Annotated in this window: 61 protein-coding genes and 1 other annotated feature (2 of these 62 running past the window's edge); of the genes, 18 read left to right on the top strand and 43 right to left on the bottom strand. The window is 36.0% G+C overall.

Features of this window, described 5'->3' with window-relative positions; translation table 11 throughout:
- Positions 1-270, top strand: partial view of a YkyB family protein gene (locus tag FG382_RS03770; protein ID WP_142537561.1) — the 3' portion only. Its footprint begins 198 nt before the window's first position; only the last 270 of its 468 coding nucleotides appear in the window; its start codon lies off the left edge, out of view; it ends in the stop codon at positions 268-270.
- Positions 271-495: 225 nt separating this feature from the next.
- Here the strand turns inward: FG382_RS03770 and FG382_RS03765 are convergent, their stop codons facing one another.
- The 7 genes from FG382_RS03765 to FG382_RS23180 form a co-directional block, all read right to left on the bottom strand.
- Positions 496-1,401 carry a chemotaxis protein gene (locus FG382_RS03765; protein WP_142537560.1) on the bottom strand — a complete coding sequence of 302 codons (906 nt, stop codon included), beginning with the start codon at positions 1,399-1,401 and terminating at the stop codon, positions 496-498.
- Between the two features lie 68 nt (positions 1,402-1,469).
- Positions 1,470-2,339 (bottom strand): NAD(P)-dependent oxidoreductase, encoded by an 870-nt coding sequence (locus tag FG382_RS03760; RefSeq protein ID WP_142537559.1) that lies wholly within the window; start codon positions 2,337-2,339, stop codon positions 1,470-1,472.
- Between the two features lie 141 nt (positions 2,340-2,480).
- Positions 2,481-3,716 carry a hypothetical protein gene (locus FG382_RS03755; RefSeq protein ID WP_142537558.1) on the bottom strand — a complete coding sequence of 412 codons (1,236 nt, stop codon included), beginning with the start codon at positions 3,714-3,716 and terminating at the stop codon, positions 2,481-2,483.
- On the bottom strand, positions 3,716-4,870 hold the full coding sequence (locus FG382_RS03750) for a DUF58 domain-containing protein (protein ID WP_142537557.1): 1,155 nt from the start codon (positions 4,868-4,870) through the stop codon (positions 3,716-3,718). Before FG382_RS03750 ends, FG382_RS03755 begins: the two co-directional genes overlap by 1 nt.
- A complete protein-coding gene (locus FG382_RS03745) occupies positions 4,867-5,805 on the bottom strand; it encodes an AAA family ATPase (RefSeq protein WP_142537556.1) in 939 nt (312 codons plus the stop codon). The genes FG382_RS03750 and FG382_RS03745 overlap by 4 nt, the downstream gene beginning before the upstream one ends.
- Positions 5,806-5,825: 20 nt before the next feature.
- A complete protein-coding gene (locus tag FG382_RS03740) occupies positions 5,826-5,981 on the bottom strand; it encodes an aspartyl-phosphate phosphatase Spo0E family protein (protein WP_142537555.1) in 156 nt (51 codons plus the stop codon).
- A gap of 68 nt (positions 5,982-6,049) precedes the next feature.
- Positions 6,050-6,238, bottom strand: a complete 189-nt coding sequence (locus FG382_RS23180) for a hypothetical protein (protein ID WP_142537554.1) — start codon at positions 6,236-6,238, stop codon at positions 6,050-6,052.
- A 126-nt stretch (positions 6,239-6,364) separates the two neighbouring features.
- Here FG382_RS23180 and FG382_RS03730 point away from each other — a divergent pair, with 126 nt between their 5' ends.
- From FG382_RS03730 to FG382_RS03720, 3 genes are all read left to right on the top strand, one after another.
- Entirely contained in the window at positions 6,365-6,553 is a 189-nt protein-coding gene (locus FG382_RS03730) for a YkvS family protein (protein WP_093264291.1), read from the top strand.
- Positions 6,554-6,621: 68 nt separating this feature from the next.
- Positions 6,622-7,233 carry a CPBP family intramembrane glutamic endopeptidase gene (locus FG382_RS03725; RefSeq protein ID WP_142537553.1) on the top strand — a complete coding sequence of 204 codons (612 nt, stop codon included), beginning with the start codon at positions 6,622-6,624 and terminating at the stop codon, positions 7,231-7,233.
- Positions 7,234-7,287: 54 nt separating this feature from the next.
- Complete coding sequence (locus FG382_RS03720; RefSeq protein ID WP_142537552.1) at positions 7,288-7,938, top strand: hypothetical protein; 651 nt, start codon at positions 7,288-7,290, stop codon at positions 7,936-7,938.
- 38 nt (positions 7,939-7,976) lie between these two features.
- Here FG382_RS03720 and FG382_RS03715 read toward each other — a convergent pair whose 3' ends face one another.
- Complete coding sequence (locus FG382_RS03715; RefSeq protein WP_142537551.1) at positions 7,977-8,420, bottom strand: MarR family winged helix-turn-helix transcriptional regulator; 444 nt, start codon at positions 8,418-8,420, stop codon at positions 7,977-7,979.
- A gap of 75 nt (positions 8,421-8,495) precedes the next feature.
- Positions 8,496-9,560, bottom strand: coding sequence for an ATP-binding protein (locus FG382_RS03710; RefSeq protein WP_170206442.1), 1,065 nt, complete (start codon positions 9,558-9,560; stop codon positions 8,496-8,498).
- A gap of 181 nt (positions 9,561-9,741) precedes the next feature.
- On the opposite strand from FG382_RS03710, the gene FG382_RS03705 reads away from it, so the two are divergent.
- Positions 9,742-11,502: a B12-binding domain-containing radical SAM protein gene (locus FG382_RS03705; protein WP_142537549.1), complete on the top strand. Its 1,761-nt coding sequence runs from the start codon at positions 9,742-9,744 to the stop codon at positions 11,500-11,502.
- A gap of 24 nt (positions 11,503-11,526) precedes the next feature.
- Here FG382_RS03705 and FG382_RS03700 read toward each other — a convergent pair whose 3' ends face one another.
- From FG382_RS03700 to FG382_RS03675, 6 genes are all read right to left on the bottom strand, one after another.
- Positions 11,527-12,882 carry a TrkH family potassium uptake protein gene (locus FG382_RS03700; RefSeq protein ID WP_142537548.1) on the bottom strand — a complete coding sequence of 452 codons (1,356 nt, stop codon included), beginning with the start codon at positions 12,880-12,882 and terminating at the stop codon, positions 11,527-11,529.
- Positions 12,883-12,974: 92 nt separating this feature from the next.
- Positions 12,975-13,766 carry a TerC family protein gene (locus tag FG382_RS03695; protein ID WP_142537547.1) on the bottom strand — a complete coding sequence of 264 codons (792 nt, stop codon included), beginning with the start codon at positions 13,764-13,766 and terminating at the stop codon, positions 12,975-12,977.
- Positions 13,767-14,461: 695 nt separating this feature from the next.
- Positions 14,462-17,539: an efflux RND transporter permease subunit gene (locus FG382_RS03690; protein WP_142537546.1), complete on the bottom strand. Its 3,078-nt coding sequence runs from the start codon at positions 17,537-17,539 to the stop codon at positions 14,462-14,464.
- Between the two features lie 427 nt (positions 17,540-17,966).
- Positions 17,967-19,541 (bottom strand): peptide chain release factor 3, encoded by a 1,575-nt coding sequence (locus FG382_RS03685; protein ID WP_142537545.1) that lies wholly within the window; start codon positions 19,539-19,541, stop codon positions 17,967-17,969.
- A gap of 88 nt (positions 19,542-19,629) precedes the next feature.
- Positions 19,630-20,679, bottom strand: a complete 1,050-nt coding sequence (locus FG382_RS03680) for a M42 family metallopeptidase (RefSeq protein ID WP_142537544.1) — start codon at positions 20,677-20,679, stop codon at positions 19,630-19,632.
- An 84-nt stretch (positions 20,680-20,763) separates the two neighbouring features.
- Positions 20,764-22,152 carry an aldehyde dehydrogenase gene (locus FG382_RS03675; protein ID WP_142537543.1) on the bottom strand — a complete coding sequence of 463 codons (1,389 nt, stop codon included), beginning with the start codon at positions 22,150-22,152 and terminating at the stop codon, positions 20,764-20,766.
- Between the two features lie 311 nt (positions 22,153-22,463).
- On the opposite strand from FG382_RS03675, the gene FG382_RS22525 reads away from it, so the two are divergent.
- Both FG382_RS22525 and FG382_RS03670 read left to right on the top strand, forming a co-directional pair.
- Positions 22,464-22,607, top strand: coding sequence for a hypothetical protein (locus FG382_RS22525; RefSeq protein ID WP_170206441.1), 144 nt, complete (start codon positions 22,464-22,466; stop codon positions 22,605-22,607).
- A 142-nt stretch (positions 22,608-22,749) separates the two neighbouring features.
- Complete coding sequence (locus FG382_RS03670; protein WP_229677296.1) at positions 22,750-23,427, top strand: thermonuclease family protein; 678 nt, start codon at positions 22,750-22,752, stop codon at positions 23,425-23,427.
- 124 nt (positions 23,428-23,551) lie between these two features.
- On the opposite strand, the gene FG382_RS03665 is transcribed toward FG382_RS03670, so the two are convergent.
- A complete protein-coding gene (locus FG382_RS03665) occupies positions 23,552-24,136 on the bottom strand; it encodes a phosphatidylglycerophosphatase A family protein (RefSeq protein WP_142537541.1) in 585 nt (194 codons plus the stop codon).
- Positions 24,137-24,303: 167 nt separating this feature from the next.
- On the opposite strand from FG382_RS03665, the gene FG382_RS03660 reads away from it, so the two are divergent.
- From FG382_RS03660 to FG382_RS03650, 3 genes are read left to right on the top strand one after another with little or no spacing between them, the layout of a single operon-like run.
- Positions 24,304-25,026, top strand: a complete 723-nt coding sequence (locus tag FG382_RS03660) for an alpha/beta hydrolase (RefSeq protein ID WP_142537540.1) — start codon at positions 24,304-24,306, stop codon at positions 25,024-25,026.
- A gap of 58 nt (positions 25,027-25,084) precedes the next feature.
- Positions 25,085-25,600 (top strand): YjcG family protein, encoded by a 516-nt coding sequence (locus tag FG382_RS03655; RefSeq protein WP_142537539.1) that lies wholly within the window; start codon positions 25,085-25,087, stop codon positions 25,598-25,600.
- Between the two features lie 3 nt (positions 25,601-25,603).
- Positions 25,604-26,032 carry a GNAT family N-acetyltransferase gene (locus tag FG382_RS03650; protein WP_142537538.1) on the top strand — a complete coding sequence of 143 codons (429 nt, stop codon included), beginning with the start codon at positions 25,604-25,606 and terminating at the stop codon, positions 26,030-26,032.
- 66 nt (positions 26,033-26,098) lie between these two features.
- Here FG382_RS03650 and FG382_RS03645 read toward each other — a convergent pair whose 3' ends face one another.
- The 8 genes from FG382_RS03645 to FG382_RS03610 all read right to left on the bottom strand — a co-directional run bounded on the left by FG382_RS03645 (position 26,099) and on the right by FG382_RS03610 (position 31,154).
- The gene (locus FG382_RS03645) at positions 26,099-27,193 is read right to left on the bottom strand and encodes a hypothetical protein (protein ID WP_142537537.1); all 1,095 of its coding nucleotides are present in this window, start codon (positions 27,191-27,193) and stop codon (positions 26,099-26,101) included.
- Positions 27,194-27,966: 773 nt separating this feature from the next.
- Positions 27,967-28,272: a hypothetical protein gene (locus FG382_RS03640; RefSeq protein WP_142537536.1), complete on the bottom strand. Its 306-nt coding sequence runs from the start codon at positions 28,270-28,272 to the stop codon at positions 27,967-27,969.
- A gap of 181 nt (positions 28,273-28,453) precedes the next feature.
- On the bottom strand, positions 28,454-28,699 hold the full coding sequence (locus FG382_RS03635) for a stage VI sporulation protein F (protein WP_142537535.1): 246 nt from the start codon (positions 28,697-28,699) through the stop codon (positions 28,454-28,456).
- 33 nt (positions 28,700-28,732) lie between these two features.
- The gene (locus FG382_RS03630) at positions 28,733-28,870 is read right to left on the bottom strand and encodes a YjcZ family sporulation protein (protein ID WP_142537534.1); all 138 of its coding nucleotides are present in this window, start codon (positions 28,868-28,870) and stop codon (positions 28,733-28,735) included.
- 68 nt (positions 28,871-28,938) lie between these two features.
- Positions 28,939-29,304, bottom strand: coding sequence for a stage V sporulation protein AE (gene spoVAE, locus FG382_RS03625; protein WP_142537533.1), 366 nt, complete (start codon positions 29,302-29,304; stop codon positions 28,939-28,941).
- Between the two features lies 1 nt (position 29,305).
- Positions 29,306-30,313 (bottom strand): stage V sporulation protein AD, encoded by a 1,008-nt coding sequence (locus FG382_RS03620; protein WP_142537532.1) that lies wholly within the window; start codon positions 30,311-30,313, stop codon positions 29,306-29,308.
- Positions 30,307-30,762 carry a stage V sporulation protein AC gene (gene spoVAC / locus FG382_RS03615; RefSeq protein WP_142537531.1) on the bottom strand — a complete coding sequence of 152 codons (456 nt, stop codon included), beginning with the start codon at positions 30,760-30,762 and terminating at the stop codon, positions 30,307-30,309. The genes FG382_RS03620 and spoVAC overlap by 7 nt, the downstream gene beginning before the upstream one ends.
- Entirely contained in the window at positions 30,762-31,154 is a 393-nt protein-coding gene (locus tag FG382_RS03610; RefSeq protein WP_142537530.1) for a hypothetical protein, read from the bottom strand. The genes spoVAC and FG382_RS03610 overlap by 1 nt, the downstream gene beginning before the upstream one ends.
- A 133-nt stretch (positions 31,155-31,287) precedes the next feature.
- On the opposite strand from FG382_RS03610, the gene FG382_RS03605 reads away from it, so the two are divergent.
- Positions 31,288-31,809 (top strand): CotY/CotZ family spore coat protein, encoded by a 522-nt coding sequence (locus FG382_RS03605; protein WP_142537529.1) that lies wholly within the window; start codon positions 31,288-31,290, stop codon positions 31,807-31,809.
- A 580-nt stretch (positions 31,810-32,389) separates the two neighbouring features.
- Here the strand turns inward: FG382_RS03605 and FG382_RS03600 are convergent.
- The 6 genes from FG382_RS03600 to FG382_RS03575 form a co-directional block, all read right to left on the bottom strand.
- Positions 32,390-32,791, bottom strand: coding sequence for a hypothetical protein (locus FG382_RS03600; protein ID WP_142537528.1), 402 nt, complete (start codon positions 32,789-32,791; stop codon positions 32,390-32,392).
- Positions 32,792-32,841: 50 nt separating this feature from the next.
- Entirely contained in the window at positions 32,842-34,200 is a 1,359-nt protein-coding gene (gene mgtE, locus FG382_RS03595; protein WP_142537818.1) for a magnesium transporter, read from the bottom strand.
- A 223-nt stretch (positions 34,201-34,423) separates the two neighbouring features.
- Entirely contained in the window at positions 34,424-35,338 is a 915-nt protein-coding gene (locus FG382_RS03590; RefSeq protein WP_142537527.1) for an RluA family pseudouridine synthase, read from the bottom strand.
- On the bottom strand, positions 35,331-36,140 hold the full coding sequence (locus FG382_RS03585) for an NAD kinase (protein WP_142537526.1): 810 nt from the start codon (positions 36,138-36,140) through the stop codon (positions 35,331-35,333). Before FG382_RS03585 ends, FG382_RS03590 begins: the two co-directional genes overlap by 8 nt.
- Positions 36,140-36,817 (bottom strand): GTP diphosphokinase, encoded by a 678-nt coding sequence (yjbM, locus tag FG382_RS03580; RefSeq protein WP_142537525.1) that lies wholly within the window; start codon positions 36,815-36,817, stop codon positions 36,140-36,142. The genes FG382_RS03585 and yjbM overlap by 1 nt, the downstream gene beginning before the upstream one ends.
- A 19-nt stretch (positions 36,818-36,836) precedes the next feature.
- On the bottom strand, positions 36,837-37,220 hold the full coding sequence (locus FG382_RS03575) for a UPF0738 family protein (RefSeq protein ID WP_142537524.1): 384 nt from the start codon (positions 37,218-37,220) through the stop codon (positions 36,837-36,839).
- Positions 37,221-37,319: 99 nt separating this feature from the next.
- Between FG382_RS03575 and FG382_RS03570 the strand changes: the two genes are divergently transcribed.
- The 4 genes from FG382_RS03570 (at position 37,320) to FG382_RS03555 (ending at position 39,878) form a co-directional block, all read left to right on the top strand.
- Positions 37,320-37,895, top strand: a complete 576-nt coding sequence (locus FG382_RS03570) for a CYTH domain-containing protein (RefSeq protein WP_170206440.1) — start codon at positions 37,320-37,322, stop codon at positions 37,893-37,895.
- A 6-nt stretch (positions 37,896-37,901) separates the two neighbouring features.
- On the top strand, positions 37,902-38,552 hold the full coding sequence (locus tag FG382_RS03565; RefSeq protein ID WP_142537522.1) for a lytic transglycosylase domain-containing protein: 651 nt from the start codon (positions 37,902-37,904) through the stop codon (positions 38,550-38,552).
- 109 nt (positions 38,553-38,661) lie between these two features.
- Entirely contained in the window at positions 38,662-39,057 is a 396-nt protein-coding gene (locus tag FG382_RS03560) for a globin domain-containing protein (RefSeq protein WP_142537521.1), read from the top strand.
- Positions 39,057-39,878 carry a ClpXP adapter SpxH family protein gene (locus tag FG382_RS03555; protein ID WP_229677268.1) on the top strand — a complete coding sequence of 274 codons (822 nt, stop codon included), beginning with the start codon at positions 39,057-39,059 and terminating at the stop codon, positions 39,876-39,878. Before FG382_RS03560 ends, FG382_RS03555 begins: the two co-directional genes overlap by 1 nt.
- Before the next feature lie 580 nt (positions 39,879-40,458).
- Here FG382_RS03555 and pepF read toward each other — a convergent pair.
- The 7 genes from pepF to FG382_RS03520 all read right to left on the bottom strand — a co-directional run bounded on the left by pepF (position 40,459) and on the right by FG382_RS03520 (position 48,532).
- A complete protein-coding gene (pepF, locus tag FG382_RS03550; protein WP_229677269.1) occupies positions 40,459-42,279 on the bottom strand; it encodes an oligoendopeptidase F in 1,821 nt (606 codons plus the stop codon).
- A 62-nt stretch (positions 42,280-42,341) separates the two neighbouring features.
- Positions 42,342-43,496 (bottom strand): competence protein CoiA, encoded by a 1,155-nt coding sequence (locus FG382_RS03545; RefSeq protein WP_142537519.1) that lies wholly within the window; start codon positions 43,494-43,496, stop codon positions 42,342-42,344.
- Positions 43,497-43,566: 70 nt separating this feature from the next.
- The gene (mecA, locus tag FG382_RS03540) at positions 43,567-44,232 is read right to left on the bottom strand and encodes an adaptor protein MecA (protein WP_142537518.1); all 666 of its coding nucleotides are present in this window, start codon (positions 44,230-44,232) and stop codon (positions 43,567-43,569) included.
- A gap of 208 nt (positions 44,233-44,440) precedes the next feature.
- Positions 44,441-44,836: a transcriptional regulator SpxA gene (spxA, locus tag FG382_RS03535; RefSeq protein WP_170206452.1), complete on the bottom strand. Its 396-nt coding sequence runs from the start codon at positions 44,834-44,836 to the stop codon at positions 44,441-44,443.
- A 383-nt stretch (positions 44,837-45,219) separates the two neighbouring features.
- On the bottom strand, positions 45,220-46,428 hold the full coding sequence (locus FG382_RS03530) for a putative glycoside hydrolase (protein WP_142537517.1): 1,209 nt from the start codon (positions 46,426-46,428) through the stop codon (positions 45,220-45,222).
- A 284-nt stretch (positions 46,429-46,712) separates the two neighbouring features.
- Entirely contained in the window at positions 46,713-47,696 is a 984-nt protein-coding gene (locus tag FG382_RS03525; RefSeq protein ID WP_142537516.1) for a sensor domain-containing diguanylate cyclase, read from the bottom strand.
- 5 nt (positions 47,697-47,701) lie between these two features.
- Positions 47,702-48,532 (bottom strand): alpha/beta fold hydrolase, encoded by an 831-nt coding sequence (locus tag FG382_RS03520; RefSeq protein WP_142537515.1) that lies wholly within the window; start codon positions 48,530-48,532, stop codon positions 47,702-47,704.
- 624 nt (positions 48,533-49,156) lie between these two features.
- Between FG382_RS03520 and FG382_RS03515 the strand changes: the two genes are divergently transcribed.
- Complete coding sequence (locus FG382_RS03515) at positions 49,157-49,405, top strand: DUF3923 family protein (protein WP_142537514.1); 249 nt, start codon at positions 49,157-49,159, stop codon at positions 49,403-49,405.
- Positions 49,406-49,483: 78 nt separating this feature from the next.
- Here the strand turns inward: FG382_RS03515 and FG382_RS03510 are convergent, their stop codons facing one another.
- The 5 genes from FG382_RS03510 to FG382_RS03490 form a co-directional block, all read right to left on the bottom strand.
- A complete protein-coding gene (locus tag FG382_RS03510; RefSeq protein ID WP_142537513.1) occupies positions 49,484-50,422 on the bottom strand; it encodes an ABC transporter ATP-binding protein in 939 nt (312 codons plus the stop codon).
- On the bottom strand, positions 50,422-51,486 hold the full coding sequence (locus tag FG382_RS03505; protein WP_142537512.1) for an ABC transporter ATP-binding protein: 1,065 nt from the start codon (positions 51,484-51,486) through the stop codon (positions 50,422-50,424). The genes FG382_RS03510 and FG382_RS03505 overlap by 1 nt, the downstream gene beginning before the upstream one ends.
- A 15-nt stretch (positions 51,487-51,501) precedes the next feature.
- Positions 51,502-52,521 (bottom strand): oligopeptide ABC transporter permease, encoded by a 1,020-nt coding sequence (opp3C, locus tag FG382_RS03500; RefSeq protein ID WP_142537511.1) that lies wholly within the window; start codon positions 52,519-52,521, stop codon positions 51,502-51,504.
- A complete protein-coding gene (gene opp3b / locus FG382_RS03495) occupies positions 52,521-53,453 on the bottom strand; it encodes an oligopeptide ABC transporter permease (protein WP_142537510.1) in 933 nt (310 codons plus the stop codon). The genes opp3C and opp3b overlap by 1 nt, the downstream gene beginning before the upstream one ends.
- 198 nt (positions 53,454-53,651) lie before the next feature.
- The gene (locus FG382_RS03490) at positions 53,652-55,364 is read right to left on the bottom strand and encodes a peptide ABC transporter substrate-binding protein (protein WP_142537509.1); all 1,713 of its coding nucleotides are present in this window, start codon (positions 55,362-55,364) and stop codon (positions 53,652-53,654) included.
- Positions 55,365-55,601: 237 nt separating this feature from the next.
- Between FG382_RS03490 and FG382_RS03485 the strand changes: the two genes are divergently transcribed.
- Positions 55,602-55,946, top strand: coding sequence for a DUF3899 domain-containing protein (locus tag FG382_RS03485; protein ID WP_142537508.1), 345 nt, complete (start codon positions 55,602-55,604; stop codon positions 55,944-55,946).
- A gap of 40 nt (positions 55,947-55,986) precedes the next feature.
- Positions 55,987-56,202: a binding site (T-box leader), on the top strand.
- Positions 56,203-56,292: 90 nt separating this feature from the next.
- Positions 56,293-57,279 carry a tryptophan--tRNA ligase gene (trpS, locus tag FG382_RS03480; protein WP_142537507.1) on the top strand — a complete coding sequence of 329 codons (987 nt, stop codon included), beginning with the start codon at positions 56,293-56,295 and terminating at the stop codon, positions 57,277-57,279.
- A 245-nt stretch (positions 57,280-57,524) separates the two neighbouring features.
- Here the strand turns inward: trpS and FG382_RS03475 are convergent, their stop codons facing one another.
- Positions 57,525-57,671: the end of an oligopeptide ABC transporter substrate-binding protein gene (locus tag FG382_RS03475; protein WP_142537506.1), read on the bottom strand. The gene runs 1,719 nt beyond the window's last position; 147 of the gene's 1,866 nt are visible here — the last part of the coding sequence; the start codon falls outside the window, past its right edge; the stop codon is at positions 57,525-57,527.

Genomic DNA, 57,671 nt, shown 5'->3' with positions numbered 1-57,671 from the left:
GTATTAATTCAATGTGCAGACTACTACTTTCATATGATCCCAACAAAAGAGGACTTTAAACAATTACCGCATCTTGGTCATCTAGATGATACTTATAGAAACCCTATACGGAAAATGAATTTAAAAATGGCAAAACAAGTACTTACTGATTACATTGGACCTCAATCTACGTTGAAGAATCCCTCTAATCAACCTACACTATGCACGCAATCATATGCAAGACCAACCAATCGAAGAAAACAAACAATGAAATCATATTTAGATTCTTAATGTTCTATGTCTCAAAAGAACGCAATCACATTTAAAACAACACACTAGAGTATACGGAATACCTTAGATCGAAAGAATTCTACAACATTCCCGTAACTTTTAATGCGAAAGAGATGCGACAACCTCGCAGTCCTTTCGCGTTTTTTGCGTAACCCGATAGAATTCGTCCAGTTGACCATAAAAAAGACGCTTCCTGGGATCGAACAGGAGGCATCTTTTTTAGATTTATAAAATATATTGATCTATCTTTAACACTAATTCTGCAATTTCAGGTTTACTAATTTGATCTTCTGCCCCTACTTGATCACCTTTATGACGAAGGTCATCGGTTATGAGGCTCGAGAAAATGAGCACTGGAAGTTTCGCTAAATTGTTATTTTCTTTTATTTTGCGAGTTAATGCATGTCCATCCATTTGGGGCATTTCAATATCTGTCACTACTATTTGTACTTGTTCAGAGATATTAGAAGAATCTTTTTCTAAGCTTTCTAGGTAGGCTAATGCGTCTTTTCCATTTTCAAAAAAGTCTAGGTTAACATAGCCCGCTGCATGCAATGTGTCATGCAATAGCTTACGAAGTAATGGTGAATCCTCTGCAATGACGATTTTTTTATGGGAGCGCTCTCGTTCTCCAAGCTTTTTAACCGATTCAATATTTATCCCTGATTCTGGACTTATATCTACGATTATTCGCTCATAATCTAGTAATAGAACCATTTCATCCTCGCGTTTAATAACTCCTATGACATGAGAAGTGCCACCTTGATAAATATCACTTGGCTTCTCAATTTGCTCCCACGAGATTCGGTGAATTTGCGTTACATTATCTACATGGAATACTACTCGTTGCTTGTTAAATTCAGTTACTATATATTTTTCTTGGTCTTTTTTGTTTACTTCTGGGAGGCCAAGCACCCTAGCCATACTTACTACAGGTAGCACTTCCCCCCGCAATTGTACGATCCCTTCCACATGCGGATGTGCATGCGGGATAAATGTAACCGGAATTGGTTGTATTATTTCTTTTACTTTAATAACATTGATACCAAATTTGCTAGTGCCAACTTGAAATTCTACTATTTCTAGCTCATTCGTTCCGCTTTCTAGCAAGATTCCTTTATGATCGTTCATATGATTCGTCCTCTCTATTAACACTACTATAGATCGATTGTATCACAAAGTGGTTAATAGTTCCTATTTCATTCGTAAGATTTTATAAGTGCTTGTGTCCCATTTTCTTCATAGCCTTTTGCAACTAGTTCGTCATACATGGATTTGGCCAGCTGTAGACCTGGAAGCTCTAAATTCATTGTTTCTGCTTCATCAAGCGCTATTTTCATATCTTTTACAAAATGTTTAATATAAAAGCCTGGTTCAAAATTGCCCGCTATCATGCGAGGCGCCAAATTACTTAAAGACCAAGAACCAGCTGCACCAGTTGAAATAGAAAGTAACACTTGTTCTAAATCGAGTCCAGCTTTTTGACCGTAAGCTAATGCTTCACAAACCCCTATCATTCCAGTTGCAATCGTTATTTGGTTACACATTTTCGTATGCTGACCCGATCCTGCGGCACCTTGATATAAAATCGTTTCTCCGAAAAGGTTTAGTATAGGCAAAACTTTCTCAAAAGTTTCTTTTTCTCCACCACACATAATCGATAATTTTCCTAATTGCGCTCCAATATCTCCTCCGGAAACTGGTGCATCAAGAGCATGCATTCCTTTTTCTTTTGCAGCCACATCTATTTTTTGAGCGAGAGTTGGAGTAGATGTCGTCAAATCGATGATCACTAAATCTCTATTGTCCGCAGCAAAAATGCCTTCTTCTCCAAAATATATCTCTTCTACGTCATGCGGATAACCTACCATTGTAAATACTAATTGTGTATTACTTGCTACGTCGCTTGCACGCTCTACCCAAGTAGCTCCAAGAGAAATAAGTTCATTTGCTTTTTCCTTTGTTCTCGTATAAATAACTACTTCATGGCCAGCATTTAATAAATGCTTAACCAAGCTTTTCCCCATAACACCTGTACCGATAAATCCAGTTTTTAATTTTTCTCCCATGTCATTACCCCCAAATCATATTTTCATACCTCTAGTGTACCAAAAAAAGAGGACCATCCAAATACTTTTGGATGATCCTTTAAAAAGGGGGAAATGAGAATGTTGCTGTGTTCTTTATTACTATGCCCGTTTCTCCATTTATTAAACATCTTTTTTTAAAAATTTTTCTTTTTTTATCGATTCTAAGTTTTCAACGAACAAATTTGCTTTTTCTGAGCTTATTGTCTTACCGCCATATCTTATTTCTTCGTACGTTTGAAAAAATGTGGAATCTACTGTCCATTGCTGACGTTCAAACCATTCTCTAACGGTTTCGCTTTTATCTCTAATATAATCATATCCATGTGCTTCTAATTCAAACTGTATATATTTCTCTCGTAAAAAAGAAGTTTCTACTTGATATAAGGAGCTTGGATGCGTTATTTGTTTATCTTCTGCATCATCTATTTGTTTATTTTCATATTGTATATTTTGTAACTCTGCATTTAAACGCATTGGTTTATTTTTTAATAAATATCGAACAACAAAGAGAATTGCAACAATAGCTAATCCAATAAAAATCCATTCAAACGGAAAGTTTATAAGCGGTTCTTTCGTTATTAACTCCTTTTGTTCTATTTCCGCTAGCTCCTCTACCGGTATCCTTATGCTCTCTTCTTCCTCTTGTATTGGTAATCCTTTTATAAAACCCTCTAAATAGCCTATTAAAGGAGCAAAAGGAATGAGTGCCACTCGGATGACCTTCTCAAATAACTGATCGACTACTTTTCGAAAGAATGGCACTAAAAAATATACTAAAGCGGATAAACTGAAAACGCCAAACATACTAAGCAAGTAAATGCTTGCTAGTTTCGTTTTTGTGATGGTATTTTCTGAATTTGCATACAGAGAGACAGCGAATAATCGAACACCGCCAAAAAGGGTTATTCCAATGAGAAACACTGCGTAGAGAAGAAATTGATATCCCTCATGGCCTAAAAGAAAACTGACAAAATGGACACCTAAAAACGTAAAAAAATAATAAAGAGTAAATGGACTATCCATTGCTTGTTCCTCTTGCCGCTCATTAAATCTTACTTGCAAGCGCCATGTGGAAAAAACAACACTCCCTAGAAATAGCCAAATCGGAGAGCTAAATAAAATCAGAGGTAAAAGAATTAAAAAAGGAATAACAAAAGGAGAAATCCTATTTGGGCCGGTTTTTCCGAAAATGAACAAACTAACTATTGTGATAATTAATTGCAAACAAATCCATATAAGAGGTAAATCTACCGTCGTTTCCTTTCGTATCAATACAAACAGTAAGGCTACAAACCATATATCTCGCAAATAGTTTCCAAACGATTGAGCTTGGATCTTTAAGGGTGAATTATGCATTATAAAACTCCCTCCGAAAGTATACCAGTTTCATATAAAACGTTTGTACGCTTTTCTATGCGACTTAGTAGGGGTAAATAGTTTTCTACTTGATGAGTCATAATATATACTGTTACAGGTAGCTCTACATTTGTATCTATATAGGCAAGAACCTTTTCAAAAGGAATTAAACTATCTGCCCGAGACAAAATAGAAAGAAGTTCTAATGCTTGCTTCCGATGTATTTCTCCACTACCTAAAGGTAAATAAACTAAAGGAAATTTTCCATATGTTCTTACATTAATCGCAAAAGAATAAGGAATATCATTTTTATAGCATTCCTCTAAACGAGAAGCCAGCCACTCGATTTTTTCTTCAAAATCTACCACTACCCCATGCTTTTTCTTCACATTTACAATGAATAAGATAGAGACATTCGCTACTTTCGTAAATACTTTAGTTTGGAGCTGTTGCGTTTTAGCGCTAGCCTTCCAGTGTATATGATGGAATTGGTCTCCTGGTGCGTACTCTCTTGTACCTATCGGAAAAAAGGGGTCTTCATATAAGGATGAATTCCATTCCAAAAAACCTTCTTTTAGGTTAGATGGAATTAGCTTTTCATTTACTTTATGAATTTGCGGATATACAATTGCATCCGTTAAGATCATCGGCTTAAATTCGAGCGAAACGGATCCATCTGTAAATGGATGCGGAATTTGTATTTCTAATTGTTTGATCCTAGCAATACCTCTATGAACTCCTTCAATTGGAATTTTAATAGTAACCTGCTTCTTAAATCCAACAGAAAACGGCAATTTTATTTCGTGAAAACCAGCTGTAGTTCTATGCGCAATTCCATTCGGAGCTATACTAGTTTGAAAAGATATTAAAAGAGTTGCATTCCAAATAGGTAGCCCTTTGTTTTGGAAAGTAAATACTAAATTAGATGTGGAATGCTTCAGTAAACGCACTCTCTTTTTTTTATTGACTAGTTCTAGCTTTTCTCCGACATGTCGGTAATAATACAAGTTTATATAATCTATAATTAGTAAAAAAGAAAAAATAGAAAAAAGTATATATTGCTTAAACAAGAAACTAGCTAATAAAGCAACAGTTAAAAGTTGGACATAGTTTTTTGTATTATTCGTTCCAAAATCTCTACGAATCCAGTTCATCGACTATTTGCCTCAACAGGTGCTTCAATTGTGTTTAAAAGTTCTTTCATCACTTCTGCAATGTCGTGAATTAACATTCCTTCAGTGGATAGTTTCATTCGGTGTAGACATACAGGTTCTACTACTCTCTTAACGTCGTCCGGAATAACGAACATCCGCCCTTTCATAAAAGCACTTGCTTTAGCTGCTTGAAGAAGTGCCAGTGATGCTCGGCTGCTTAGACCAAGTTCTATGTATGGATGGTTTCTAGTGCTATGTACAATTTGAATAATATAAGTCAAAATGTCATCATGCACAGCTACCTCTTTCACTTGTTCCGACCATTTTCCAATTTGTTCTAGCGTAACGACCTTTTGCAAGTGAACTTTTCCAGGTGATCGTCCAAATTGCTGTAAAATCATTTTTTCCTCGGCAATTGTTGGATAACCAATCGATAACTTAAATAAAAAACGGTCTAATTGAGCAGCAGGTAGTGGAAATGTTCCTTGCTGAGATTCTACCGGGTTTTGAGTAGCTATGACCATAAACGGGGATGGCAGTTTAATCGTCTCGCCATCAATCGATACTTGTTTTTCTTCCATCGCTTCTAGTAGGCTAGACTGCGTCCTCGGAGTTGCACGATTAATTTCGTCAGCAAGCAGTATATTACTCATAATCGGTCCTACTCGAAGGATAAACGTTTGTTGCTGCGGATGAAAAAAACTAATGCCAGTTACATCTGAAGGCAATACATCCGGTGTAAATTGTAATCGTTTAAACTCCCCTTGTATTGCCTCCGCAAAAGCTTTTGCCATCATTGTTTTTCCTGAACCTGGTACACTTTCTAAAAGAACATGCCCCTCGAGTAATAACCCCATCAGCATGAAGTCAATTTCCTTTTCTCTACCAACAATCGCTTTATTCAATTCTTCTTGTAATAGCTTTATACTTTGCATCCACATTTCTCCCTAATGAGCTATTTCAGTTTTTCTTCCGTTTCATATTCATTTAATAGTTTATCAAGCTTTTCACTAAGTTCAATCGTTTCTTTATGGGAAACTCCTTTTTCCAGAGCGACTTGGATCATTTTTTCTCTTGTAAACTCTACCTTATTTAAAATTGTCTCTACCATCCCTAAGTACCCCTTTACAAAACATATATTTTTTTACAATATACCTTTTGTTTATAAAATCTAAACCTTTAGCTTCTAGCGATTTGTAAATATGAATAAATTATTTTTCCGCCCTGTTTTGCTTCCCCGGAAAAATGTTTGAAGTCCTCCCTTTTGACTAACACTTCTCGAAATGATAAATAGTCCTCTTTAGATATTTCTAACGTTTCAATGTCACCGCTTTGTAACATATTCAATTTTTCCTCATATGAATGCATATTAACCGTTCCTTTCTGATGTCAAATCGTGTATACTTTCAATGCTTTTGGTTAAAATACTTTACGTACTCCTTTTTTTAGGGCAAACTGTATACTAATAAGTTCTAAAAGGGGATGGAACAATCTATGAAAATAGCTGAAGTTGGTAATGTTGTTGAGTTTAAAGATGGTTTACAAGGAATAGTTGAGAAAGTTAATGAGAATTCTGTTATAGTCAATTTAACTTTCATGGAAAATTTTAATGAGCTAGAAATGGAAGAGAAAACTGTGATTAATCACAAACGCTATAAAATATTATATAGTAATGAAGATTAAACGTCATGCCGTTCCTCTCAAAATTAAGAAGAACGGCGTTTTGAATTTTAGTTAGGATGTGCTTTTTTATGTTTCGTCAAATACCAATTACACGATTAATAATTCCCCTTATATTGGCTTATGCTTTTGCATGGCTAACCTTTTCAAATGAGAAAGTATTTTGGTACTTCTATACCTTTACTGCTTTATTTCTTATGTCACTCGCTTATTATTCCATTAAAATAGAAGATGAATTAAAGACATTTCATTATTTTATTCTTAGTATAGCTTTCGGAGTGCTCACATATGCCCTCTTATTATTTGGTTTTAAATTTGTTGATCTTGCTCCATTTATGTCCACCAAAAGTATCAATTCTTTTATCAATAAATTTGGGCCATCGTCCATATGGCATTACTTGCTACTTTTATTTATCATAGCACCAGGTGAAGAGCTTTTTTGGAGAGGATATATCCAGCAACAATTGAAAAAACATCTCCCTCCAGTATTCGCAATAATAGTAGGTGCAGCATTATTTAGCTTTTCATTTGCTTTTAGCGGATTTTGGTTAGGCATACTAGCGGCCTTTGTCATTGGTCTAGTATTCGGCTTTTTATACGAATGGAAAAAAAGTATGCCATTAATCATCTTAGCTCATATCATCATGCTATTGCTACTTTTTCTAGTAATACCATTTACTTGAAGAAGAAACATTATTCCAACTAAAACGTCTATTTAAAAAAGGAGCTGAATCAACGTGAAAAAAATCTATACGTTACTATCCATTCTTTTATTGACAATCTTACTTGCGGCTTGTGGAACTGACACCGTCAACAAAAGTGCAGAGCCGGTAACACCAACAGATGATACCGCAACTACCGAGGAAACAACTCCAGCTGAAGAAGAATCAGCAAACGTTGAAGAATCCACTCAGGCCGAAGGGGAAACAGAAAGTATCGTTTCACCAACAGAAGAGCTTGAAGGAACACAAACAGAAAGTGAAACACAAAACTATACACTTACAGTGATAGAAGGTTATGAACTGACAGCTGAAGAACCAAATAAAGATTTACTATTCAATCAAGAAAATGATCAACAATCAATGCGAATAGAGACGTTTAGCAAAGAGGATGCATCAATTGATGATATCACTAAAAATTTATCGGATACATTACAAGCTTCCAACGATAATGGAACTTTAGAAGAAATCACGGATCAAAGCCTAATTCCGACAAACGAATCTATTGAAAATATGAATGCTTATCAAATAGATACTCCTGAAGGAAATGTTTATGGCTATGCATTTGAACGAGAAGGATTACTGATCAAACTTACTGTGTTTGATACAACTGAAGCACAAGCAGTTCAGGACTTTGTAAAAATGGCTTCCACTATACAAGCAAAATAAAACTTCGGGCCCTCAATTGGGCTCGAAGTTTTATTTTGTTAAGAAAGGTTTTTAATAGATAATCCTAATTTTTTTAGGAGTTCTATCATATGAACCTTTTCTTCTTCGGATAAAACATCCATCAATTGTTGCAATTGTTCTTCGTGTCTTGGAAAAAGTTCGTCCATAAATGCTGTACCCTCATCTGTGATTTCCGCAAATGTAACACGTCGGTCTGTCGGACTAGAAACTCGGTTAATATACCCTCGTCCTTCTAATTTATCTACTACATAAGTAATTGAGCCACTCGCTAGTAAGATCTTATTACCAATCTGTTGAAGTGGTTGTTTTCCTTTATGGTATAGTAGCTCCAAAACCGCAAATTCTGTCGGATTTAATCCATTTTCCTGAAAAAACTGATTCGTACATTCATGAATTACTTTATGGGCACGAGACAATACTACAAATAGCTTTAGCGCATTGTTCGGTAGTTCATTTGTCATTCTTAGTCATCCTCACCTATAAAATTGACATTAGCTTTCATTATATAGGCTATCCTATAATCTTGTCAAAATAGGTTAAATTTCTTTTTGCAATGGAAGTATGAACTTAAAGCTCGTTCCTACTTCTATTTCACTTACTACTTCAATCGTTCCACCATGGGATTTGATCACTTGGATACTATGAGACAACCCAAGTCCTGTCCCTTCAGACTTCGTTGTAAAAAAAGGATCAAAAATTTTATCTATTTTATCTGCTTCTATCCCTTGACCTTGGTCTTTTATCTCGATACAAACATTCTTCATCCCAATATTTGAAATCGTTATAAAAATATTGCCACCCTTTGGCATAGCTTCAATTGCATTCTTTATCGAATTCATAAAAACTTGTTTGATTAAATTTCGATCACCTAAAAATTTGAATTTACTTTCTGGGGTTAGCGAGATGATTAATTCTATATTTTTCATTAATGCTTGCGGGGCCATGAAATTAGCGACTTCCAATATAAGTTCTTTTATATCAAAGGAGACAAATTTATTATTCGTTGGTTTCGATACTTCTAAAAACTCGGTCAAAATTTCTTCCATTCGCTTTATTTCTTCATTAATGACGGCTAAGTATCTTTTTCCATCCTCATTTGTCGTTTGGTGTAATAATTGGGTAAATCCTTTAAGAGATGTCATTGGATTACGAATTTCATGCGCAATGCTTGCAGCTAACTGGCCTATGGTACTTAATGATTCGGTGTGATTTAAGCGTTTTTTCATTTGAATCTTTTCCGATTCATCGTGAATCTCTACTAGGTATATATTAGTGTCTTCTTGCTTGGATACTTTCATATATATATATTTTAAATCTCCTAAAAAAGTGAGAATTTCCGTGCAAAGTTCTGCTTCACCAAATCGCATTAGTTTCGCAATGAATTCTTTGTTACTTTCATATGAGTTAACAAACAAATCCATAATTTTAACGGCATGTGAGCCGATCACTTCATTCTTATTTATTTGTAGTATTTCTTCCATTTGCGCATTCATTTCTAGTACTATTCCATCTTCATCGATTAAAAGAAGACCATTCGAAAAAAACTGAAATATATGTTCAAATTTTTGTTTATACTCATACTCCACAGGCACAAACTTCACCAAACCTCTCATTGCGAATGTATTATTCCCAAAAAGTTAATACTATATAATAAGCCAAAAAGTGTTTATTAATTCTGATTATTCCATATCACTTATAATATTGATATGATACTTTTTTCCTATATTGTCGACATCGAAATTCACTGATACAATGATTATACAAGAGAAGGAGTTATGAACAATGAATATAATATTAACTACGTTGAATGCAAAATTCATCCATACAAATTTAGCATTACGCTGTTTAAAAGCTTATGCTGAACCTGACTATTCCCCCCTATTAGTCGAATATACGATTAAGGATCCGACATTTAATATCGTTGCAGATCTATATCAAAAAAAGCCTAATATAGTTGGATTTAGTTGTTACATCTGGAATATCGAAGAGACGATAAAAGTTATTAAAACGTTAAAAGCTATAGACCCCTCTATCCAAATCATTTTAGGCGGCCCCGAAGTTTCATACGATACAAATGTATGGCTACGTCAAGTGAAAGAAATAGATTATATTATTGTAGGTGAAGGCGAACATGCATTTAAAGAGTTGTTAAACTTCTTACATGGCAAGCAAACACTAAATGATGTTCCTGGTGTAGCTTATGTGAAAGACGACAAATTTATGCTAAATCCGCTACCAGTAAAATTAGATTTACGAGATTCTCCCTCTCCTTTTCGCTTTACAGAAGATCTTCCAAACTTATCAAAGCGAGTTGTTTATATCGAGACGAGCCGTGGTTGCCCATTTTCATGCCAATTCTGCTTATCCTCTATAGAAGTAGGCGTTCGATATTTCAATCGAGATAAGGTGAAAGAGGATATTCGTTTCTTAATGGCAAATGGTGCGAAAACGATTAAGTTTGTGGATAGAACGTTTAATATTAGTAGAAGCTATGCAATGGAAATGTTCCAATTTCTCATTGATGAGCATCTACCTGGCGTTGTTTTTCAGTTTGAAATAACTGCAGATATTATGCGACCTGAAGTGATCCAATTTTTAAATGATAATGCACCTGCCGGACTTTTCCGCTTTGAGATTGGTGTTCAATCTACCAATGATTTAACAAATGAATTAGTGAAACGAAGACAAAACTTTGAGAAACTTCAACGTACCGTAACTATGGTGAAGAGCGGCGGGAAAATTGATCAGCATTTAGATTTAATCGCAGGATTACCAGAAGAGGATTACCAGTCATTTAGAAATACATTTAACGAAGTGTTTGACATGCGACCTGAAGAGCTTCAACTTGGATTTTTAAAACTGCTACGTGGGACTGGCTTGCGTGTAGAAGCTGAAAAATACGGCTATGTATATGTCGATCAAGCACCGTATGAGATTTTCTCCAACAATGTGTTAACGTTCGATGATATTCTTCGCATTAAACAGGTAGAAGATGTGCTTGAAAAATATTGGAATGCACATAGAATGGATAACACGCTTGAATATTTATTTGCTCATATTTTCGAGACGCCATTTGACTTCTTTCAACAATTCGGGACATTCTGGGAAGAAAGAAACTGGTCGAAAATTGGTCATCAGCTAGAAGATTTATATACTCGTTTATTTTCATTTTTAGAGGGATTAGAAAATATTTCGTTGCCAACTATTCAAAGTGTAATGAAACTCGATTATTTATCGAAACAAAAATTCCAACCGCGTAAACCTTGGTGGAAAAATGATATCGATAAAGAAGAACAATCTTCGATATATAAACAGCTAGCGGAGAATCCTTCGATTGCAGGAGATGAGTTTGTTGCATTCGGACTAAATGAGCGCGAATTATATAAACAGACATTTATCACTCCTATTTCTATTTGTGTAGATGCTTATAAAGATGGAATAATAAAAGAAAAAGAAGGTTATTTACTAACTACTTTTGGTAGAGGAGAAACTCCCCATTTTTCTATGATTGAACTGAAACAACCGAGCAACGCAGTCCATTAAGGGACTGTTTGTTCGGTTGTTTTTTTATCCAATAATTACACGTTCTTTTGGATAATGATATTTGGTTTTATTGCTTTTTCCTCCCAATGAAAATAAGAAAGAAAGCATGCCCACACGACCTATAAACATTAGAACCATCATCGTTATTTTTCCTATATCCGACAACTCAGTTGTAATGCCGAGCGTCATTCCGCATGTTCCAAAAGCAGAAGTAATCTCAAAAATTAGCATTGTAACCGGTATTTCAGGTTCTGTAACTGAGAGTAAAATAGTCGCTACAAAAACCATTATTAACGCTAATATAATTACCGCAAAAGCTCGAAAAACATCAATCAAATGTATTTCTCGGTTAAAAACTTGAAGACTGTCTTTTCCTCTTGAAAAATTGATCAAAAACAATATCGCTACGGCAAAGGTCGTTGTACGTATCCCTCCACCTACAGAACTTGGAGAAGCTCCGATAAACATCAGAACACTCATTAAAAATTCCGTTCCTTCGTTAAATAGCGTTATATCCATCGTAGTTAGTCCAGCAGACCTTGTTGAAACGGAATGAAAAAAAGCCGTAAAGAACTTTTCATGCCATGGCATCTCCTTAAAGGAATTAAACATTTCAAGTAAAAAAATCATTACTGTTCCAAATAGTAAAAGAATACCATATGTTATTGTAGTAAGTTTCGTAAAGAGAGAAAAACGAAAATTTTTATTTTTATTCTTTAAAAATGTTTTTACTTCTATTAAAACGGGGAATCCAATAGCGCCGAAAATGATTAAAAAGCTAGTAATAATTTGGATAAAATAATCATTATGATACGGCACTAATGATTGGCCTGTAATATCGAATCCCGCATTAGTAGTGGCAGAAACAGAAGTAAAAATTCCTTGTATCATCGCTTGCTTAAATGAATCATAATATTGTGTAAAATATAAAGTTAACAAGATTGCACCAATCAACTGAATTAACAACAGTATCTTAATAATTTCCCTTATTAGGTGCACGACCCCCGACATAGTTGACTGGTTATGGTCTACCATTATAAGTTGTCGTTCTCGCAAGCCAATTTTTTTACCAGAAATAAGCCAGATAAAAGTTCCCATTGACATAATTCCAACGCCGCCAAGCTGTAAAATGAATATAATCATCACATAACCGAACACACTGTACGTTTCTGAAATATCAATAGTTGTTAGGCCGGTAACACTTACTGCACTTACAGCTGTAAATAAACTATCTATGAAGTCTACTTCTACTCCAGGCTTATGTACCCCAGGTAAACTGAGCAAAATGACGGAAACAGCAATGGCGATAAAATAATAGGTCACGATTGCTTGAGCGGGGGTAAATTTAGATTTGAGTTTTAGTTGGGATTGTTGTTTCATACAAATTAGTTCCTTTCAGACATTCCTGTTAACTCATTGTAAAAAAAAAAAGCATAAAAAGATAGTTAAAACTATCTTTTTATGCTTACATATTATTTCTTTGCTTCAACGTTTTTATATTTTGCTACTCCTAGTACATAACCACCAATAGCAATAACAAATAATACAGTCCAGAATATAATACTCCAAGTAGTCGAATGTGGGAAATGCTCATCTAATACGCCAACACCTGGATGTGAAAGTGTTAATACCGCAAGTTTAACCCCTACCCAACCAACGATTAAAAATGCAGCTGTTTCAAGCGTTGGATACTTTTCTAATAATTGAACAAATTTATGTGCTGCAAATCGCATAATTATTAGTCCAACAACACCACCAAAGAACATAACGGAGAATTGTCCCGCATTAATGCCACCAATATCAAAATTACCCACATGTGGTAAAGTAACGGCAATTGCAACCGCTGCTAGCATAGAGTCAATCGCAAAAGCAATATCCGCTAACTCTACTTTTAAAACAGTCATCCAGAAACCAGAACCTTTTTTCTCTTTTCCTTGAGCTGCTTCTTCCAAACCATCGGATTCCTCTTCGTCTCCACTCTTCCGCTGATCGTAAATATGCTTTATGGAGATGAATAACAAGTAAGCTGCTCCGATTGCTTGAACTTGCCAAATGTTCACTAAAAACGTGATCATAAATAAAGCTAAAAATCTAAATACAAAGGCACCGAGTAATCCATAAAATAATGCTTTTTTCTGCTTATCCTTTGGTAAATGTTTTACCATTACAGCCATTACGACTGCATTATCGGCTGCAAGTAATCCCTCTAAACCGACTAGTACAAGTAATACCCAACCATACTCCAACAAAATTCCTAAATCCATCAATATCCTCCTTTTTTGCAAATAAAAAGACCCTTGCCTAAAAAAAGGCAAAGGTCTTGCTAAGCAAAATTAATAATTGCTATCATAACCGATGGCAAAAGCCATGTAATGACGACTATGAAATAGGTTTCCCTATAGCTACTCCCCTTTGACATACGTCAAAAGTGTATTCTATTATGATTTTTATTATACTGGTCCTTTTACCATTTGTAAACATATATTACTTAATTGTAAGGTGAAGCTTTCGATTAATTAACAAACTTACACCACTAAAGTTTCAAATAGGAACGTGCGTCGTAGTATGTTAAATGAAGTGTCCGCTAATATTTTCGCTGCAAGGCGGACGCTTTCCGTGGGGTGAGCGATGAGCCTTCACCGCCGCTAGCGCGTACGTTGTGAAGTCTCATTCTACTCACTTGATCCCGCCGAAGTCGCCACCTGCAGCGAAAATCACCGGAAAAATGCTTACTTACTTGGAGTAAGACGACCAGGACTCTGACGCATTATTTATAAATGTTGCGCGAATGCCAGACAATGTTGCGAGTAACGGCTATAACGTTGCGCATTTCATAATTGGACAATCTCTTCTCCGAAACAATAAAAAGTGCGAAAGGGTTGCCGCATCCCTTTCGCACCAAGAAGTACCTAAACATAAAGTGTATAGTGTATAAGAACAATCTACTGTTTATTGTAGGTTAATTATCCATTGTATTTAAAGATGACGCTTTTTTCCTCGTCTCTTTATCAAATAAACTGTAAATTACCGGTACAACATATAAAGTTAAAAAAGTAGAACTGATCAGACCACCGATCACAGTAATACCCATTGGCTGATTAATTTCTGTCCCCTCTCCTATTCCTAAAGCGAGTGGCACTAGCCCCAGAATAGTTGTAAGTGCCGTCATTAATATAGGACGCACCCGGTCTTTTACCGATGTTATAATTGCTTCATACGAACCCTTACCTTGTGCTTTACGCTGGTTAATATAATCCACTAAAACAATCCCATTATTTACGACAATTCCTACTAATATTAGAATACCGATTACTGCCGAAATACTTATTGGAGTATCCGTTGTGAATAAGCCGATAAATATACCAATCGTAATAAGAGGTACTGTAAACATAATAACAAATGGATATTTATAAGATTCAAATTGTGCGGCCATTACAATATACACAAGCACCACGGCTAATAAAACAGCCAAAATCATATCATTTTTCGCATTATCCAACAACTCTCTATCTCCACCAAAAGAGACACTTACATTGTCTTCTACTGCCGCCTTGTCTATTGCTTCATCGACCATATCAGACATAGCTCCTAACGAATAAGTTGACTCATACTTAATCGTAAAAGTTACTGCTCCTGCCTGATCCACTCTTCGGATCGTTAATGGTCCTTCTGCAATTTCAACATCCGCCACATCTTGCAACGTGATATATAGTCCTGAAGGAGTTCTTAGTTTTAATTGTTTCAATTGATCAACACTGTTTCTAAAAGCTTCATCATATTGAACATAAACTCCATACACATCTTCTTGCTCGGAAATAATTTGCGTAGCAAATGCTCCTCTTGTTACGTTATTGACAGTTTGAGCTATTTGAACTGGCGCGAATCCATATTCTAATGCAGCTTCTCGCTTTACAGTAATTTGTACTTCTTCAATAGTCTCTGTTAAATCATTTCTAAAGCTAATAACACCTGGCATTTTTTCTACTTCATCGATAATTGCATGCACTGATTTATTAAGCTGTTCGTTGTCTACAGAAGATACGGTGAAAGAGATTGAATTTGGTGCCGAACCTGCAGCAGTTTGCATGTTAAAGTTCACTTCTACATTTTCTCCAGCTATCTCTTTTACTTTAGGCTGTACTTCATCAACAAAGGTGAAAATAGAACGCTCTCTTTTTTCTAAAGGAATCATTTTCACATATATTTCTGCCCGATTGGACATGGATGTTCCTCTTGACTGCCCTTCTTGAGTGCCACCGACAAAGCTTACGTAAACTTCCACATCCTCTTCTTTTTGTAATTGCTGTTCTATTTTCTTTACTACTTCATCAGTTGCTGCTAAAGCAGCGCCATTTTCTAGCCTTACAGCAATCGTTACAAAGCCTTCATCCGTCACCGGTAAAAATTCTGTACCAACACGGAATAAGCCAATCGTAGAAATAACTAATAAAACAATCGTAATCGAAAGGATGATTAACCGATGAGATAGAGCCCATCTGACCGATCGCTCAAAATTGTTATACGCCTTTGATCGACGTCTTTTTGCTTCAATATTTCCTCTTGGCTTCTTCAACATTCTACTCGCCATCATAGGAACTACCGTCAATGCAACTATTAACGATGCAAATAAACTAAACGAAATGGTTAAAGCAAACTCTGTAAAAATTTGACCGATCAAGCCAGATAAAAATAAAACTGGAACAAAAACTGCGACAGTTGTTAATGTTGAAGCAGTAATTGCACCGGCAACTTCTTTTGTTCCGATCATTGCTGCTTCTTTTGGATTCTTTCCTAGACCTAAATGCCTTTCAATATTTTCTATTACGACAATGGCATTATCCACTAGCATCCCAATACCAAGTGCAAGTGCACCCAACGTCATAATATTCAAAGAGAACCCTGCAAAATAAATTAGAACAAAAGTGACGATAACCGAATACGGAATAGCGATTCCAATAACTATAGGGCTCTTAATGCCTTTTAAAAAGACGAATAGCACAAGCATTGCTAAAACAGCTCCAGAAATAAGGCTCGTCCCAATATTATCTATAGCTGCTTTTACATAGTCTCCTTGATCAAATAGAATATTTGCTTTTATATCTTTATAAGCTTCTTTCGCAAGCTGCTCGTCCAATGCTTGTTGAAATGCTTTGGAAACACTAGCTGTATTTGCTCCCGATTCTTGAAAAACGGATAATAAAACGGCTGGCTCATCATTCGCTCTTGTATCCGAATTTTGTGCTTGCTCAGTTAGTTCTACACTAGCAACATCCGCGATTGTTACTTTTTCCCCATCCATTGGGTTGACTGTAATAACGAGATTGTTAATGTCTTCTACTGTTGTAAGTGTGCTAACTATTCGAGTAGTAAGGTATTTTTTATCTGCCGTTTCAATTGGATTTCCAGGAAGCGATATATTATTTGCTTGAATTAATTGCACAATATCGGCTTGGGTAAGCCCTTTTTCTTCTAATTTTTGCTGATTCAGTTGAATTTGCACTTCTTCAACAATCGAACCAGACACATTAACACTTGCTACACCTTCCGTACTCACAAGATCTTTCTCTAGTTTTTCAGCTACTAAACGAATGTCTTCAGATGTGCTCGATCCACTTAATGCAAGTTGGATGACTGGAAACTGGGAGGGATCAAATTTTATAAACTGTGGTTTGAGCGCATCTTCTGGTAATACCGTCATATCTAGTCGTTGCATCACATCTAGTTCAACATCATCCATATCAGTTGACCATTCAAATTCCAGTAATATAAAATTAGCACCTTCTTGAGATGTACTTTTTATGGATTTAATACCAGGCAACGTACTTAACGAAGTTTCTAGTGGCTTTGTAATTTTTTCATTCACTTCTACTGGACTTGCTCCAGGATAACTCGCTACCACAACAGCTACTGGCGGATTTAAGTCTGGGATGAGCGTAATTGGTATTTTAAAAAATGAAACTCCACCTAATATGATGATTAAAAACATGATTACCGTTGTAAATACCGGCCTTTTTATAGAGAAATTACTTATATTCATCGTTGGGTCCACCTTCTTATTTGCTAATACTATCATATGCTTTAGGCGGAAAGAGTTCAAATTTAATATGGACGAAAAATAAAGAAGAATGCTGTTTAAAGGGTGGATTTTGTGATTCTGGGGGAGGATTTTGCGATTATTGATGGGGATCTTGCGATTTGAATTATCTATCTTAAGATTCTTGAGAGGGATTTTGCGATTTCGGCGGTCTACTTTGCGATTTGAGATGTCTATCTTGCGATTTTTGGAATCTATATTGCGATTTGAATTCATCTTGCGATTCTTGAGTGCTATTTTGCGATTTCGGGGATCTACTTTGCGATTACATGGGTCTATCTTGCGATTCAAGATTTCTATCTTAAGATCCGAACAATCTCTCTAGCAATTCCAAAAGAAAAGACCACCTCATAAAAGGCGGTCTTCTTGCTTAAAGCAGATTATACAGCTTAATATGCTCATACTTGTCTTGGAACCAACGTGTGGCAAACTCATTTTCAAATAGGAAAACATAGTTGTCGTAGCGATCTTTTACAAGCATGCTACGCGGACCAGTCATTGACTCTTTCACGTCTTCTTCGTTTTCAATCCAACGAGCTACTTTCGATCCAATCGGTTCCATGCGAACCTCTACGTTGTATTCGTTTTTCATACGATGCTCAAATACTTCAAATTGAAGCTGTCCAACTGCTCCTAAAATAACTTCTTCAGTATGCAGTGTTTTATAATATTGAATCGCACCTTCTTGTACTAGTTGTAAAATACCTTTATGGAAGTGCTTAGACTTCAATACGTTTTTCGCTGTAACTTTTACGAATAATTCCGGTGTAAATTGAGGAAGTGCTTCATATTGGAATGCCTTCTTCCCACCAACTACGGTATCTCCAATTTGATAGTTACCAACATCATAAAGACCGATAATATCTCCCGCTACAGCCGTTTCTACTGTTTCACGGTCATCCGCTAAAAACTGCGTAGATTGTGTTACTTTAAAAGTTTTCCCCGTTCGAGCAAGTGTTATTGTCATACCTCTTTCAAACTTCCCGGAAACAATTCGAACGAATGCAATACGGTCTCGGTGGGCCGGGTTCATATTCGCTTGAATTTTGAAAATGAAGCCAGAGAATTCTTCGTTTAAAGGGTTCACCTCTTCTTCATTGTTCGTGTGACGAGGTTGAGGTGTCGGTGCAAATTGTAAGTATGTTTCTAAAAATGTTTGGACTCCGAAATTGGTTAAAGCACTGCCGAAAAATACCGGAGTTAAATCTCCTGCAAGTACTTTTTCTTTATCAAAATCATTTCCTGCTTCATTTAAAAGCATTATATCTTCCATTGCTTGCGTATAATAGGAAGTTTGTTTCATGGAATGATCGACCGCTAATTCACCGTCTTCATCTAAAGGCAGGAATCGTTCCTCTTCTTCCGTACGGAATTGTTCGATTCGGTTATTATAGCGATCATAGATCCCTAAAAACTCTTTACCCATACCGATTGGCCAGTTCATTGCATAAGATTGAATCCCTAGTACTTCTTCTAATTCTTCCATTAGTTCCAGCGGCTCTTTCCCTTGGCGATCCAGTTTATTGATAAACGTGAAAATCGGAATTCCTCGCATACGACAAACTTTAAATAATTTCAATGTTTGTGCTTCAATCCCTTTGGCGGCATCCACAATCATTACTGCACTATCGACAGCCATTAAAGTACGATACGTATCTTCACTGAAATCTTGGTGACCAGGTGTATCTAATATATTAATCCTGCAATCATTAAAATCGAATTGCATAACGGATGATGTAACGGAAATACCACGTTGTTTCTCAATTTCCATCCAGTCTGATGTTGCAAATTTCCCTGACTTCTTCCCTTTTACTGTTCCTGCATCACGAATTGCTCCACCAAAGTATAAAAGCTTTTCCGTAATAGTTGTTTTACCAGCATCCGGGTGAGAAATGATTGCAAAGGTTCTTCTTTTTAATATTTCATCTTGTGTTTTTATATCCATTCTGTTATATCTCCTTCTTATTCACTTATTTATCATATGGATTTAAGGCCAAAAAAACAAGTAAAAAAGAATCGGTTTTCGCCGATTCTTACAAAATTTTTGAGTTTACATATGCGTATAGAAGCTCTGCTGTATTCTTTAGAGAATCTATATGTGTACGCTCATATGCATGGGAAGCTTCAATTCCCGGGCCAAATAGCGCATGCTTCACATCAAATCCTGCACGAATGGCAGCTGAAGCATCGGAGCCATAATAAGGATAGATGTCTAATTTGTAGTCAATATTTCCTTGCTGTGCCATACTCACTAATTGTCGCGTCAATTCGTAATGATACGGTCCTGAAGAGTCCTTCGCACATATAGATACAGTATATTCGTCAGATGTTTGGCCATCTCCAATTGCTCCCATATCTACAGCAATATATTCTACTGTTTGTGCAGGTATATTTGAATTTCCACCATACCCTATTTCCTCATTGTTGGATATATAAAAATGTGTGGTATGCGGTAAAGCTACATCACTCTCTTTTAATGTTTTAATAAGCTGTAATAATAGTGCTGTACTTGCTTTATCATCTAGATGACGAGATTTGATAAAGCCTGTGTCTGTTTCCTCGAAGCGCGGATCGAATGATACAAAATCTCCTACTTCAATTCCCAGTGCTCTTGTTTCCTCTGCATTTGTTACTTTCTCATCGATTCGCACTTCAATATTTTGTTCATCTCTAGGTAGAGTACTTGCGTTTTTATATACATGGACGGTTGTTTGATGCATAAGAATTGTTCCACGAATTTTTTTACCACTTGCTGTATGAATCGTGCAATATTCACCTTCAACGGCATTCCAATTAAAACCGCCAACCATTGTTAGTTTTAATCTTCCGCTTGATTTTACTTCCTTTACCATTGCTCCTAACGTATCGGTATGAGCTGTCAAAAGACGATGTTTTGTATCATCTTCCCCTTTAATAGTAGCGATTAACGCTCCTTTATTTGTACGAATATAAGGAACTTGAAGCTCTTTTAATATATTCTCCATAAAGTCCATAATTTCTTGTGTAAATCCGGACGGACTTGGTATTTCCACTAATTGTTTTAATAATGTAACGGTCTCTTCTTTGTTAAAGGTAAACGACATTCCTATTCCCTCCTAGTCTTCTTTCTATAGTAACAAAAATCTTTTCTATCGTAAAAGTGAACTTTCACTCTGATGTTCCACTTATTATTTCAAAAGAGTACGCACTAGTTTTACTTTATTTTTATAAGGTGGGAACACTACATTCACAGGTAGGTTTGTACTTTTTTTAATAACAGACTTTTGGTGTGTGAATAAAGTAAAGCTCGCTTCACCGTGATATGACCCAATCCCAGAATTACCTACACCACCGAACGGTAAGTATGCACTTCCTGCATGCGAAATTGTATCATTTATACAGCCTCCTCCAAATGGCAGTTCCTCCAAAAAGTATTGTTGTGCCCGTTCGTGCTCACTAAACATATATGCAGCAAGCGGTTTTGGTAATTTACGAATTTGTCGAATTATCGCTGGTAGATCGGTATAACCTATGATAGGTAATATTGGTCCAAATAACTCATCTTCCATGGATGGGCTTGAAAAATCTATCCCTGCGAGTAAAGTTGGCTCTATATATAAATCCGCGCTATCGGTCCTTCCACCGAAAATGATTTGGTCTTTCTCTTTTTCTAAAATGGCTTGTAAACGGCTAATATGATTTGGATTCACAATTCTACCAAGGTCCGGACTATCTTGGATGGACTTTCCGTAAAACTGCAAAATAGCTTGTTTTAAAAGCTCGATAAATTTTTCTTTCACAGTTTCTTCTACGACGACATAATCAGGAGCAATGCAAGTTTGTCCTGCATTTATGAATTTTCCCCAAACAATTCTCTTCGCCGCTAGCTCTAAATTAGCTGTATGATCAACGATTGCTGGACTTTTTCCCCCTAGCTCGAGCGCAACTGGAGTGAGTCTTTCAGCAGCTGCTTTCATAACTAATTTTCCTACCTTCACACTTCCAGTAAAAAAGATAAAATCAAATGGAGCATGGATAAGTAGAGAAGTTTCTTCCTTCTCACCTTCCACTACTCGAACATAAATCGGATTAAAAGCCTCTCCAATTATTTTTTGTATGATCTTTGTTGTATATGGTGTCGCTTCAGAAGGCTTTATAACTGCACAATTCCCTCCAGCTATTGCTCCAAGCAATGGCTCCATTACTAATTGAAATGGATAGTTAAACGGAGCAATAATTAAAACCGTTCCATATGGATCAGGCACAATAAAACTTTTCGAAGGCATTAGTGCAAGCGGTGTTTTTACTTGTTTCGGCTCCATCCATTCTTCCAAATGTTTTATCATAAATGCAATATTGTCGTACACTAAACCAATTTCCGTTGTATAGGCTTCAAACTCACTTTTTCTAAGATCTTGATAAAGTGCCTGTATGACATCTTTTTCATATCTTTTAATTGTCTTTTTTAATATTGTTAATTGTTCTATTCGAAATTTAGTGGTTTTAGTTATTCCGGTGTCAAAAAAAGCTTGATGTTCCTTCATCATTTTATCTAATTGCTGAAAGTCAAAATACATACAAACATCTCCTAAAAGTATAACTTCCTTAAAAAGAATCATACTACTTGTTACTAAAATGGGAAAGGATATTAGATTTCTATTCATGCATGAAAAACTTCTTTTTTTGTGTCATACATGAGAAACACATAATGTGGAATACTTCTTAATGTAGAGAGTTATTTTTCATCAATCCCACTCCGTTAGTCTATAAGTCTCACTTCTTTACGCGTGATATTTGATTCATATTTCAGATCTTTAGTTTATTTGTGAAACTGGTTAGGGTATATACTTATCAAATGGATAACAGAACACTAAAGGAGGAAATGAACATGACAGAAACAGATACTTGGTGGGAACCTATTTTTACAGGTGCATTTGAGTTAGGTCTTAACAAAGAACGGTTATCAGAATTAGACGAGGAAGCATTCTTATATTTTAAAGAAGACCTAGACGAAACGGAGAGTAATAATTGAATAAACTTTCTACTTAAAAAATCAGCTTTTTCTTCCATTTAAGAAAAGCTGATTTTTGTATTATTTTTCTCTTCTTTTATGTATGTTAAACTAATAAACGGTGATTAGAATGAAAAAGATAATTTTGCTCATAAGTTTTTGTATGCTATTCGGTTGTGAAGTTATCTCCACCGATGATAGTACACAAACTAAGGAAACATCTCCTGTTGAGGTAATAGATGTCATAGACGGGGATACAATTAAAGTAAAGTATAACGGGAAAGTGGAGACAATCAGGTACTTACTAATTGACACACCTGAATTGCATCATCAAACACTTGGTAAACAGCCATATGGGGAAGAAGCAAAATCCCGCAACAAACAATTGCTCGAGAGTGGAGATGTCACAATTGAATTTGATGCCGGAGATCGATTGGATGATTACAATCGAATGCTTGCTTATATTTATGTGGATGGTGTCAATGTCCAAGAAACACTTCTAGAAGAAGGGCTAGCACGCGTGGCATATGTCTTTCCTCCAAACACAAAATACATAGATGTTTTTGAACAAGCAGAAGAAAGAGGAAAAAACGAAAAACTTGGTGTTTGGCAAACCCCGGGCTATGTAACAAATCGAGGTTTTAACACTGCTGTCATAAATAACCAAACTGTACCCACTGAAACAAATGGAAAATGCCTTATAAAAGGCAATATTAATCGGCAAGGAAAGAAAATTTATCATATCCCTACCGGCAAGCATTATGAGGAAACTAAACCGGAAGAATGGTTTTGTTCTGAAGAAGATGCAGTGAAAGCTGGCTTTAAAAAATCAGGTGAGTAACTGACTTATTAAAATCCCAAGTCTCTAGTAAAAAGACTTGGGATTTTGACTGTTAGTTAATGAAAACGAGCCGAAAAGGAAACACCCAAGCTACTTATAAAGCCACTTGGGTGTTTTACAGTTATTAAGTTCTAACGTCTTTTATTTTCGATTCAGGTGCAGTTTCCTCTGGCTTGATATCTTCAAATGTTTCATTTGCTTCTTCTAAATCTCTAGTACGATGTGCTAAACGAGAAGCCGCACTTGCAGCAATACTACATACGAGGTCGTCTAAAAAAGTGTGCACTCCGATTCCGATTTTCGTATCAAGCTTGGATATAATTCCGATTTTATTTTTATCTAAATGACCAAATGTAGTCACAGCAATACTGCCGTAAGTAAACACCGCTCCTAGGGCAATCGTTTCATCTACCCCAAATAACCCTTCATCTGCTTCTACAATTTGTTGTAAAGGTGCTGATAACATCTTCTTCTCTGCAAGCTCATCTAATTCGACTCCTACTAAAATAGCGTGCTGCATTTCTCTTTTTTTCAAAACACTTTTCACCGACTCCACACAGTGATCGATTGTTAATCCTTTATTGTACGGTGTTTGCATTTCGTAAACGATTTTAGCGATTTCTTCAATTGTTACACCTCTTCGAAGCAATGCATCATTTGCAGCTTTTTCCACTACTCGTGAATGTACTCTTGACGTTTGTCTATCCAATTAAAATGCCCCCTTTAGTTATTTTTTCGAAGCTTTAATCCATTTTTAGTATGCAAGCATGTGATTTTACAAAACACTATGTTTTTAGATGATGGATGTTTATTATACCTCTGTTCATGTATATGTTACAATTTCTATACAACATGATTACTTGTAGGAGGATCTATATGAACAGAGGAGTTGTACAAGACTTAACGCTTTTTAGTAATGCATTGCAAGAAGATATGCAATTACTTGTTTACTTACCACCCAATTATTCCCCACTATATAAATATTCTATTCTTATCGCAAACGACGGAAAAGATTATTTTCAGTTAGGGCGTATTACACGAGTTGCAGATGAATTATATGAGAAAAAAGAAATTGAAAACTTAATCATTATTGGCGTTCCCTACAAAAGTGTAAAAGATCGTAGAGAAAAATATCATCCAGATGGTGAAAAGCATCAAGCATATATTCGATTTTTAGCACAGGAACTTATCCCTTACATAGATGCAAACTATCCAACTTATCAAATTGGAATGGGACGTGCATTAATCGGTGATTCTCTTGCTGCTACTGTATCCTTACTTACAGCGCTTCAATACCCGAATACTTTTGGTAAAGTTATTCTACACTCTCCGCTAGTAAACGAGTATGTATTATCTCAAGTAGAAAGCCATAAAGAAGTTCATGCCTTCTCTCTTTATCATGTCTTCGGGAAAGGCGAAACGGCTGTCAAAACAGGAGACGGCTTATTAACCGATTTCGTCACCTCCAATAGAAATTTGCATAATTTAATAATAAAAAAAGGATTTTCCACGTTTTATGACGAATTAGATGGAGACCATACTTGGAAGCTTTGGCAGCCTGATATGAAAAGATCACTAAAAAACAATTTCGGTTTATAAATATTTTTTTGTTATACTGAGTATGTGGAATATTAAAACTTCGAGGAGGTAATGAAAAATGAAATACGGTATTGTTGCTTTCCCATCTAAAAAAGTACAGGACTTTGCTAACTCCTATAGAAAGCGCTATGACCCCCATTATGCATTAATCACACCGCATATGACGATTAAAGGAGTATTCGAAGCAAACGAAAACGAGATTAAGCAAATTGCAGAAAACGTAGCACATGTTGTAAAAGAACATAAACCGTTTACGTTAAAAACGTCTAAAGTAAGTTCATTTGCCCCTGTTACAAATGCTATCTACTTTAAGGTAGAACCAACAGAGGATTTAATCTCCTTACACAAAAGCTTAAATGGAATTGGATTTAATGACGACGAAAACTACACATTTGTTCCACATATTACAATTGCTCAAAAAATGAATGCTAGTGAACATGATGATATTTATCCTCAGTTAAAAATGATTGGGGCCGAATTCGAAGAACAAATCGATCGCATTCACTTATTGTATCAACTAGAAGATGGTTCTTGGACCGTTTACGAAACATTTAGATTGTCTGGAGCTGAATAAGTATTGGTTATTGCGAAGAAAGTAGAATCGGAAAAAGAATATCAAGATGCAATCCTCGTTCGACGAAAAGTCTTTGTAGAAGAACAAGATGTGCCCCTTCATCTGGAATTAGATGAATATGATGCGGAGGCAGTTCATTTTGTTGCGTATGATGGAGAAACACCTTTTGGTGCCGGTCGTATTCGTTCGACCGAACCATCTATCGGTAAAGTAGAACGTGTTTGTATTTTACCTAAATATAGAGGCAAAAGTTTTGGCAACTTAATGATGCAATGTATGGAAGATTATGCTTTTTCAAATGGTTTTCAAAAGCTGAAGTTAAATGCCCAAAGCTATGCTATTCCATTTTATGAAAAAAGACAGTACACGATTACTTCTCCTGAATTTTTAGAAGCAGGGATTCCGCATCGTGCGATGGATAAAAGTTTATAGTAGTAGCTAATAAAAGTGGAATGCACGAAGAATGCATTCCACTTTTTGTTATGAAATAAAGGGTTTTTAGTCTCTCAATTTGCGATACATTTTCGCTGCATGTCTCATTAATGAATAGAACTGTTTTTCTACCATTTCATTTTCATCTTTATTTCTTTCATTATTGTCCAAATTTTTTTCTATATAGGAAGATTTATCGCTCAAAAAATTTTGATCGGAAGTGACAGAATTTTGCCCGGCATGTTTCATTAGGGCATAATATTGCTTGATTACCATTGCTTTCTTCTCTTGAGGATTTATAAATGTTTCGGTTGTCTGTTCTTCCAATTTTTCAGTAGGTACTTTTAAGGCTGACTCATTTATTTTAGGAAGTTCAAGCTTTTCTTCTTTAAATGCTTCGTTTAACTCTGATGGAGGCTCTATAACTTGGGCACGCTTTTTTCTGTTGGTTGCCGGAATCGCAATTGTATTTTGGTCGTAATTCATTTGACTCCAAGGAGTTAGTAGTATCCTTTTTTCGTTTATTTTATTTGTAGATTCTTTATCGATGAACGGTTCTTCATTCTTTTCATTAACTTCTTTTTCAATGGAATATGTTTGTACGTCTTCTTTAGAACCGTCTACTAGTTTTTCCAAAACTGCATGTAACCTTAAAACAGGATCTTCAATTGCTTTTTCTTCCTTAAATTCACTAGTTGTTAAGGATTTTTCCACATCATCCTCTTTTAGTTTAAATTGGTCGTGGAAAACTCCTTGATGAATATTTACAATATAGGACTTAGCTATATAATGAAGCGATTCATCATTAGTGACAATAATATGATCCTCTAGCACACTGCTAAGGATTCCACAAAAAGTTTGATCGCTAAAACAATTAATCGTTACCCACTCATTTTGCAGATTCGTTAATATACCTATAAAATCATTACTGTTTAGTGGAACTTCTCTCTTTTTTGGAGCGTATAAATCTTTTGCCTTTTTCGTAAAGGCATTAATATGGGCAAATGTGAAATAATGAATTTTTTCGTTTATATCAATAGCCAGATAGTCGTGTGTAGCATCTAGCAAAACACCTTCCGCAAATTGGTTGTTATTTAAAAATATAGTAATTTCCCTATTTATAAGAGTGCCTAATGCTTTTTCTATATTTTTTTCTCGCAATTTGCGAGGCCTCCTTTATAAAATATTGGTTCTAGCTGTAACTGTTATTCACTTTCTCACAGGTATCATCGTCTTTACTATATGTTCTTTGGGCCTGTTTCAATTGGTCAAAAGCCCAGTATTAGATGATACATTGCAAGCGCTTATGTCTAGCTCGATAAGGTCTATGGAAATGTGCAATGATAAGAGAATGTAGCACATAATGGGGAAACTGTGCGGTAAGTTGCCCTATTAAGGGTTCACTATGATTTTCGCTTCAGGCGGACGCTTTCCGCCGGCATGGCTTCAATCATTATGGATGGGCTGCTAACTTGGTGTCTGCAGGTATCAAAGTTATAAATTTATCAAGTTTACCACTCCATAATAATTAAACCAAATTAGACAAGGCTATCACCAAATAAGTAGCTCGTTTATTAGGATAAAGCTCGGCTAGTCTTTTTCAACTAGTTATTGGTATTACATCTTCTCTTGTTTCATAATGCTTCACATTTCCCTTATAGCTAGTGACATGAAGGAAGTAGCTTGCTTTATTGGATTGAAGGGGAAGGGCGGCGACTCCAGCGGGATGAGTGAGACAGATAAGCCATCACATCGTACGCGTAGCGTCGGTGATGGCTTATCGCTCACCCCGCGGAAAGCGTCTGCCCTGAAGCGGAAATCCCAGCAGATACTTCATTCAACTCACTACCGCGCAGTTTCCCTATACTGATCGACAAGCCATAGAGCTTTCTAACCAATAAAAAAAAATGCCAACATACATATTGGCATTTTCATCAGATATAACGATTAATATTATTTCCTTTACCGCTAATTTCCGCGATTATTGGTGATAAATTGATAGGGTTTGGTTGGATAAAGCTTTTATATAATGGTAAATCAGTTGTTGTTTTTGATTCCTTTAATTGCTCTTCTTCGTTCTCTGCTAGTTCTTGCTCTTGCTTATGTAAATGTTCGTCAAAGCTTGTCTTCATCCTAACGCCATCCACATTATCAATATACGCAAAATTATAATTATCCATTAGCATACGGTTAGCATAAATCTGAGACTGTATTGGTTGATTTGGAATAATATAGCCCATCTTTTCCACCTCCATCTATTTATATATACTCCTTACCCGAAAATAATATGCTTTAAACCACTTAACCTCAGAAAATTTGAACTTATATTTTATCCAGTTTACCGGATAAAATATAAGCCATTTTTCTGAGGCTTTTAGTGTTCACTTTTTGTCGAAAGAGAATTCAATTTTCAGTTGTTATCTATAAAAGCTTTTCTATATCTTTTAAGCTTAACGAGCTTCCACTTTGTAAAATGGACTTCGTTAATTCATCTTCCATTTGTTGAGATACTGGTTTATTTGCTAGCTTGCCAACTTTGCGTACAATTTTACGCACTTGCTTTTCATCCGTAAAATCTGCATATGAGATGGCATTGGCAAGCGTAAACAAGTCTTCCATAGATACTCCAGTTTTATTTTCAATTGCTTTAAATAATGGATTTTGCACTTCTTTTCCCCCTCACATTATGATTGTTTTGGATTAAGGGAGAAAACTTGCTCCTACAATTATTAATAAGATGAATAAAACAACGATTAAAACGAATGTTGAGCTACGATTTCCACCGTAACCATAGCCTCCGCCATAGCCGGGATATCCTCCACCACAGTAGTCGTACATATCCTTTCCCTCCTCTCCTCTTCAACTTACTATATGCAAAGAGGTGACTTAGAAAAAGGGCGTTTTAACTAGTAGGTCGTATTCCGATTTTGAAAAAGAAATGCGCCAATTACTCCGAATATGATGGCTGCGCTAATTCCAGAGCTTGTGACTTCGAACATTCCTGTTATTACACCTATCAGTCCATGCTTTTCTGCTTCGATTAGGGCACCATGCGTTAATGAATTCCCAAACGAGCTAATAGGAATGGTTGCACCTGCTCCTGCAAAATCAATTAATGGTTCATATAAACCAATACCGTCTAAAATAGATCCCACTACTACTAGCGTACTTAAAGTATGAGCAGGCGTAAGTTTTAAACCGTCCATTAAAATTTGACCTACAACACAAAAAAGGCCACCAACAATAAATGAAGTAATTAATGAAGAAATCATTTTATCCCCTCTTTTCCATACGGCATTCAATGGCATGCGCAATACAAGGAATGGTTTCACCTTGTTGAAATGTTAAAGGTGATAGTAGCGCTCCTGTTGCAACAAGCAATACACGTTTATAAACACCATTTTTTAATTGTTTGTATATATGACTAAAAAATACAGTGGCTGAACAACCTGCCCCACTAGCCCCTGCATTGAAAAAAGAATCGTCTCCATAAAATTGCGCTCCTGCATCTTGTAAGATCACTCCACTATCTTCATCTTGAAACATTTCCTTTAAGATAGACAATCCTATTTTTCCTAAGTCCCCTGTCATAATAACGTCATAATCAGATATCTTACTATTAGTGTTTTTTAAATGCCTTTCAATGGTATCTCTTGCTGCAGGTGCCATCGCAGCTCCCATATGTAGAGGGTTTTGTTGACCTCCATCGACCACTCTTCCAATCGTGGCATGTGTAATAATCGGCGCATTTTTTACATGATTTTGAAGTAGTGCAAAACCAGCACCAGTTACGGTCCATTGAGCTGTTCCAGGTTTTTGCGCTCCATATTCAAGCGGATATCTAAACTGCCTTTCCACCGCCGGATGATGACTTGAGGCCCCTGCTAAAATGGACTTTGCATTACCTGATTCTATTAGAAGGCTACCAAGGATCACTGATTCCATCGAACTTGCACAAGCTGAAAAAACACCTAAAAAAGGGATAGCTAATTTTCTTGCGGCAAAATTGGTAGGAGACAACTGATTTATCAAATCGCCACCGATAAACATATCGATATTTTCTATCTGCTCACGGCCTTTTTGAACAGTTACCGCGCAGGCTTTTTCGATAAAACGTGTATTGGCTTGCTCATACGATTCATCTTTTTCATTCTCTAATGGAAGAATTTCATCGAATGAAGCAGCAAAAGGACTATCTTTTTCCATTGGTCCAACAACCACACCAGTGCTTGCTATGCTAGGTTTTTCTTTAAATTGAATTGTCCCAAATGTATTCACCATGAGACCACTCCCATTTTCACTAAAATTGTTTTAATAAGTGCTACACAAAAGGCAGAGAATACACCGAACACAATAACGGAACCAGCTAACTTAAATATGTTCCCTCCTACACCTAATACGTAGCCTTCTGATTTATGTTCAATTGCAGCAGAAACGACGGCGTTTCCAAAACCAGTTACCGGAACTGCCGAACCAGCTCCACCAACTTGAGAAATCTTTTTGTATAATCCAGTTCCCGTTAAGATCATTACAATGAAGATCATCGTAGCTACTGTTGGATTTGCAGCTGTTCTTTCTGTAAAAGGGAAAAATCGTATATAAAAAAAAGTAATTAGCTGCCCTATCGTACAAATAGCACCTCCTATTAAAAATGCTTTTATTATACTAAAAAACATTACGGGTTTAGGGGTCTGTCTTTCGACTATTTTATCGAATTGTTTTTGGTCCATTATGTCTCTTCCTTTAATAAAGATTTTATTTCATCGACTGATTTAGTTAGTTCATCATTTTTTAAATTTTGCTTCATTATTTTTTCGATTTCCCATTTTAACTTTAAGTCATTTGATACAAGAAATTCTTTATCCGGAAATTTTTCTTCTAATTCCTTTTTAATGTTCTTTGCTATTTTGTTCTCACTAAATTGATGCATCCTCCGTATATCGATCGAAACAAGTACATCATCTTTGTTCATAACACTTCGATATCCATAAACTGCTTCTTTACTCTTCAATACTTGTTCTAATTCTGGTAAATCATTTTCTGGATACACCATTTGGTTCGTTTCATTCGAACAAGCCGTTAAGAAAAGTAAAAGCAAAAGTATATATTTAATCTTTATCATTGGCTATTTGCTCCTTTTAAATTAGTATGAGCTCGCAAAAATGAAATATACGAAAGTCACTAGAGATATTTGCCCTATTCGAAGTAGGGAGCTTACATAAGTTAGAAAGAGATAACAAAGGAGGTGAAACAAAATGGGTTGTGGAAGAAATGAAGACGTAACTGATGTTACGAGACATGATAGAGGGTGCGTTTGTGATGTTGTTCGTGCTATTAAAGACATTCAAGATCAAGCAACAAATGATGAGTGTCCGCAATGTCCTACAAACTGTTTCTTAGAACCACTTGGAGGTCTTGTAAGTCCTGCTGCTCGTCATAGAGCGGACACACGAGTTTTCATGTTGTTAACTAAAGATGGCGATCCTTTTAAAGCATTTTTCCGTGACACAGATAACTGCGATAATGATTGCATTTCCGTCTATTTCCGTGTAGAAGATATTTTTGACGGTTGTTGTGCAACATTACGTGTGTTAGAACCACTTGATTCCAATAGACATGAAGTTGATTTATTATCTGAATGTGGTACAAAAATTAATTTGAGAAAACTTTGTAAAGTACGTAATTTTAGATTGACAGGTAGCTGTATTACAGTAGATTTAAATTGTTTCTGTGCTATTGAATGTGTAGCAGATGTATTTTTAAATGTATGTGACTGATCGTTTCATCTCGTAGTGTCTATTCCGTTCGGGCCAATCCCGAACGGTTTTGTTGTAGAATTTTATACATATATTAGGGAAACTGTGCGGTAAATATCGGTGTCTTCCCCTAAGAAAACTTGTTATTTTAAGAAATGTTTGCTCTCTTCGCCAATTTGGTTGCTTTCACTAGTAATTTGATTGCTTTCAGAGTAGAATTGGTTGCTTTTCCTGATTGATTGGTCGCCCTTAACCATTTATTGGATTTATACAATCCCAAAACTGTTGATGATTTTGTTTAAAACAAGGCCAAAAGGATGTTGGTTTCAAAGGCGTTGCCACCCGATGTGACGCTCTTAGCATTTGTTCCTCTGTCCGAGCAAAATGAGATATTCCAAAGACGCCTAAGCGGCAGAAATGGCTTATCGCTCACCCCGGCGGCATGCGCACGACTGCAGTAAAAATCATAATGGACACCTGTTAAAGCTTACCTTGTAGTTTCTTATATTGCGTCAAAGTTATAGAAAGATATCTATGCAAAAATTGATTTTATTATTTTCTTATACAAAAAAACTACCCTTTTGAAGGATAGTTTGCTCTTTTATTTCATTTCTACTCCACGCCATATAATTCTTTCTACTTGTTCAACTGGATACGTCATAAGTTCTCCTGCACCAACAAAAAAAGTTACTCGCCCATCCTCCACTTTTTCCACTTCACCTTGAAGCAACGAACCATCTTCGAAGTGGAATACTAATGGTCGATATACCTTGCGCTGAAATGGTTTTGCTAAAAATTTCAGCTTTTCAAAAATGGCTAATGTCTTATCGTTCATACTCGTACGTAATTCATAGATAGAAGTGCTTTCATCTTGCACTCGCACTGGTTCTTGCTCTTTTTCTATCACTTGCTCTTCCATTTGTATATCCACTTTTTCACGAGGAGGAAGATGGAAAACCGGCGGACCTTTTATATAGATTAAAGGATCATTATAAATGTTCACAGCCACATCCTTTTTCCTTTACTTTATGCATTTAGCTAAAATAATGTGAACTACACTTGTAAAGAAGAAATAAAGACCGTAGCGAGTCCAAGATATATTAGAATACTTATGACATCATTAATTGTAGTAATAAACGGACCCGATGCAACAGCTGGATCTATTTTCATACGTTGAATCAATAAAGGAATAAACGAACCACAAATTGTCGCAACAAAAATAGAAACAAAGATCGCTGCTCCAACTAATAACCCGATTAAAAGATCGTGCTTCCAAAAGAAAACAATACCAACTACAATAATTCCACATAATAAGCCTGTAGTTAAACCGGTCCCTGCCTCTCTAGCCAACAGCTTCAGTTTACTTTGTTTCTCAATATCCCCTGTAGCAATCCCTCTTATCGCAACCGCTAAAGCCTGTGTACCACTATTTCCAGCAGTCCCTGATATTAATGGGATGAAAACTGCAAGTAATGCAACTTTTTCTAACGTTTCTGTAAACACGCTCATTAGACTAGCTGTCATCATTCCTAAAAATAATAAAATAATAAGCCATGGCAGTCTTTTTTTGGCTGCTTGAAATGGATTTTTATCAAATGTATCCATATCCGATACACCGGCAAGTTTAGAGTAATCATCCGATGCTTCTTCATCTAATACGTCGATAATATCATCGACTGTAACAATTCCAAGTAAATGTTGTTCAAAATCGACTACCGGTACCGCTAAGAAATCATAGTCTTTAATCATATGTGCTACTTCTTCTTGATCTGCACTAACTAAAACGCTAACGACGCGTTCGTTCATAATATCTTTAATAAGTGTATCTTCATCAGCAATGATTAAATCTCGAAGGGAAATAACCCCAGTTAATTGATGCTCCTCACTTACTACAAACATATAATAAATGGTTTCAGCTTTTGGTGCTTCGTTTCTAAGTATGGTCATGGCAGACCGACAAGTGGAGGTTTCTGGAATGGCAACGTATTCAGTTGTCATAATTGATCCTGCTGTATATTCCTCATAATGTAGAAGGTCTTTAATCTCTTGTGCAGATTCTACGTCCATTATACTTAAATAACTTGCGACCTGATCTTTTCCTAACTCATTCAATACGTCAACTGCATTATCAGCATACATATAAGAAAGCATGTCTGCAGCATAGGTTTTATCCATTTCCTTTAAGTAAAAGTCATATTGTTCTTCTTCAAATTTTGTCGCTTCAAACAGCTCGGCCATTTCTTGAGGAGATAGGTAATGAAAGATTTTCTTTCGTATTTCTGGCTCCACCTTTTCAAAAAATAGCGATTGATCGTATGGATGTAATTGCATAAATTCTTCTCTAAATGCATCCATTAAATCATTACTTAAGAAATCAATTAAATTTGACTCTTCTAATTGTAGTTGATTCATTTCTTCTTTCACACTTTTCCCTCCTTCCAATGTTCCTCTCTCATTGTATGGGCTTAAAAACGAATAAGCAACCTCTTTCACATAAAAAAGGGCGCTACTCCAGCTTGTATAATTCCCCGGGAAATCATTCTGAAACTCTACACCCTGAACCGACAAAACAATTTAGTGGTCCTAGTACCCCACATTAAATGTAGAAAACCACTAAATTCCCTGCTATACAGGATTATTTAGTGGTTTTAGAAGGTATAATATTCTTCATATCTTGTGGAAATGGAGAAGTTATTATTAATGATTCTCCTGAAAATGGGTGAATCAATTTTAGCTCTCTTGCATGCAATGCTTGTCTTTGTATGAACTTTAAGCTACCACCATATAAATCGTCTCCTATTAAGGGATGTCCGATTGACATCATATGTACACGAATTTGATGCGTTCTACCAGTATGCAACCGCAACCTAACATGCGTTAGTTCTTCTCCTTCTAAGTGAAAACGATTTAAAACTTGTACAGAGGTTTTTGCATGTTTACCTTCTGGCGATATAAAACGTTCAATAATACTGCCATCTTTTCGCCCGATTGGAGCATCAATAGTAAAGGCATCTTCTTTTATAAATCCGTGTACAATTGCTTCATAGTCTCTTGAAATCGTGCCTGCTTTTTGCATCTCACTCAATAAATGATGTGCATGTCGATGCTTTGCTACACAGATGACACCCGAAGTATCTTTATCTAATCTGGTTACGATATGAACAGTAGAGGAGATGCCACTTTCAGCAAAATAACCTGCGACGAAATTCGCAACTGTTCCGCGTGGATGCTCACGTGAAGGTATGGTACTGAGACCAGCTTCTTTTGAAAAAATTAATAGATGATCATCTTCAAATAGAATGGGGAAATCTCCTTTTTGAGGGATCAGTCCTTCACTTTTCTTCTCATCTGGAAAAATAATCGTCACGATATCCCCGTTCTTCAATGTATGCCTAACTGTTTTTTCTTCTCCATTAACAAGTATTTTACCGCCCTCATATTTAATACTAGTCAATGCTTTTTTCGAAATTCCATACTGTTTAATGGCCTCTCGAAGCAACAACGGCGCTTCTTTTATTTCAAAAGATAATGTTATTCGATGATTAGTCATTTTTCAGGTCACTATCAATGAACGAATCGTGTACGCGTTGCCAAAACGGAAACGAGCGGAACCTAGCAAAACGAATTTTTTCATCCGCTACTCGGTACTTGATCGACTGTACATCTTTATGTAGTAAATGTAAGTGATCGATCGTCACCATAAAATCCGGGCCTTTTACCGGCTTCAATAAACAGGTATGATGTTTAGGTAATACAAGCGATGAGCCAACTGTCCGGAAAACCCGATTATTAATAGAAGCAATTTCTGCAAGTTGCATTGCTTCCAAAGAAGGATGCACGATTGCCCCACCTAGCGCTTTGTTATAGGCTGTACTGCCAGAAGGTGTAGACATACATAATCCATCTCCTCTAAATCGTTCAAAGGGCTTGCCATTTAACTCAACATCCATCACTAATGTTACATCCGGTGATTTTACAGTTGATTCATTAACAGCAAGATAAACAGAGCTATCCTCTTCATGTCGATAGTTTATCGTAACTTCTAGAAGAGGATATTCAATGACTTCGAATTCTTTTTGGGCAATGCTAATGACGAGCTTTTCAATTTCCGCTGGTTTCCAGTCTGCATAAAAACCTAAATGCCCCGTATGAATTCCGACAAAAGCAACAGAACGTGTTAAATGCTTATATTTGTGAAAAGCATGTAATAACGTTCCATCTCCACCTATCGATAAAACAATATCAGGGTTTTCCTCATCCAATACTAATCCAAAATCAACTAAATACTTTTTAGCCTTTTCCATTAAACGATTGGATAAGTCATCATTTCGTGATTGAATGAAAAATTTCATCACGCATGTCCCCTTTCCTCTTTTTGGCCTTCATGAATTCTTGGCGTAGATAGCTCTTTATATTCACTAAAGTATTTTTGGGCATCTTGTATTTCACCGCGTATTAAAGACATTTCCTCATCTAAACGAAAAGCTGCTTCCGCTGCATACTGCAGACGTTTTTTTATCTCCTCTGGGAATATCCCTTTATACTTATAATTTAGCGAATGTTCAATAGATGCCCAAAAATTCATGGCAAGCGTCCGGATTTGTATCTCCGCTAAAATATGGATCTCTCCATGAATTGTTTGAACCGGATAATCAATAATGACATGATATGATCTGTATCCGCTTTGCTTTTTATGAGATATATAATCCCGTTCCTCTACCACTTTAATATCTTTTCGTGCGCGTAACAGTTCTACCACATGCTCGATATCATCGACAAACTGGCACATCATACGAAGGCCCGCAATATCAGGTATTTCTTTTGCTAACGTATCAGAAGGTTCAAATGCGATACCTTTAATAAGCGACTTGTCATAAATACTTGCAAGTGGCTTGACACGTCCCGTAACAAATTCTATTGGCGAGTTTGTATTTTCAATTTCATATTGTGTGCGCATTCCTTTTAACTTCACTTTTAACTCGGAAACTGCTTGCTTGTAAGGCTCTAAAAAACGTTCCCATTGACCCATATACTCACCTACATTTCACTCATGCTTTTAATATTTCTTCAAACGCTTCTTCTACTGCTTTGGAAAATTCGACACCGTAGTTATCATTGCCTTCAATGTTAAAAATAAGCATTTCCAGTTCTTCTCTAAACTTATTTAAAGTTAGCTCTATATTCCCATATTGTAAGGTAGGCTCATCTTGCGCTTTTAACGCACTAACTAATAATGGCCATACATCTTGTCCGAACTTCACATAATGATACCCATCTTCATCTTCAATCAAGTACACAAAAGCTAACGAATCGGAATCGGTAATCATCCGTTCCCCTGCTTTTATAGTTGGTTCGTTCGGTGTTACCTCTAATGTAAAACGTATATCATTTTCTAGCTGCACACCACTGTGCACGTTATAAGTAATAGGCAAAATTAATCTTTCCTTTCTGTCCATTCTTTCACTATTTTAACATATTGAAACTCCTTGCAAACCGTCTATAATAGAAATAATAAGAAAGGTAGTGAAATTGTGCACTCTGAACGTGAAATCGAATTTAAGAACCTGCTGACAAAAGAAGAATTTCAAGGATTAGTTTCCTTTTTGGGCTTAACATCTACCAACTTCCAAACACAAACAAATTACTATTTCGATACACCAGCAAGCTATTTTAAAGAAAACAAAATGGGATTTAGATTACGCGTATTACCTAACCGCAATGAATTGACTTTGAAAATACCAGTACAGGAACATGTGATGGAAGAAAAAACGGTAGCACTATCAAATGATGAGCGTGATGCTATTATCTACGAATCACGCTTCCCTGCCGTCTCATTTTTGGAGCAAATAAAAGATAAAGGCCCATTAACATGTATCGGAAGTATGCAAACAGATCGAGCACAAATCGTGTACAAAAACGGAACACTTTTTTTGGATCACTCCTTTTATAGTCGTATTGAAGATTTTGAGGTAGAATATGAATGTGGAGATGTCAAGAATGGGCAGAAAGTTTTTCTTCAATTATTGGAAGAAAACCATATTCCACTCCGAACTACAGATAAAAAAATTGCTCGCCTCATGAAATATAACAATTCGTTGAAAGGTTGATACCTAATGGATATTCAATCCCTTAAAACACTCATGGAAATAAATGCAATGCAGACGCTCGGCAGTGTACAAAGTTCGCTAAACACTTCACCTGCTTCGTTATTTTCTGACATGTTAGGACAGGTACTACAAACCGATGAAAATAATACGGCTTTGGGCAACGGGAACTCCTTCTACTATAATGGCAATTCCCCTGTTTTTAAGCCTTCAAACCTTGCATTTCAAAATGAAAGTTTAATGAATGCTATTGCTAATTATGCACCTTTAAAAACGATGAAATCCTCTGATTTTGATGACATTATAAAGCGTGCGGCGAAAAACTATAATGTCCCAGAAAAATTAATATCATCTGTCATAAAACAAGAATCTAATTTTAATCCCTCTGCTATAAGTTCAGCTGGTGCCTCAGGTTTAATGCAATTGATGCCTGGTACTGCCAAATACTTAGGTGTAGCGAATATTTTAGACCCTGAGCAAAATGTAATGGGCGGTGCAAAGTACTTACGCCAAATGCTTGATCAGTTTAATGATGACACCGAAGTAGCACTCGCTGCCTACAACGCAGGACCAGGAGCAGTAAAAAAATATGGTGGGATCCCTCCATATAAAGAAACACAAAATTATGTTCAAAAAGTATTAAACTATTACCAAGCATAATATCGCCACGACCTTTTTAGGTCGTTTTTATGTGGCAATCTAATTATTTGAGATAATTCTCTGGGATTGATAGAATGATATTAGTGCTAAAACAAAGGAGTAACGAATAATGACACAAAAACCAATACTTCCTTACGATGAGATTGGAGCAGAGAAATTATCCGAGCTTGTCGATACGTTTTACAGTAATGTTGCAAAACATCCATTGCTAAAGCCTATTTTTCCAGATGATTTAACAGAGACCGCTAGAAAACAAAAACAATTTTTAACACAATATCTGGGCGGTCCCAATTTATATACAGAAGAGCATGGACATCCAATGATGAAAATGCGTCATAATCCGTTCCCGATTACACCTGAAAGAGCAACAGCTTGGCTTTCTTGTATGAAAGCTGCAATGGACACTGTTGGTCTAGAAGGTAAAGTGCGTGAAACTTTCTATCGAAGACTGGAGCTTACTGCCAACCACATGGTCAATCAAATGAGTCATGAGGAGGAACAATAGTGACAAGAATACTTATTCCGACTGAACCGATTACATCTCCTTTAGTAAACAAGCCACTTGAAATGTATGTATTTCTAGATCCCCTTTGCTCAGCTTGTTGGGATATGCAACCGATTATTCGGAAATTGCAAGTTCAATATGGACAATATTTTACGATTAGAACAGTACTAAGTACACAGTTGAATAATTTAAATACTGTCTGCAACACGTCAAAGGAAGAAAAAAAGCAAATCCATTGTGAGTTTCCGGATATAGAGCATTCTGTATTCCCTTCCATTGCAGTAAAAGCTGCAGAGTTTCAAGGGAAAAAGGCTGCTCTTCGTTTTTTCAATAAAATACAAGAATATCTTTTCATTAAAACAAAAAATGTTACTTCCCTTTCTGTTTTGCAAGAAATAGCAAGTAAAGTTAACATAGATGTAGAAGAGTTCACACAAGATTTTAAATCAAAAGAATGTGCACGCTCTTTCCAAAGTGATTTGTCTATCACATCTGAAATGGATGTCAGCACATTTCCAAGCATTGTTTTTTTTAATGAAAACATAGAAGATGAAGGTATAAAAGTTTCAGGCATTTATCCTTATGAAATTTATGTTCAAATACTACAAGAAATGCTATATGAAAAACCAGAAGTACAACAACCACCGGCTCTCGAAAAGCTTTTTGACCGATTCCATTCTTTAACGACAAATGAAATTGCTAGCTATTATAATATTTCCGACCAACAAGCTGAACGAGAACTGAAAAAGCTACTTTTACTTCAAAAAGTTGAAAGATTAGTATTACCCGATGTTGTCATCTGGCGACTAAAAAATAACTAAGAAAAGCTCCTCATCTACAATCGATGAGGAGCTTTTCTTTGCTCGATTATATATATACTTTTTACATGTATATTGATTAACCATTTTCCAATTAAAGGTCATTGTACCGGGACTCTATTTTCCGCTTGTACGTTTTTATTTCGAATTAGATGAGATAAGTATTACACCATCTTCTCTTCATTTTTAAAATAGAAAAGACCCTTTCCTCAGTTAGGAAAGGGTCTTTTCGTTTTACAAAGGGGATGGGAGAAATGTTCACGTTCAAACAAAGGGGTGTATGTTATCTTGTGATTTATTTCACACTCTTACTTTATCATGCTCCCTAAAGAAATACAATATATTAGCTCTCATTTTCACAAATTCGTCATACATTAGACGTCATACATCATAGTTAAGCTGATTATTCACTTTTAGGCGTGGATAAACGCGTTGCATGTTAGGTTAGTGTTAGGATATGCTCGCTCCCAATTTTATGTATGAATAGATGCTCGCTATGCTCGGATGTCGGTGGGTTATGCAGTCGCCACACCAAAAAAGGCTAAACTGGATGAATCTTCAGTTTAGCCTTCTTCAAACTATTTTATTCCGCTAAAAGTAATTGTTCTAGTTCATTTAGCTTTTCTTCAAATACTCGACATGCTTCTTCGATAGGAGCAGCTGTGTTCATGTCTACGCCAGCCTTTTTCAATACTTCAATTGGATAATCCGAGCTACCTGCTTTTAGGAATTCATTTATATAACGCTCTACAGCTGGTTGACCTTCTGTTAAAATTTGATTGCTTAATGCGGTAGCAGCACTTAAACCAGTGGCATATTGATATACGTAATAATTGTAGTAGAAATGAGGGATTCTTGCCCATTCTAATCCAATTTGCTCGTCGATGACGATATCATCGCCAAAGTATTTTTGATTTAATTTATAATATTCTTCCGTTAGCTTATCGGCAGTTAATGCTTCTCCGTCTTGGTCAAGCTGATGGATGATATGCTCAAACTCTGCGAACATTGTTTGACGGAATACCGTTCCACGGAATCCTTCTAACCAATGATTTAGCAAGTAAATACGTTTTTTAGGATCCTCAATTGTTTTTAATAAATAATCATTCAGTAATGCCTCGTTACAAGTAGATGCTACTTCAGCAACAAAAATGGAATAATCACCATACACATACGGTTGGTTTGCGCGAGTATAATAGCTATGAATACTATGGCCAAATTCATGGGCCAATGTAAACAAGTTATTCACGTTATTTTGCCAGTTCATCAAAATGTATGGGTTTGTACCATACGTACCGGAAGAATACGCTCCAGAACGCTTTCCTTTCGTTTCCACAACATCTACCCAGCGATTTTCTAAACCTTGTTTTACAATCGATACGTATTCTTCTCCAAGCGGCGCAAAACTTTTTAACATTGTATCGCAAGCTTCCTCATACGTATATTCCATTTTCAATTCTTTAACAAGTGGTGTGTATAAATCCCACATATGCAGCTCGTCTAGTCCTAATACTTTTTTTCGTAAGCTAACATATTTATGGAGCAGATGAACATTTTTATTGACCGTTCCGACTAAATTATCGTAGACACTTTCAGGAATATGATTCCCCGACATGGCTGCTTCACGAGCAGAAGCATATTTTCTAATTTTAGCGTTTACATTATCCCCTTTTACATTCCCAGCTAAAGTAGATGCAAATGTATTACGGAACTTGCCATATGTTTCATACATCGCTTTAAATGCGTCCTCTCGTACACGACCATCTTCACTTTCCAAAAATCGTGAATATCGTCCATGAGTAAGTTGCACTTCATTGCCGTCTTCATCTTTGATCGATGGAAATTCCAAGTCAGCATTGTTTAACTTGCCGAACGTATCGGACGGTGATCCTGCAACTTCTGAAAACTGTGCAAGTAATGCTTCTTGCTCTTTAGGAAGTACGTGCGGACGTTCTAGATTAATTTCTTCTAAAAGCTTGCGGTACAATTGTAAATCACTGTTTTCAGTTAAGTAGGTAGAAAGAGTTGACTCATCTAACGATAAAATTTCCGGCACTAAAAATGATAGTCCCGTAGAAACTGTTACATAAAGCGATTTAATACGGCTGTCCATCGCTTGATAAGTGCTATTTGCTGTATCTTGGTCAGAGCGCATATGAGCATACGTATATAGCTTACGTAAACGCCCTGTAAGTTCATCACGATAAGTTAGTACCTCTAACAAAGCATCGGCACCATTTGCAATCGTCCCTTGGAATGTTGCTGCTTTCTCAGCTAATTTTGCTACATCCTGAAATTCTTTTTCCCAAGCGTCATTGGAAGGAAAAATGTCTTCTAATTTCCAAGTTAGATGCTCTTCTACTTCCTCACGTGTTAATACTTTGTTGTTTGTTTCTGCTGTCAAGATGAACTCCCCTTCCATTTGTTACGAAATTCGTATCACTAATTATTTTCTCAATTTTCAGGTCACTTTGCAAGGAAATCACTGTATAGAAGCTCATACATTTTGGAACTATTAAACTTATAGTTGTATATGTCTGTGTCTGATTTCATAAGACATTGTTGTAGGATCGATAAATAGTTTTCGACAGCTTCTAATTGCATAGAAGAAGGCTGTTTAAGACCCATCGGTCGATCTAACAGAAATGATTCACAATGTGCTCGATTCACTTCTCCAATAGGGACTTTTATTTGATGTAAATAGCCCATCCATTGTATCTGCCACTCTACGGCATGTACATAAAATGCTTCTGCATATGCAGAAGGAATTCCTATGAAAAAAGGAATCTCTTTTGGAGACATCCCCCACCTATAGCATACTTCTAAAAACTGATTCTGGACTCCTTTTCTATTATAGAAATACAAGTTATTTATATGCTTATATCGCTGTCTTCTATACATGTTGAAATACGTTACATACTCTTTATCAGATATCCGTTTGACAACTGCAAACGGCCAACTTTGCTTCTCGATCGGTAGCTTTTTTATTTTGACGATGTACTTGTTTGAATGAACGTGAACTGGGTTGGAAATATAGTGAAAGAACTTTGTTTGTGGACAGTAGGAAATAATCATTTTCCCATTAGTGGGGGTTTCCAAGAAAAATTGCTGACGAAATGCGGATATTTGCATGATTCCTATTTCCTGCGGTGGGAACTCGGAAATGGATGGTGTCCTCAATATCCATAGAGGTTCTATTTGTTGCTGTTTATAGCCTGTATTACGACTTTCAATAACAGCAGGTAAAATGGGGCTACACTGATACTCAATAGCTACCTGGGAATGATTATCGTGGACTAAAATATCTGGTCTTTGTTTAATCTTTGGGATAAATGGCTCTAGTTGAGGTTTGCTATGATGCTGTAGGAAAAACGTGTGCAATTGTAATTTGCCATTCAGGTGATCTTCACTTTCACCTTCTGAAAAAGAATGTGCACATTCAGATTTTCGTTTATGAGCAAAATGGGGGATTTTAAGGGGGCCGCTTTTCAATATGACTTCTTCTTTACACTGAAGACATTGAAATGTACTTATGCGTTTTAAATCGTTTAAAAATTCACGTGAATAATTAGCAGATATGATTATTTCACCTTGTTTTGTTTGTGCTGTTAGAATGATCATCACCTCTACTCACTAATGTACGAATTTTCAGTGAAAAAATCAAGAAAAAAAACCTTCTTTTTACAGAAGGTTAAAAATGCTTGTTTAGCTCTTCGAATACGTCATTTACTATGACTTCTTTTCCATATTCTTGAATCACATGAATGGTAGTTTTTGTGCTACTTGCAAATTCAGAAATAACGCTAAGTGTATTTAATACAGTTTCTAATTCTGTTGTTTCCGAATTAAAAATTAAATGTAAATAATACTTTTCTTCATAATGATACAAGGATGTTTGGAAATCTACTTTATCCATTTTTTTTGCTAGAACTAGTAAATCATCAAAGTTCTCAAACACGAATGTGTACTCTGAAGATATATCGTCTCCATCATCCATGTAATGCGAAAACTCGTCAAACTCGTGAGTTCCTAAAGAACTAGAGACACCATTTTTGAAAATTTTATTTGACAGGTCATCCATTTCAAAATCATCTGATCGTTCCTCATGTTTTCCTATTTCCGTTCGAGTGACAATCACTTCCAAGCCTTTTTCCATCGCATGAACTTGTATCCATAACGGGCCATCTAATTCTTCAAAATGGTCATCATCATGAACCTCATCCATCATCTCCCAAAAAAGCTGCTCGCTCTTATCTTTGTTAAACCATATTTCATCTCGGCTGAAGCCTCTTTCTTCAATGTCGATGTATGAAATGTATACTTTGAAAGTGTTGTCATTGATACGTTCGATATCCATTTAACACATCTCCTTTCGCTTCCTACCGTCTCAATCATGTAGTGTCTACTACTATTGTATGTTGTTTGTGAAAAAAAGAAAAGGATTCCAACTTTTCTTTTCAAATTATTAATCACAAATGAATTGTAAGAAAATTTATACTTTATTGCAAGCAAAAAAAAACTGATTATTTTCAAAAGTTCTTTGAAAATAATCAGCCGATTAACTTTTAGTTCACAAGCCTTTGTGCTTCAAGTAACTGATATGCACGAACTTTTCTTGGTAAGAATCTACGAATTTCATCTTCATTATAGCCAACTTGTAGACGTTTTTCGTCTAAAATTATTGGTCTACGAAGAAGTCCAGGATGTTCTTGAATTAACTCATATAAACGTTGTAAAGGGAGGCTTTCCACATCTACATTTAGCTTTTGAAATATTTTAGAACGAGTTGAAATAATTTCATCTGTTCCATCTTCTGTCATTCGTAAAATTTCTTTTATTTCGCTTATTGTAAGTGGTTCAGAAAAAATATTACGCTCCGTATATGGAATATCATGTTCTTCTAACCATGCTTTTGCTTTTCTACATGAAGTACAACTTGGTGAGGTGAATAACGTAACCATCATTTAAAAACACTTCCTTTCAATTGGTAGTTGTGTTATATGAAGTAGTTTATAATTAATTTAATGTAATTCTTTACTTTTTTAGTATACACCAAATTTTAGACATTTAAAATATGTTTATAAGAAAAATTTGTCTTCTAAAACAAGCTGTCACAAATTCGTTGAATATATAAGCCATACTTACATTTTAGAAAGAAATTTTATAGATACTTAAATTATACCCTTCTTTTTTCTGTTATAAACATTATAATGAAATTTTTTTGCATTCTCATTTAGAAGAAGACTAATGAAAATAACTGTTACACTAACTAATACGTTTTTCATGAAATAAAGTTTCATAAAAATAAAAAAAAGATAGGATTTTTTATCCTATCTTTTTTTATTTAAGGTGTATAATCAACTCCAGGAGAATACTTATTTCCTGCATTCCAAAGTAGGAATTCCTTTATACCGGCTTCATTTAACGCTTTTATTTGTTCTTCTACTTCCTCTTTACCATATGTTTGATAATTGCCAGCACCTAGGTATGAAGCAGTAAAATCTTGAAGCCATGGCCTTGATACTGGTGGGTTTTTTAATTCCGCTAATTTTGCATTTTCTACTTTTGCATATTCTTGTACTAAACGATAAGGCTCTAAATCCGGTTTTGCTATACCAAAATAAGGTGTCCAATGACTTGGATAAATCATAGAAGAAATAACGTCTACATTTTCGGATATTTTGGAGAAGTTTTGCCCAATACCAGGCGCTTCCGGTAATGTAGCAGAGTATCCGAAAATATCTACAGATACTTGTACACCATAAGGTTTTAGCTTTTCTTTTGCATATGCAACAAAATCCGTAACTGCTGTCACTCTTCGTTGAACTGGGTCTTCTTGAGATTTATCATATTTTCCCATTGAGTACTTTAATACATCTTCTCTATTTTCAAATCCTTCAGGAAATCGCACATAGTCAAATTGGATTTCTTTAAAGCCCATCTTAGCGGCTTCTATAGCTATTTCGACATTATAGTCCCATACTTCCTGTAAAAATGGGTTTACAAATGCTTCTCCTCTTCCATTTTTCCAAACAGAAGATCCTTCTACAAATGACCATTCGGGTTTTCTTTCTGCTAGCTCCGTATCCTTAAAAACAACAACTCGTGCTATGGGATATATTTCTTTCTCTTCCATTGTTTCTAGCATAGCCCGTGGATTTTTTATGTATGGCTTACCAATCTCATATTTCGTAAGAGACGATTCTTCGTTAGGAATATAGGTTAAGTTACCAAAGTCGTCTTTAATATCGATGACCATCGCATTTAGCTCTGTCGCATCTAACAAATTTACTAAATCCGCAAATCTAGAGCCACCTGCTGAATGTCCCGTTACATATACCCCTCTCACTGCATCAGGATAGTTAAATGTTAGCCCCGAGTCATATATGAATAGTTTGGATGTCGTCACGACCTTCTCATCAATTGGTTTAAAACTAAACTCTTTTGTGGAAAAGTCTTCTTCGAATAGTTTAGATTCCGCAAATACTGTTGTAGGTAAAAGTACAGCGGCTGCCGCACTCAATGAGGCGAGCAGTTTAATAGGCTTCTTCATAAAATTCTCCTTTCTTTCCTAAGTGTTTCTTTATTCTAACAATACTAAACAATGAATGAAAGTGAAATAGTGCTTACATAATAGGTTAAAGCGTCATAAAAAGCTCTATAGAAGTATTACTATTCATCATTTTCACTTGTCTCTTATTAAGTACCTTAAGAACAGGATGACTAAACAATTACCATTCCAAATCATTCTTTGTATTTATACATAGAAAAAAGGAGTAGGCCGTGGACCAACTCCGATTTTTCTTCTATATTTATGAATTCCTTCTTACGTACTGATTAATCATTTTTGTGACTAGCATGAGTGACCTGGTTACGACCTCGATTTTTGGAGGAATAAAGTGCCCGATCAGCTCGAGATTGAAGTGAACTTACTGTATCTCCTGTTATAAGTGTTGCAGTTCCAATACTTATAGTGACAGTTTGGTTTATCCACCCAGCACCTTCTACACGTAATCGAATTCTTTCAGCTATTTTCTGGGCAGTCGCTTGATCTGCACCGGGAAGAATCAATGCAAATTCCTCTCCACCATAACGAGCTGCAACATCACCTTCTCTTAACTCCTCTTTCAGAATCAGTGCCAATCCTTGGAGAACTCTATCACCTGTTAAATGCCCATAGTTGTCGTTAATCTTTTTGAAATGATCTATATCCAGTAGCAAAAATGAAAGGGGGTGCGATTTTTTTGTAAATAAGACAATATTAGAAGCTAAATCTTCTTGTAAACTTCGCCTATTCTTAAGACCGGTCAGTCCATCTGTTGCTGCTAATTTCCCTAATTGTACATTTACTTCTAGCAGTTCTTTTTGCTTAGACTCTAATTCCCTTCTCAAAAGATCTAACTCGGCGATTTGCTCTCTCTTCACACGATTACGTTCTTCTGTTTCCTTTTTGACCGCAAGGAGGGATTGCTCGTACTCGTAGCGTTTCTTTATCTGAAATAACATACAGTCATTGACAATTTCTCCGTTACGCTTTTTGCGTATGGCGCTAAGAAGAACTGGAATATCATCGTTGGTTTTTGATTTGAATGTAAGGTACATTTCTTCGACGCGTTCCTGTAGCTTAATAATAGGGAAAAAATAAAGTTGATAAAATGATTTGCTAGGAACCGTTAAAATGGTGTTAACGTGCTTTCCCTTTATCTCATATAGGTCAAAGCCAAGTAAACTAAGCAAAGTTTGATTGATCGTGCGAATTGTGCCCTCATCAGAAAGTGATAAGTAACCACACGGAGCATAATTCAATTGTTCATCTAACAAATAATCTACTCCTTACTAAGTATGCTCACATAGCCAACAGCCAAATATTCTTTAATTAACCGAATAGTTTCTTCCGGGTGGCTCATGTGTGGACAATGCCCAGTAGCCTCCATCAAACGTAACGTACTTTTTGTCAAATGGCGATGCATGTAGTTCCCTACCTCAATTGGAGCAATTACATCTTCAGAGCACTGAAGAATTAGCGATGGCACTACAACTTTTTTCAAATCTTCTCGGTTATCAGAAAAGAAAGTAGCCATCGCAAATTGACGAGCAACCGTCGGATCTGTTGAACAAAAGCTGTCCTCTAATTCTTTTGAGAGCTCTGGACGATTAGGATTCTTCATAATGACTTTTGAAAGATAATTTGACCAGCCAATATAATTCATCTCCATCATATCAATCAACCCATCCAGTTCCTCTCTCTTAAATCCCCCAATATAATCTGGCTGATCATTCAAATAACGAGGCGATGGACCTATCATGATGAGTTGTTCAAATAAATCTGACTTTTGTATAGAAGCCAGCATTCCGATAGTGCTACCAACTGAATGTCCAACAAAAGTTATTTCTTTTAAGTCCAGCGCTGCACATATTTCTATTAAATCGTTTGCGTATCCATGAAGATCGCTATACTTACTAGAATCGTAAGCATTATAATCAGATTTCCCTGAACCCACATAATCAAAAAGAATAATACGATAGTTTTCTTCAAAAGCAGGTGTAACTAACCTCCACATATTTTGGTCACAACCAAATCCCGGAGCAAACAACATTGTCCGTGTACCTTTGCCGGTAATATTTACGTTATTACGTAAAAGAACATCTTGATACATAATGAATCCCCATCTATTCTTATGATTTATATCTATCTAATTTACAATAGTCTACAAAATAATTAGTAACTTTATTATATACTATTCTAGTTATACCAACAATTAAAGTAACGTAAGGAAGGCTTTTCCTCGCCACTTTATTGATTGTATGATTTTGTTCCTAATTCACTGAAGCTGCCAATTTTAATTGTTCCTTTGTCAATGTAAACTTACTAATGTGTTAACTATTACAAAAATAAAAACGCGAGCTTCTGCTTCTTCTTCAATAGAATTAAATGAATTGTTAAAAATTAATTGAATGCTTCATAAAATAAGAAAAGTGCATCTTATTGAGTTGATTGAATTGTCTACTGGTTGGACGCTTTTATCGAGCTTTTCCACAGCCGCTTCCCTAGAATACGATTCGTTCAAAGTCTTTGGCTAACGTCCACACTTTGTTAAGAAAACAACTGTTGAGTTTTATACATCTTAAGCCTTAGGTAAAATATGCCACAGGTCCATTAACAGGAACTCATTGGCTATGTATGATAGAAATACGTAGAAGGAAGTATCGAAAAGATTGTACATAAAATAATCTTTTATGGATTTTTTTCAGTAAGTGTATAGAATTATAGGAGTGAGAATATGAAAAAGCTATGGTTATTTTGGTGGATTGCAAACACTTTTTGGGCTGTCATTTTTGCAGTAGGTATCGCTTTTGTTTGGCTAAGGGAGGTTGATGGCGCTGGTATCACTCAAACACTTGAGGCAAAATTAGCATCATTTATAGTTTTAATGATCGCATTTATATTTCCGGTAATAATTCAGGTTGTATGGCTAATTGCCAACTTGGTAATTAATAGAAATAAAAAGTTAAAAAGTCAGCAGGTATAAAAGGAATTTCATAATTAAAGAATTTTTATTACCTAAAACAATAAAAATCGGTCATTCGCATAAGAATGACCGATTTTTTTATTTGGAGCTTGAAATAGCTCTTAATGATTCTAACTCTTTTTCAGAGCAATAAACAAAATGTCCAGGCGTTACTTCTCTCATCGCAATTTCTTCCCCATCTTGATAATTATGATTGGCAGGATCATACGATTTACGTACACGAGTGCGCTCATAATCTGGATCAGGAAGTGGAATAGCTGATAATAGAGACTGTGTATATGGATGCATTGGATTTGCATATAATTCTTCCGCTGTAGCTAACTCGACAAGTTTACCAAAATACATTACACCAATACGGTCAGAAATGTATTTTACCATGGACAAGTCATGTGCGATGAATAAATAAGTTAATCCTTTTTCTTCTTGTAGTTCTTTTAGTAAGTTTACAACCTGTGCTTGAATCGATACATCAAGTGCAGAAATAGGCTCGTCCGCAATGATAAATTCAGGATTAACAGCAAGCGCTCTTGCGATTCCTAGACGCTGACGCTGTCCACCTGAGAATTCATGTGCATAACGATCCGCATGCTCACGGTTTAACCCGACTGTTTCCAAAAGTTCTACTACCTTTTCTTTTCGTTCTTTTGGATTTTTCACAAGCCCGTGAATATCCAAACCTTCCGCAATAATATCCAATACTTTCATACGTGGATTTAGAGATGCATATGGATCTTGGAAAATCATTTGCATTTTACGGTTGAATTCTTTTAAATCTTTTTTCGATTTCTTGTCATGTACATTTACACCATCGTAAATTACTTGACCATCAGTTGCATCATAAAGACGGATAATTGTACGCCCTGTCGTTGATTTACCACAACCTGACTCACCAACTAGACCTAATGTTTCCCCTTTATAAATATCAAAGCTTATATCATCTACCGCACGAACTTCATTTGGCTTACCTTGATTGAAATATTGCTTTAAATTTTTAATTTCGAGTAATTTTTCAGCCATTAGTAAGTACCTCCTTCCGTTCCTTCATAGTAACGACTGCCTGGATATTTTTTCATACGCTCGCGTATTGCTAAAGGTGGATCTACTTGCGGAGCATCTGGATGTAATAACCAAGTTGCTGCATAATGCGTATCACTCACTTTGAAAAATGGTGGAACTTCCTCAAGGTCGATTTTCATTGCATAATCACTACGAAGAGCGAAAGCATCACCTTTAGGCGGTGACAATAAATCTGGAGGTGTTCCAGGGATCGCATATAGTTTCTCTTCTGCCGTATCAAGTGACGGCATTGAACTTAATAATCCCCATGTATATGGATGTTGCGGATTATAGAAAATTTCATCTACTGTTCCGATTTCAACAATTTTCCCACCATACATAACAGCAACTCTATCTGCTACATTCGCTACTACACCAAGATCATGGGTAATAAAGATGATTGATGTATTAATCTTCTTTTGTAAATCCTTCATTAACTCTAAGATTTGCGCTTGAATTGTTACGTCTAGAGCAGTAGTCGGTTCATCCGCAATTAATACTTGTGGATTACAAGCTAATGCAATGGCAATTACGATACGTTGACGTTGACCACCAGAAAACTGATGCGGATATTGTTTCATACGAGCTTCCGGTTTAGGCATACCTACTAGACGAAGTAAATCGACTGCTTCTTTATGAGCCACTGATTTACTTACATTACGGTGCTTTAAAATCGGTTCCATAATTTGTTTTCCAATAGGCATCGTAGGATTCAATGAAGTCATTGGATCTTGGAAAATCATTGATATATCTTTTCCACGAATCTTTTGCATTTCTCTGTCTGTCAGCTTCGTTAGATCTTTGCCGTTAAATAAAATCTGCCCATTTTTAAATTCAGAGCTATGTTCAGGCAATAAGCGCATAATTGACTTAGTTGTTACGGATTTACCTGAACCAGACTCTCCAACGATTGCAAGCGTTTCTCCTTTTAATAAGTCAAAGTTAACGCCACGAATTGCTTTCACTTCTCCTGCAAACGTATGGAAGGAAAGCTCTAGGTCTTTTACTTCTAATATTTTCTCCATTTTCGCTTTCCTCCTTTAGTCTTTCATCTTCGGATCAAATGCATCGCGTAAACCATCACCAAGTAAGTTAAATGCAATCATTAACAAACTTAAAATAATCGATGGATACAATAAAATATGCGGTTGGAAGCGAATTACTTTATACCCATCATTAATAAGTGTACCTAAAGACGCATCCGGCGCCTGAAGTCCCAATCCGATAAAACTTAGAAAGGCTTCAAAGAAAATCGCCGTTGGAATAGTAAACATTGTATTAATAATGATTACCCCTAAGATATTCGGTAAAATATGCTTGGATATGATACGTCCGTTACCCGCACCCAAAGTTCTTGAAGCAAGCACAAATTCTTGGTTCTTAAATTTCAAAACCTGCCCTCGGACAATACGTGACATACCGATCCAACCAGTGAGCGTAATCGCAATAACTATCGCTATGACACCTGGTTCCATAACTAATAACATCAAAATTACGATAACTAATGTAGGAATACCATATAGGATTTCTACAATACGTTGCATTATATCGTCGGTACGACCGCCGTAGTAACCAGAAATACCACCATATGCGACACCAATAACCATGTCTATTACCGCTGCTACAAAAGCGATTAATAATGATATTTGCGTACCTTCCCAAGCTCTTGAGAACATGTCTCGTCCTAAGCCATCTGTACCAAACCAATAATACGTATCTACTTTTTTCATTTCATATAAATCTACTTCTTTACCTGCTAAAGTACCAACACCATCGAAGATTCCTAGTTTCTCCAGTCCAGGAACTTTTGGAGGTAGGTTGGCATGTGTAATCGTTTGCGTCTCAGCATCATGGGGACTAACCATCGGTCCCACAAATGCCATAATAATGATAAACAATAATATAAATATGCTCGCAATAGCAGCCTTGTTTTTACGAATTCGTAACCAAGCGTCCTGCCAAAAACTTAAAGACGGCTTCGTAATTCTTTCAGCATGACTACTATCAATTTGAACTCTTTCAAAAGATTCAGCAGGTATTTTTTTAATATCTAAACTCATTATTTACTACCTCCTGATAAACGAATACGAGGGTCAATTATTCCATAAAGGACGTCTACTACGAATATTATGACAATTAACAATACAGAGTAAAATAATGTTGTTCCCATAATAATCGAGAAGTCATTGGATGTAATCGCCTTAACAAATTGTTCCCCGATACCCGGTATTGCAAAGATTTGTTCAATTACAAGCGAGCCTGTAACTAAACCAGCAGCAAGCGGTCCTAAAACAGTGACAAGAGGAATTAATGCATTACGGAAAGCATGCTTGAATGCAATTTCAAATCCGCTAGCTCCTTTAGATTTTGCTAAAGTAATGTAATCTGAACTCAACACTTCAATCATTTCTGTTCGGATGAAACGAGATGCTGTTGCAAGTGGCCCCATTGCTAATGCAACAGAAGGCAATATGCTCGACATCCAACCATCTTTCCATAATCCAACAGGGAATAGACCCCATTCAACTGCTAACCAATATTGAAGCAATGTTGCAAAAACGAATGATGGAATAGAAATACCGATGATAGCAATTAACGTACTACCATAATCCCACACAGTATTCTGCCTTAATGCTGCAATCATACCTAACAAAATACCTATAGCTACACCTAGAATCAAACCTTGTGTTCCAATTAAAACAGATGGTCCTAAACGGTTCATGATTAATTCTGTTACACTGGCATTTTTAAACTGGAATGAGTTACCTAAGTCACCTTTAGCTAAGTTGAGCATATATTTTGCGTACTGCACAGGAACTGGTTCATCTAATCCATATTTCGCTTCCACCATCGCAAGTTGTGAAGGGGATAGTTTTGGAGCAGAGCTAATCGGGGATCCTGGAAGCGCCTTCATTAAGAAAAATGTTGCTGACGCAATCAAGAAAAGGGTAATAAACATATAAACGATACGTCGGATCATATATTTTGTCATCTTTGCACCTCCTAAATAATATATTTCTATAATTTTAAAACTCTACTAGTATATATAAACAGATAAACTCTATTATTGTCAAAACTAAATTTAAAAAATAAAATATTTGGTGAATTCTGATTCATTTAAAAAGAGAGTATATGGCCCAAAACGGATACCATATACTCTCAAACTATGTGATTTTAAACATTCACTAAATTAGTTTTTACCTTCGATATAAGCCCATTTGTAGCTATAGTCTCCACCGAATGGGTGTGCAACGATACCTTTAACATATGGTTTTTGAAGGAACATTAATCCACGTTGGTAGATTGGTCCAATTCCGAAATCTTCATCAATAAGAAGTTTTTCAGCATCAGCAAGTGCTTGCCAACGAGCTTCTGGATCTTGAGCTAATTCATTAACAGAAGAAGTTACAAGTTTATCATATTCTGGGTTAGAATAAGACATTTGGTTATTACCGCCGCCAGTTAACCATAAGTTCATGAATGTATAAGGATCTTGGTAGTCAGGTCCCCATCCAGCAATTTGCATTTCATAATCTTGGTTTGTGTCAAGATCTAGACGTACGTTAAATGGAACTTCTTTCAATTTAACTGTTAAACCTGGTAGGTTTGTTTCTAATTGATTTTTTAGGTATTCACCCATTTTTTTAGCTGACTCAGTATCTCCGTTTAGAAGTTCGATTTCTAATTCAGAAACTCCTAGTTCAGATAAACCTTTATCAAATGCAGCTTTTGCTTCTTCTGCATTAAATTCAGCCATGTCTCCGTTAACGTCACGGAAATCATTTGCATCTTCATCGAAAGTAAAGTCTTTTGGTACTAAGTAGTTAGCTGGTACAGAACCATTAGCTAAAACTACATCTACTAAATCTTGTTTATTGAAACCTTTAGACATTGCTTCACGAATATTTACGTTAGCAAGTGGAGTTTTTTCTCCAAGGCGTTCTTGATTGTATTTGAAATAGAATACAGATGTTTCTGATTCGTTAATTAGTTCTGGATCAGCAGCATATTGCATTGCAAATTCACCAGTAAGTCCAGCACGGTCTTTTTGACCTTCCGTATACAAGTTTACAGCTGTACCTGGTTCTTTAACAACATCATAGTTGATTTCAGTTAATTTTACAGTATCTTTATCCCAGTACTCTTCGTTTTTAAGTAGTTGCCAAGATAATCCTGTTCCGTCCCAATTAGCAAGTGTAAATGGTCCGTTGTATAAAAGTGCTTCAGAATTTTTCGCATAGTTTTCACCTTGCGCTGTAACGAATTCTTCTTTTTGTGGTAAGAATGTTCCAAATGACATAAGTGATAAGAAATAAGGTGTTGGTTTTTCAAGTGTTACTTCTAATGTTTTTTCATCAACAGCTTTTACACCTAATTCAGTGTACTCAGCAGAACCTTCCATAATTGCAGTAGCGTTTTTAATAACGCCATCCATCATATATGGACCATACTCAGATGCAGTATCCGGGTTCATAGCACGTTTCCATGCAAATTCAAAGTCATTCGCAGTTACTGGAGATCCATCAGACCATTTAGCATCACGTAATTTAAATGTGTAAACTAAACCGTCTTCAGAAACTGTTGGTTCACCTTCAGAAATTGCAGGCTCAGCAACGTTATCTTGATTTAAACGGTATAAACCTTCATTTACGTTGTTAAGTAGATCAAATCCAACTGCATCAGTAACTAGAGCTGAATCCATTGTTGGAATCTCAGCAGTCATGATTAGGTTAAGAACTTGTTCCTCATCAGTTGCTACTTCTTCTGTTGTTGCATCTTTTTCTTTATCTGTTGTGTCTGTAGTTGTTTCAGTGCCTTCTTCTTTATCGCCGCCACAAGCAGCTAAGAAAAGAGCAACAACTAACATTAGGCTTAAAAGCCAAGCAAACTTGCTATTCTTCAAAAGAATAACCCCCTTTTAAATTGTCTGAAAAATTCATTACAATAATTATTATACATTTTCAGAGAAACTTGTACAGGTTTTTCGAGAATATTTTTACAAAATAGTAACAAAATCATTACATAGACCTAACATTTGTGAATCATTGGTAATTAATTTGTTCATTTCTGACATTTTGAATTGTCTAATTTTTGATTATTTTAAGTAAATCTTCTATAATTTATTTCGTTGAGGTGACTTATGAAGAAAAAAATTAGTTATTTTTTAGCAGTACAGCTTATTATTTTTATCCTTATGTTTATCGCATACGGTTCTCTTTCGCTCAGTTCTTATATAAATATATCCTTTTATATTGGAGGAATTATTACATTTATCGGGCTAATGACGTATGTAGTTGCTGGTGGATTTTTCGATCTTTTTGTGACAAGCACACGAAAAGTGTTTACACCTAAGCATATGAAGAAAACAGCAAATGAAATGCGGATGCCATCCGAAATCTTATCGTTTCCTTATAAGCCAATCGTCTATTTAGGCTTGAGCTGTCTTGTTTGTATGGGGATTGCTTTAGTTGTTTATTATGCTTGATTTTTGCGTTTCTTCTATAATATAATTATCAAAACAAAATAATTGAGCTTTGACGAAGAAAAGTACATTTAATCCGGTATGACAAGAGATTCTGTGGTCGGTGCAAACAGAACATACGGTAAATGGAATGGGCTTCCGAGCAGTTTATGTGAAACTTGTAGTAGCATAGACCGTGTCCTTCGCGTTATGAAGAAGAGTGGCTAATTATTTTAGCAAGCTGGGTGGTACCACGGATTTTACATCATTCGTCCCTTTTTAGGGAGGCATGATGTTTTTTTTATTTACTTCAGTGGAATTATCCTTCTGAAGAAAGTAAATGGATTAATAAAAATCAGGAGGAAAAAACATGAAGAAAATTTTTTCAGGCGTGCAGCCAACAGGTATTATTACACTCGGCAATTACATCGGTGCATTTAGACAGTTTACTGCTTTGCAGGACGATTACGAGTGTGTGTTCTGCATTGTAGACCAACATGCGATTACAATTCCACAAGATCCCGAGGAACTGCGCAGTCATATTCGTTCTCTTGCAGCATTGTACATCGCAGTAGGAATTGATCCTAATAAGTCAACATTATTTATCCAATCCGAAGTTCCAGCTCATGCACAAGCCGGATGGATTATGCAATGTATCTCTTATATCGGCGAGTTAGAAAGAATGACACAATTTAAAGACAAATCAACAGGAAAAGAAGCTGTCTCTGCAGCATTATTAACATATCCGCCACTTATGGCTGCAGATATTCTTCTATATCAATCGGATATCGTCCCTGTTGGCGACGATCAAAAACAACATGTTGAGTTAACACGTGACTTAGCGGAACGTTTCAATAAAAAGTATGGAGAAGTGCTGACGATTCCGGATATCCAACTTCCAAAAAATGGAGCACGCATTAAATCCTTACAAGATCCATTGAAGAAAATGAGTAAATCTGATCCAAATAAAAAAGCGACAATTCGTTTACTAGACACACCAAAAGAAATTGAAAAGAAAATAAAAAGTTCCGTAACAGATTCGGAAGGAATTGTTGCTTTTGATCTTGAAAATAAGCCCGGTGTTTCGAATCTACTTACTATTGAAGCAGCTTTAACGAATGTTTCAATAGAAGCACTTGTACAAAAATATGAAGGAAAAGGCTATGGCGATTTCAAAGCATCTGTTGCACAAGTTATCATCGATCATCTAGCTCCGATTCAAGCGAGATATGAAGAATTATTAAACTCTTCCGAGCTCGACGACATATTAGATCTTGGAGCAGAAAAAGCAAATGCATTAGCAAATGCCACATTGGCTAAAATGGAAGCCGCAATGGGCCTCGGAAGAAGACGATAATCGTTAGAGCTAAAAAGGATCCACAAAGCATAATAAATTCCTTTGACTGAAGCATGTACATCAGCACAGAGTTCAAAGAATAACCAAGCGATAAAAAGTTTAAGAATAATAATAAATGAGAGCAGCTAATAACTGCTATCCCGTAACTGATTAAAAATAATAGAATTCTTATATGTATCACATCCTTCTTAAACCATATGAAAAACCGTTCCTAAACTTTCGTTTAGGAACGGTTTTTTTATAAATTATTTTGTAGATTTAACTGCAGTGTCTGATACTAATTCAATATCTTGTAACTCAGTTGGATTAGCATAATCGATATTCCAGTTTTTCACGCGTTTGTTTACTGGTACTAACTCATAACGATACATAGTTGGAATAATTGGCGCTTG

Source organism: Psychrobacillus lasiicapitis, assembly GCF_006861795.1.
Classification (GTDB): Bacteria; Bacillota; Bacilli; order Bacillales_A; family Planococcaceae; genus Psychrobacillus; species Psychrobacillus lasiicapitis.
The sequence above is the reverse complement of the archived record's forward strand: the minus strand, read 5'-3'. Positions and strand labels throughout refer to the sequence as shown.

Coding starts and splice junctions, on each gene's coding strand:
- FG382_RS03765 (WP_142537560.1), bottom strand. CDS start 1,401: ATGAACGATCATAAAGGAATCTTGCTAGAAAGCGGAACGAATGAGCTA.
- FG382_RS03760 (WP_142537559.1), bottom strand. CDS start 2,339: ATGGGAGAAAAATTAAAAACTGGATTTATCGGTACAGGTGTTATGGGG.
- FG382_RS03755 (WP_142537558.1), bottom strand. CDS start 3,716: ATGCATAATTCACCCTTAAAGATCCAAGCTCAATCGTTTGGAAACTAT.
- FG382_RS03750 (WP_142537557.1), bottom strand. CDS start 4,870: ATGAACTGGATTCGTAGAGATTTTGGAACGAATAATACAAAAAACTAT.
- FG382_RS03745 (WP_142537556.1), bottom strand. CDS start 5,805: ATGCAAAGTATAAAGCTATTACAAGAAGAATTGAATAAAGCGATTGTT.
- FG382_RS03740 (WP_142537555.1), bottom strand. CDS start 5,981: ATGGTAGAGACAATTTTAAATAAGGTAGAGTTTACAAGAGAAAAAATG.
- FG382_RS23180 (WP_142537554.1), bottom strand. CDS start 6,238: ATGCATTCATATGAGGAAAAATTGAATATGTTACAAAGCGGTGACATT.
- FG382_RS03730 (WP_093264291.1), top strand. CDS start 6,365: ATGAAAATAGCTGAAGTTGGTAATGTTGTTGAGTTTAAAGATGGTTTA.
- FG382_RS03725 (WP_142537553.1), top strand. CDS start 6,622: ATGTTTCGTCAAATACCAATTACACGATTAATAATTCCCCTTATATTG.
- FG382_RS03715 (WP_142537551.1), bottom strand. CDS start 8,420: ATGACAAATGAACTACCGAACAATGCGCTAAAGCTATTTGTAGTATTG.
- FG382_RS03705 (WP_142537549.1), top strand. CDS start 9,742: ATGAATATAATATTAACTACGTTGAATGCAAAATTCATCCATACAAAT.
- FG382_RS03700 (WP_142537548.1), bottom strand. CDS start 12,882: ATGAAACAACAATCCCAACTAAAACTCAAATCTAAATTTACCCCCGCT.
- FG382_RS03695 (WP_142537547.1), bottom strand. CDS start 13,766: ATGGATTTAGGAATTTTGTTGGAGTATGGTTGGGTATTACTTGTACTA.
- FG382_RS03690 (WP_142537546.1), bottom strand. CDS start 17,539: ATGAATATAAGTAATTTCTCTATAAAAAGGCCGGTATTTACAACGGTA.
- FG382_RS03685 (WP_142537545.1), bottom strand. CDS start 19,541: ATGGATATAAAAACACAAGATGAAATATTAAAAAGAAGAACCTTTGCA.
- FG382_RS03680 (WP_142537544.1), bottom strand. CDS start 20,679: ATGTCGTTTACCTTTAACAAAGAAGAGACCGTTACATTATTAAAACAA.
- FG382_RS03675 (WP_142537543.1), bottom strand. CDS start 22,152: ATGTATTTTGACTTTCAGCAATTAGATAAAATGATGAAGGAACATCAA.
- FG382_RS22525 (WP_170206441.1), top strand. CDS start 22,464: ATGACAGAAACAGATACTTGGTGGGAACCTATTTTTACAGGTGCATTT.
- FG382_RS03670 (WP_229677296.1), top strand. CDS start 22,750: ATGCTATTCGGTTGTGAAGTTATCTCCACCGATGATAGTACACAAACT.
- FG382_RS03660 (WP_142537540.1), top strand. CDS start 24,304: ATGAACAGAGGAGTTGTACAAGACTTAACGCTTTTTAGTAATGCATTG.
- FG382_RS03655 (WP_142537539.1), top strand. CDS start 25,085: ATGAAATACGGTATTGTTGCTTTCCCATCTAAAAAAGTACAGGACTTT.
- FG382_RS03640 (WP_142537536.1), bottom strand. CDS start 28,272: ATGGGCTATATTATTCCAAATCAACCAATACAGTCTCAGATTTATGCT.
- FG382_RS03630 (WP_142537534.1), bottom strand. CDS start 28,870: ATGTACGACTACTGTGGTGGAGGATATCCCGGCTATGGCGGAGGCTAT.
- spoVAE (WP_142537533.1), bottom strand. CDS start 29,304: ATGATTTCTTCATTAATTACTTCATTTATTGTTGGTGGCCTTTTTTGT.
- FG382_RS03620 (WP_142537532.1), bottom strand. CDS start 30,313: ATGGTGAATACATTTGGGACAATTCAATTTAAAGAAAAACCTAGCATA.
- spoVAC (WP_142537531.1), bottom strand. CDS start 30,762: ATGGACCAAAAACAATTCGATAAAATAGTCGAAAGACAGACCCCTAAA.
- FG382_RS03610 (WP_142537530.1), bottom strand. CDS start 31,154: ATGATAAAGATTAAATATATACTTTTGCTTTTACTTTTCTTAACGGCT.
- FG382_RS03605 (WP_142537529.1), top strand. CDS start 31,288: ATGGGTTGTGGAAGAAATGAAGACGTAACTGATGTTACGAGACATGAT.
- mgtE (WP_142537818.1), bottom strand. CDS start 34,200: ATGAATCAACTACAATTAGAAGAGTCAAATTTAATTGATTTCTTAAGT.
- FG382_RS03590 (WP_142537527.1), bottom strand. CDS start 35,338: ATGACTAATCATCGAATAACATTATCTTTTGAAATAAAAGAAGCGCCG.
- FG382_RS03585 (WP_142537526.1), bottom strand. CDS start 36,140: ATGAAATTTTTCATTCAATCACGAAATGATGACTTATCCAATCGTTTA.
- yjbM (WP_142537525.1), bottom strand. CDS start 36,817: ATGGGTCAATGGGAACGTTTTTTAGAGCCTTACAAGCAAGCAGTTTCC.
- FG382_RS03565 (WP_142537522.1), top strand. CDS start 37,902: ATGGATATTCAATCCCTTAAAACACTCATGGAAATAAATGCAATGCAG.
- FG382_RS03560 (WP_142537521.1), top strand. CDS start 38,662: ATGACACAAAAACCAATACTTCCTTACGATGAGATTGGAGCAGAGAAA.
- FG382_RS03545 (WP_142537519.1), bottom strand. CDS start 43,496: ATGATCATTCTAACAGCACAAACAAAACAAGGTGAAATAATCATATCT.
- mecA (WP_142537518.1), bottom strand. CDS start 44,232: ATGGATATCGAACGTATCAATGACAACACTTTCAAAGTATACATTTCA.
- spxA (WP_170206452.1), bottom strand. CDS start 44,836: ATGGTTACGTTATTCACCTCACCAAGTTGTACTTCATGTAGAAAAGCA.
- FG382_RS03530 (WP_142537517.1), bottom strand. CDS start 46,428: ATGAAGAAGCCTATTAAACTGCTCGCCTCATTGAGTGCGGCAGCCGCT.
- FG382_RS03520 (WP_142537515.1), bottom strand. CDS start 48,532: ATGTATCAAGATGTTCTTTTACGTAATAACGTAAATATTACCGGCAAA.
- FG382_RS03515 (WP_142537514.1), top strand. CDS start 49,157: ATGAAAAAGCTATGGTTATTTTGGTGGATTGCAAACACTTTTTGGGCT.
- FG382_RS03510 (WP_142537513.1), bottom strand. CDS start 50,422: ATGGCTGAAAAATTACTCGAAATTAAAAATTTAAAGCAATATTTCAAT.
- FG382_RS03505 (WP_142537512.1), bottom strand. CDS start 51,486: ATGGAGAAAATATTAGAAGTAAAAGACCTAGAGCTTTCCTTCCATACG.
- opp3C (WP_142537511.1), bottom strand. CDS start 52,521: ATGAGTTTAGATATTAAAAAAATACCTGCTGAATCTTTTGAAAGAGTT.
- opp3b (WP_142537510.1), bottom strand. CDS start 53,453: ATGACAAAATATATGATCCGACGTATCGTTTATATGTTTATTACCCTT.
- FG382_RS03485 (WP_142537508.1), top strand. CDS start 55,602: ATGAAGAAAAAAATTAGTTATTTTTTAGCAGTACAGCTTATTATTTTT.
- trpS (WP_142537507.1), top strand. CDS start 56,293: ATGAAGAAAATTTTTTCAGGCGTGCAGCCAACAGGTATTATTACACTC.